The organism is Hymenobacter terrestris, assembly GCF_013377905.1.
Taxonomy (GTDB): Bacteria; Bacteroidota; Bacteroidia; order Cytophagales; family Hymenobacteraceae; genus Hymenobacter; species Hymenobacter terrestris.
In genome coordinates, this window is the sequence record NZ_JABKAV010000013.1 from 1 (window position 1) to 57,142 (window position 57,142).

51 protein-coding genes (1 of these 51 cut by a window edge) are annotated in these 57,142 nt (G+C 59.5%); 22 read left to right on the forward strand and 29 right to left on the reverse strand.

What is annotated here, in order from left to right; all coding sequences use genetic code 11:
• Together HW556_RS06645 and HW556_RS06650 are read left to right on the forward strand one after the other, a co-directional pair.
• Positions 1-890 (forward strand): hypothetical protein (locus tag HW556_RS06645; protein WP_176899174.1); only part of this gene is annotated, 890 nt, incomplete at its 5' end.
• Between the two features lie 109 nt (positions 891-999).
• Positions 1,000-1,980 (forward strand): acyl-ACP desaturase, encoded by a 981-nt coding sequence (locus HW556_RS06650; protein WP_176899176.1) that lies wholly within the window; start codon positions 1,000-1,002, stop codon positions 1,978-1,980.
• Between the two features lie 124 nt (positions 1,981-2,104).
• On the opposite strand, the gene HW556_RS06655 is transcribed toward HW556_RS06650, so the two are convergent.
• Together HW556_RS06655 and HW556_RS06660 are read right to left on the reverse strand one after the other, a co-directional pair.
• Positions 2,105-2,725: a hypothetical protein gene (locus HW556_RS06655; protein WP_176899178.1), complete on the reverse strand. Its 621-nt coding sequence runs from the start codon at positions 2,723-2,725 to the stop codon at positions 2,105-2,107.
• Between the two features lie 185 nt (positions 2,726-2,910).
• The gene (locus HW556_RS06660) at positions 2,911-3,192 is read right to left on the reverse strand and encodes a DUF427 domain-containing protein (protein WP_176899180.1); all 282 of its coding nucleotides are present in this window, start codon (positions 3,190-3,192) and stop codon (positions 2,911-2,913) included.
• 95 nt (positions 3,193-3,287) lie between these two features.
• Between HW556_RS06660 and HW556_RS06665 the strand changes: the two genes are divergently transcribed.
• The 3 genes from HW556_RS06665 to HW556_RS06675 all read left to right on the forward strand — a co-directional run bounded on the left by HW556_RS06665 (position 3,288) and on the right by HW556_RS06675 (position 7,427).
• Positions 3,288-4,307, forward strand: coding sequence for a GNAT family N-acetyltransferase (locus tag HW556_RS06665; RefSeq protein ID WP_176899182.1), 1,020 nt, complete (start codon positions 3,288-3,290; stop codon positions 4,305-4,307).
• A gap of 300 nt (positions 4,308-4,607) precedes the next feature.
• Positions 4,608-5,717, forward strand: coding sequence for a vWA domain-containing protein (locus HW556_RS06670; RefSeq protein WP_176899184.1), 1,110 nt, complete (start codon positions 4,608-4,610; stop codon positions 5,715-5,717).
• A gap of 147 nt (positions 5,718-5,864) precedes the next feature.
• Positions 5,865-7,427, forward strand: a complete 1,563-nt coding sequence (locus tag HW556_RS06675) for a sigma 54-interacting transcriptional regulator (RefSeq protein WP_176899185.1) — start codon at positions 5,865-5,867, stop codon at positions 7,425-7,427.
• Between the two features lie 228 nt (positions 7,428-7,655).
• Here HW556_RS06675 and HW556_RS06680 read toward each other — a convergent pair whose 3' ends face one another.
• Together HW556_RS06680 and HW556_RS06685 are read right to left on the reverse strand one after the other, a co-directional pair.
• On the reverse strand, positions 7,656-7,919 hold the full coding sequence (locus HW556_RS06680; RefSeq protein ID WP_176899186.1) for a hypothetical protein: 264 nt from the start codon (positions 7,917-7,919) through the stop codon (positions 7,656-7,658).
• A 92-nt stretch (positions 7,920-8,011) separates the two neighbouring features.
• Entirely contained in the window at positions 8,012-8,473 is a 462-nt protein-coding gene (locus HW556_RS06685; RefSeq protein ID WP_176899187.1) for a peptidylprolyl isomerase, read from the reverse strand.
• Positions 8,474-8,682: 209 nt separating this feature from the next.
• Here HW556_RS06685 and HW556_RS06690 point away from each other — a divergent pair, with 209 nt between their 5' ends.
• Positions 8,683-9,330, forward strand: coding sequence for a fasciclin domain-containing protein (locus HW556_RS06690; RefSeq protein WP_176899188.1), 648 nt, complete (start codon positions 8,683-8,685; stop codon positions 9,328-9,330).
• Positions 9,331-9,705: 375 nt separating this feature from the next.
• Here HW556_RS06690 and HW556_RS06695 read toward each other — a convergent pair whose 3' ends face one another.
• Entirely contained in the window at positions 9,706-11,094 is a 1,389-nt protein-coding gene (locus HW556_RS06695; RefSeq protein ID WP_176899189.1) for a UDP-N-acetylmuramate--L-alanine ligase, read from the reverse strand.
• Between the two features lie 429 nt (positions 11,095-11,523).
• On the opposite strand from HW556_RS06695, the gene dnaB reads away from it, so the two are divergent.
• From dnaB to gyrB, 3 genes are all read left to right on the forward strand, one after another.
• Positions 11,524-13,140 (forward strand): replicative DNA helicase, encoded by a 1,617-nt coding sequence (gene dnaB / locus HW556_RS06700; protein ID WP_176899191.1) that lies wholly within the window; start codon positions 11,524-11,526, stop codon positions 13,138-13,140.
• A gap of 283 nt (positions 13,141-13,423) precedes the next feature.
• On the forward strand, positions 13,424-14,770 hold the full coding sequence (locus HW556_RS06705; RefSeq protein WP_176899192.1) for a T9SS type A sorting domain-containing protein: 1,347 nt from the start codon (positions 13,424-13,426) through the stop codon (positions 14,768-14,770).
• 161 nt (positions 14,771-14,931) lie between these two features.
• The gene (gyrB, locus tag HW556_RS06710) at positions 14,932-16,920 is read left to right on the forward strand and encodes a DNA topoisomerase (ATP-hydrolyzing) subunit B (protein ID WP_176899193.1); all 1,989 of its coding nucleotides are present in this window, start codon (positions 14,932-14,934) and stop codon (positions 16,918-16,920) included.
• Between the two features lie 141 nt (positions 16,921-17,061).
• Here gyrB and rsgA read toward each other — a convergent pair whose 3' ends face one another.
• The 6 genes from rsgA to HW556_RS06740 all read right to left on the reverse strand — a co-directional run bounded on the left by rsgA (position 17,062) and on the right by HW556_RS06740 (position 23,084).
• Complete coding sequence (gene rsgA / locus HW556_RS06715) at positions 17,062-17,988, reverse strand: ribosome small subunit-dependent GTPase A (protein ID WP_176899194.1); 927 nt, start codon at positions 17,986-17,988, stop codon at positions 17,062-17,064.
• Between the two features lie 188 nt (positions 17,989-18,176).
• The gene (locus HW556_RS06720; protein WP_246289552.1) at positions 18,177-19,397 is read right to left on the reverse strand and encodes a 3-deoxy-D-manno-octulosonic acid transferase; all 1,221 of its coding nucleotides are present in this window, start codon (positions 19,395-19,397) and stop codon (positions 18,177-18,179) included.
• A 178-nt stretch (positions 19,398-19,575) separates the two neighbouring features.
• Entirely contained in the window at positions 19,576-20,214 is a 639-nt protein-coding gene (locus HW556_RS06725) for a peroxiredoxin (protein ID WP_176899196.1), read from the reverse strand.
• A 136-nt stretch (positions 20,215-20,350) separates the two neighbouring features.
• Entirely contained in the window at positions 20,351-20,833 is a 483-nt protein-coding gene (locus HW556_RS06730) for a Fur family transcriptional regulator (RefSeq protein WP_176899197.1), read from the reverse strand.
• Between the two features lie 114 nt (positions 20,834-20,947).
• Entirely contained in the window at positions 20,948-21,727 is a 780-nt protein-coding gene (locus tag HW556_RS06735) for an enoyl-CoA hydratase-related protein (protein ID WP_176899199.1), read from the reverse strand.
• An 85-nt stretch (positions 21,728-21,812) separates the two neighbouring features.
• Positions 21,813-23,084 carry an aspartate kinase gene (locus tag HW556_RS06740; protein ID WP_176899201.1) on the reverse strand — a complete coding sequence of 424 codons (1,272 nt, stop codon included), beginning with the start codon at positions 23,082-23,084 and terminating at the stop codon, positions 21,813-21,815.
• 158 nt (positions 23,085-23,242) lie between these two features.
• On the opposite strand from HW556_RS06740, the gene fbp reads away from it, so the two are divergent.
• Positions 23,243-24,265 carry a class 1 fructose-bisphosphatase gene (gene fbp, locus HW556_RS06745; protein WP_176899204.1) on the forward strand — a complete coding sequence of 341 codons (1,023 nt, stop codon included), beginning with the start codon at positions 23,243-23,245 and terminating at the stop codon, positions 24,263-24,265.
• A gap of 68 nt (positions 24,266-24,333) precedes the next feature.
• On the opposite strand, the gene HW556_RS06750 is transcribed toward fbp, so the two are convergent.
• The 3 genes from HW556_RS06750 to yihA form a co-directional block, all read right to left on the reverse strand.
• On the reverse strand, positions 24,334-24,990 hold the full coding sequence (locus HW556_RS06750; protein WP_176899206.1) for a DUF5606 family protein: 657 nt from the start codon (positions 24,988-24,990) through the stop codon (positions 24,334-24,336).
• 66 nt (positions 24,991-25,056) lie between these two features.
• The gene (locus HW556_RS06755; protein WP_176899208.1) at positions 25,057-25,455 is read right to left on the reverse strand and encodes an energy transducer TonB; all 399 of its coding nucleotides are present in this window, start codon (positions 25,453-25,455) and stop codon (positions 25,057-25,059) included.
• Between the two features lie 83 nt (positions 25,456-25,538).
• Positions 25,539-26,159 (reverse strand): ribosome biogenesis GTP-binding protein YihA/YsxC, encoded by a 621-nt coding sequence (gene yihA, locus HW556_RS06760; RefSeq protein ID WP_176899210.1) that lies wholly within the window; start codon positions 26,157-26,159, stop codon positions 25,539-25,541.
• Between the two features lie 485 nt (positions 26,160-26,644).
• On the opposite strand from yihA, the gene HW556_RS06765 reads away from it, so the two are divergent.
• The 4 genes from HW556_RS06765 to HW556_RS06780 all read left to right on the forward strand — a co-directional run bounded on the left by HW556_RS06765 (position 26,645) and on the right by HW556_RS06780 (position 31,118).
• Positions 26,645-28,876 carry an OmpA family protein gene (locus HW556_RS06765; RefSeq protein WP_246289553.1) on the forward strand — a complete coding sequence of 744 codons (2,232 nt, stop codon included), beginning with the start codon at positions 26,645-26,647 and terminating at the stop codon, positions 28,874-28,876.
• Positions 28,877-29,008: 132 nt separating this feature from the next.
• A complete protein-coding gene (ubiE, locus tag HW556_RS06770; protein WP_176899212.1) occupies positions 29,009-29,737 on the forward strand; it encodes a bifunctional demethylmenaquinone methyltransferase/2-methoxy-6-polyprenyl-1,4-benzoquinol methylase UbiE in 729 nt (242 codons plus the stop codon).
• Entirely contained in the window at positions 29,686-30,513 is an 828-nt protein-coding gene (porT, locus tag HW556_RS06775) for a type IX secretion/gliding motility protein PorT/SprT (RefSeq protein ID WP_176899215.1), read from the forward strand. The genes ubiE and porT overlap by 52 nt, the downstream gene beginning before the upstream one ends.
• 194 nt (positions 30,514-30,707) lie before the next feature.
• Positions 30,708-31,118: an SDR family NAD(P)-dependent oxidoreductase gene (locus HW556_RS06780; RefSeq protein WP_394354131.1), complete on the forward strand. Its 411-nt coding sequence runs from the start codon at positions 30,708-30,710 to the stop codon at positions 31,116-31,118.
• Between the two features lie 36 nt (positions 31,119-31,154).
• Here the strand turns inward: HW556_RS06780 and HW556_RS06785 are convergent, their stop codons facing one another.
• Positions 31,155-31,799 (reverse strand): alpha/beta hydrolase, encoded by a 645-nt coding sequence (locus HW556_RS06785; protein WP_176899217.1) that lies wholly within the window; start codon positions 31,797-31,799, stop codon positions 31,155-31,157.
• Positions 31,800-31,939: 140 nt separating this feature from the next.
• Complete coding sequence (cdd, locus tag HW556_RS06790) at positions 31,940-32,434, reverse strand: cytidine deaminase (protein ID WP_176899219.1); 495 nt, start codon at positions 32,432-32,434, stop codon at positions 31,940-31,942.
• A gap of 162 nt (positions 32,435-32,596) precedes the next feature.
• Here cdd and HW556_RS06795 point away from each other — a divergent pair, with 162 nt between their 5' ends.
• From HW556_RS06795 to HW556_RS06805, 3 genes are read left to right on the forward strand one after another with little or no spacing between them, the layout of a single operon-like run.
• Complete coding sequence (locus HW556_RS06795) at positions 32,597-33,961, forward strand: saccharopine dehydrogenase family protein (RefSeq protein ID WP_176899221.1); 1,365 nt, start codon at positions 32,597-32,599, stop codon at positions 33,959-33,961.
• A 48-nt stretch (positions 33,962-34,009) separates the two neighbouring features.
• A complete protein-coding gene (locus HW556_RS06800) occupies positions 34,010-34,957 on the forward strand; it encodes a hypothetical protein (RefSeq protein ID WP_176899223.1) in 948 nt (315 codons plus the stop codon).
• 58 nt (positions 34,958-35,015) lie between these two features.
• Positions 35,016-35,717: an ATP-binding cassette domain-containing protein gene (locus HW556_RS06805; protein WP_176899225.1), complete on the forward strand. Its 702-nt coding sequence runs from the start codon at positions 35,016-35,018 to the stop codon at positions 35,715-35,717.
• A gap of 47 nt (positions 35,718-35,764) precedes the next feature.
• On the opposite strand, the gene HW556_RS06810 is transcribed toward HW556_RS06805, so the two are convergent.
• The 8 genes from HW556_RS06810 to HW556_RS06845 form a co-directional block, all read right to left on the reverse strand.
• Entirely contained in the window at positions 35,765-36,487 is a 723-nt protein-coding gene (locus HW556_RS06810) for a tRNA1(Val) (adenine(37)-N6)-methyltransferase (RefSeq protein WP_176899227.1), read from the reverse strand.
• An 18-nt stretch (positions 36,488-36,505) separates the two neighbouring features.
• Positions 36,506-37,594: an acyltransferase family protein gene (locus tag HW556_RS06815; protein WP_176899229.1), complete on the reverse strand. Its 1,089-nt coding sequence runs from the start codon at positions 37,592-37,594 to the stop codon at positions 36,506-36,508.
• Positions 37,591-38,058 (reverse strand): ribonuclease HI, encoded by a 468-nt coding sequence (gene rnhA / locus HW556_RS06820; protein WP_176899230.1) that lies wholly within the window; start codon positions 38,056-38,058, stop codon positions 37,591-37,593. The genes HW556_RS06815 and rnhA overlap by 4 nt, the downstream gene beginning before the upstream one ends.
• Before the next feature lie 225 nt (positions 38,059-38,283).
• Positions 38,284-40,074: a chloride channel protein gene (locus HW556_RS06825; protein WP_176899232.1), complete on the reverse strand. Its 1,791-nt coding sequence runs from the start codon at positions 40,072-40,074 to the stop codon at positions 38,284-38,286.
• Between the two features lie 90 nt (positions 40,075-40,164).
• Complete coding sequence (locus HW556_RS06830) at positions 40,165-40,989, reverse strand: mechanosensitive ion channel family protein (protein ID WP_176899234.1); 825 nt, start codon at positions 40,987-40,989, stop codon at positions 40,165-40,167.
• A 131-nt stretch (positions 40,990-41,120) separates the two neighbouring features.
• A complete protein-coding gene (locus tag HW556_RS06835; RefSeq protein ID WP_176899236.1) occupies positions 41,121-41,549 on the reverse strand; it encodes a hypothetical protein in 429 nt (142 codons plus the stop codon).
• Positions 41,522-41,842 (reverse strand): hypothetical protein, encoded by a 321-nt coding sequence (locus tag HW556_RS06840; RefSeq protein WP_176899238.1) that lies wholly within the window; start codon positions 41,840-41,842, stop codon positions 41,522-41,524. The genes HW556_RS06835 and HW556_RS06840 overlap by 28 nt, the downstream gene beginning before the upstream one ends.
• 116 nt (positions 41,843-41,958) lie before the next feature.
• Positions 41,959-42,393 (reverse strand): nucleoside deaminase, encoded by a 435-nt coding sequence (locus HW556_RS06845; RefSeq protein WP_176899240.1) that lies wholly within the window; start codon positions 42,391-42,393, stop codon positions 41,959-41,961.
• 203 nt (positions 42,394-42,596) lie between these two features.
• On the opposite strand from HW556_RS06845, the gene HW556_RS06850 reads away from it, so the two are divergent.
• Entirely contained in the window at positions 42,597-43,355 is a 759-nt protein-coding gene (locus HW556_RS06850; protein ID WP_176899242.1) for an energy transducer TonB, read from the forward strand.
• Here HW556_RS06850 and HW556_RS06855 read toward each other — a convergent pair.
• On the reverse strand, positions 43,331-46,396 hold the full coding sequence (locus HW556_RS06855; protein ID WP_176899244.1) for a PD-(D/E)XK nuclease family protein: 3,066 nt from the start codon (positions 46,394-46,396) through the stop codon (positions 43,331-43,333). The two genes, HW556_RS06850 and HW556_RS06855, sit on opposite strands and share 25 nt — an antisense overlap.
• 267 nt (positions 46,397-46,663) lie before the next feature.
• On the opposite strand from HW556_RS06855, the gene HW556_RS06860 reads away from it, so the two are divergent.
• The gene (locus tag HW556_RS06860; RefSeq protein WP_176899246.1) at positions 46,664-47,344 is read left to right on the forward strand and encodes a hypothetical protein; all 681 of its coding nucleotides are present in this window, start codon (positions 46,664-46,666) and stop codon (positions 47,342-47,344) included.
• A gap of 20 nt (positions 47,345-47,364) precedes the next feature.
• Here the strand turns inward: HW556_RS06860 and HW556_RS06865 are convergent, their stop codons facing one another.
• The 3 genes from HW556_RS06865 to HW556_RS06875 form a co-directional block, all read right to left on the reverse strand.
• Positions 47,365-48,603, reverse strand: a complete 1,239-nt coding sequence (locus tag HW556_RS06865; RefSeq protein ID WP_176899248.1) for a TCR/Tet family MFS transporter — start codon at positions 48,601-48,603, stop codon at positions 47,365-47,367.
• 156 nt (positions 48,604-48,759) lie between these two features.
• Positions 48,760-52,236 carry a UvrD-helicase domain-containing protein gene (locus HW556_RS06870; RefSeq protein WP_176899250.1) on the reverse strand — a complete coding sequence of 1,159 codons (3,477 nt, stop codon included), beginning with the start codon at positions 52,234-52,236 and terminating at the stop codon, positions 48,760-48,762.
• 8 nt (positions 52,237-52,244) lie between these two features.
• Complete coding sequence (locus tag HW556_RS06875; RefSeq protein WP_176899252.1) at positions 52,245-52,913, reverse strand: hypothetical protein; 669 nt, start codon at positions 52,911-52,913, stop codon at positions 52,245-52,247.
• Between the two features lie 75 nt (positions 52,914-52,988).
• Between HW556_RS06875 and HW556_RS06880 the strand changes: the two genes are divergently transcribed.
• On the forward strand, positions 52,989-53,834 hold the full coding sequence (locus HW556_RS06880) for an NADPH-dependent F420 reductase (RefSeq protein ID WP_394354132.1): 846 nt from the start codon (positions 52,989-52,991) through the stop codon (positions 53,832-53,834).
• Positions 53,835-53,921: 87 nt separating this feature from the next.
• Here the strand turns inward: HW556_RS06880 and HW556_RS06885 are convergent, their stop codons facing one another.
• Positions 53,922-54,401, reverse strand: coding sequence for an acyl-CoA thioesterase (locus HW556_RS06885; protein WP_176899256.1), 480 nt, complete (start codon positions 54,399-54,401; stop codon positions 53,922-53,924).
• Positions 54,402-54,676: 275 nt separating this feature from the next.
• Here HW556_RS06885 and HW556_RS06890 point away from each other — a divergent pair, with 275 nt between their 5' ends.
• A complete protein-coding gene (locus tag HW556_RS06890; protein ID WP_019947277.1) occupies positions 54,677-54,868 on the forward strand; it encodes a cold-shock protein in 192 nt (63 codons plus the stop codon).
• 455 nt (positions 54,869-55,323) lie between these two features.
• Positions 55,324-57,142 carry the 5' portion of a DEAD/DEAH box helicase gene (locus HW556_RS06895; RefSeq protein ID WP_176899259.1) on the forward strand. 98 nt of this gene lie beyond the right edge of the window, so the window shows 1,819 of its 1,917 coding nt (coding positions 1-1,819); its start codon is at positions 55,324-55,326; its stop codon lies off the right edge, out of view.

A 57,142-nucleotide genomic window follows, 5' to 3' on the forward strand; every position in this document is an offset into this window, starting at 1 on the left:
CCCGCCTCTGGCTGCTGGCTGACTCGACGCTGGTGAATGAGGCCACGTTGCGCCGCGCCGCGCCAATCCGGGCTGGTTACTTCCTGCACCATACGGCACCCCGCAAGCTCGGTGACCTGCTCCAGCAGTTCCCGCGCGACTACTTTGCGCTGTTGCTGCTGCTGGCCGCTACTTGCGGGCTGGTACTGCGGGCGCAACCTAGCCGGGGGCAGTTCTGGCTGGTGCAGGCTGGTTATTTGGCGTTGGTGCTAGCATTGGGCGTGGGACTGAAACTACCGCCCCGGCTGGCCCTTCCATTGCTCGATTTGTGGGTTTTCAGCAATCTGGTATTTGTATTGCGGTCTGTGGCATTGCGACCTGGGCTGGCTTTGTCGTTTCTGCTACTTGCCTTGGGGCTGGCGACTGGTCCATACATCTACAAAACACTCCATCGTCGGAGCGTGCTAATCCAGGAGCGCCAGCGCTACCGCGCCGTTCGCCAGCAGTTGCTGGCGCTGGCCCGGCAGCAGCTACCGCCCGGTGGGGGCTTAGTGGTGTCCGATGCGATGGAAGAAACTTACAAGGCCGAGTCGCCCTTCGCCGGGGGAGTAGGGCGACTGCCGCCGGAGCTGCAATGGCTGTCGGTGCGGGGCTGGCAGCTGTTGCACCCGAGCCAACCCGCGTGGCGCCGCCAACTCACCGGCACCGCCGACTTCACGACTGCCCTGCGTCGCCTTGGGTCGCGGCCGGCCGTGGCTTGGTTACTTACGCCCGCCACGGCGCAGCTTCTCAACCGCCAGCTACAGCTGCAACGGCGGTCCAGCCAGCCGGCCGCGTGGCTGGAAATACCAAGTCAGGCGCTCCTAGGGCCAACTCAGGTGTACCAAATGCGTGTAAAATTTCCGCAATAACCCCCCAATACCAAAGTATTGTCAACAAAACCGGACTTATTGCGGTCAGGTCGGGTTAAAGGTAGTATACCTTTGATACGACTTATTCATTTCCCTAGTCCCAGTCACCATGATTGCTGCCTCCGTTACCACCCGTAGTGAAGTACTCCAGAGTATGGAGGGTTTCCTGAAAGAAAATATGGACACGTTTCTCAAGAGCGTGGAAACCAGTTGGCAGCCCACCGACTTCCTGCCTGATTCGCGTCAGGATACCTTTTTCGACGAAGTGAAGCTGTTGCGCGAGCGGGCCCAGGGACTCAGCTACGACCTGCTGGCCGTGCTCATCGGCGACACCATTACCGAGGAGGCCCTGCCTAACTATGAAGCCTGGTTTCATCAGCTCGACGACCTCAACCGCGACCCCAACAACGGCTGGGCCCAGTGGATCCGGGGCTGGACGGCCGAGGAAAACCGCCACGGCGACCTGCTCAACCGTTACCTCTACCTCACGGGCCGCGTAAACATGCGCGAGTTTGAGGTCAGCACGCACTACCTCATCAACGACGGTTTCGATCTAGGCACTGCCCACGACCCCTACCGCGCCTTTGTGTACACTTCGTACCAGGAAATGGCTACCAACATTTCGCACCGCCGGGTAGGCCAACTGGCCCGTACTGCCGGCGACGACCAGCTTTCCCGACTCTGTGGCATGATTGCAGGCGACGAAAACCGTCACGCCCGCGTGTACAAAACCTTCGTCGAGAAGATTTTTGAGGTCGATCCATCCGAAATGATGCTGGCTTTCGAGGATATGATGCGCAAGAAGATTGTGATGCCGGCTCACTACATGCGCGAGATGGGTGTGGAGATGGGCAAAACCTTCGGCCACTTCACCGATGCTGCCCAGCGTCTGGGCGTGTACACCAGTCACGACTACACCGAAATTCTCGATACGCTCATCCAGGAGTGGAAAATTGAAGCCATGACTGGCCTGAACCCGGCTGCCGAAAAGGCCCGCGACTATGTAGTAGCACTGCCCAATCGCCTGCGTCGCGTGGCCGACCGGATGCCTATACCGCGCCTGGAGTACAAGTTTAAGTGGATCGACTAGTGATGCCAATGCCCCCGCAAGGGGAATGAGCACTAAATAGGCGCACTCCAAGTTGCAATAACACAAAAAGTCCCCGCCGTAACTACGGCGGGGACTTTTTGTGTATTTTCTAAAGCGTTAAACTCTAGCGGTCCATCGACTGGCCCATAACTAGCTTACCGGTGCCGTCAAGAGTATACTCTACGGTGCGGCTGCCGGTTGAGGCAGAACCATCGGCGGGCGTGATGGGGAAAGTGCGCATGAGCTTGTTACCGCTAATCTGGTAGGTGTCTTGGCCCATGTAGCCCGAGCCAGGCTCGCCGGCCGGCGTACCGGGCATCGAGATAGGAGCGTAGCCCCGCTCGGTGAACTCGAAGCCATAAAGGCCGCCATTCGCTTTCTTGTTATCGGTCATCACGTAAAGCTCAGGCTTGCCGTTGCCATTCATATCGGCCGCCATTGCACTCGTAACTGCCCCCATCACCGACGTGCGGATCGGATCGGTAGTGAGCGAAGAGCCACGGTAAGAGCGGATGCTGATGACGCGGGAGGCCTCCGAGCCGAAAGTTTTCACCTGGAAACGGTACTCACCCTGCGTTACATCCTGGCTGAAAGTAACGTCGCCCTCATCGATAGCAGGCGTGGAGGGCAAGGGGCTCGACGACGACTCGGTAGTAGCTACCTGACGCGTAGAATCGCAGGCCGACAGGGCAGAAGACGCAACACCGGCCGCCAGCAGCAAATAGGAGAGAGAAGAAATACGCATGAGTAAAAAGTTAGGGAAGATGCAAGTATGGCCCCGGCAATTGCCGGAACGGAGGGCTATCCGGGAGAGGATTTTGACCGTTTAAACGCAATGTACAAAGATTGAGTTGTATTTTTCTGATTCCTTGGGAGTCGGGCGACCCAAATTGTCTGTTTCGGCATAGGTCCGGGCAGTTCGGGACCGGTTCAGGCTTCCACCCGTACGCCTTTCCAGAAGGCCACGCGCCCTCGAATGTGGCTGGCGGCTTCCTTGGGTTCGGGGTAAAACCAAGAAGCATCCTTGTTCAGTTCGCCGTTCACCCGCAGCGAGTAGTAGCTGGCCCGGCCCTTCCAGGGGCAGCTGGTGTGGGCAATACTGTCTTCGAAATACTCCTGCTTAATGGAGTCGATGGGGAAGTAGTGGTTGTTTTCCACTACTACCGTGTCATTGCTTTCAGCAATGACTGTATTATTCCAGATAGCTTTCATATGAGTGAGAATTGAGAGCAAATAGGTAAGAAGATGGCCGCCGGAAGCTGGGCCGCAGTGCCGATATTGCTAAACGTGCATCTTTGCCGGATGTTTTGCTACTGCTGAAACCCGAGCTTCCCGCCATGTTCCGCTACGTTGGCCCCGAGAGCCTCAATCGTTCCCAATGGGATGCGCTGATTACTGATGCCCCCAACGGCCTGATCTACGCCCTGTCGTGGTACCTCGATATCGTGGCGCCGGGCTGGGCCGCGCTGGTAAAGCTCGATGCACAGGGGCGCTACGTGGCCGGGCTGCCGCTACCGGTGCAGCGCCGTTTTGGGTTTCGCTACCTCAAACAGCCGCTGTTTGCGCAGCAGCTAGGCTTGTTCAGCCGGGAGGCACCTACGCCCGACGACTGGGCCGACATCGGTACTCTGCTGCACCGCGAGTTCCGCTTTATCACCCGATACTCATTTAATACCGATAATGCGGCGCTGCTGGCCGCCCCCTTGCATAGCTTCGAAACGGCTACGTTTCACACCTATTACCTACCTCTGCATCCCACACATAGCCAGCTGGTGGCCGCCTACAAGCCCAACCGGCGTTGGCGGCTCAACCAAGCCCGCCGCCGCGGTCTGCACCTCGAACCCAGCACCGACCTCGATCAGCTGGTGCGCATATTTGATGAAAACACGGCCCCTCTTATATATGGTGTCATCGGCGAGGAATACGAATACCGCCTGCTACGGGCGCTCTATGCCCAAGCCAGCCAGAAAGGGCTTGCCCAACTGTGGCAGGCTCGCACCACGGCCGGCGAGGTAGTAGCTATGCTGATGCTCTTTGAATTCAATGGCCGTCTAACCTACATTTTCAACGCTTCCACCGAAGCGGGTAAGGCAGCAGGGGCAATTTCACTGCTCCTTGACGAGGTTTTTCGCCAGTATGCCGGCCGGCCGTTATGCTTCGACTTTGAGGCCCCCGAAGTAAGTTCGATTGCGCATTTCTACGGCAGCTTCGGCTCGGTGGAAACCCCTTTTCTGAGCATTAGTCTCAACCGCCTGCCCTGGCCCGTACGCCAGCTGAAAGCGGCTCGCACGGCGCTGGTGAGAGCTTGGCAGCAGCGGTGGGGGTAGGATAGGGGAGAGAGGATAGAAAACGTTTGTCATGCTGAGCGTAGCCGATGTATCTCTACCGCAATGTTATCCTTGCCGTTGGGTGTGCCATTTGCGGTACAGATGCTTCGGCTGCGTTCAGCATGACGGTCAGTTTTGGGGTAATCAGTATGGCTGTTCGTTTCGTAACAACGTCAGCATAAACGTTCTTTTGTCTGGTGTTGCCGCTCCTTTTAGCCACAAGAAACATTCCGCCGCCGGGCCGTGTTGAGCCTATTGCGGCTGAATTCTGATGCTGCTCCTTCTCCCTACTACTATTCTATGTCCGCAGGCTTCCGATTCCGGGATTACGTGCCCGAAGAAACGACCGACAAGGGCTTCGACTCCCTGTTCAAAATATTCATGCAGCTCGTCACCATCACCAGCGGTGATGTGGGCGAGTCGCTTTCTTGGCTCAATGAACTCGACAAGCAGTACGGCCTGACTGACGATGGTTACGGCATGGGCAACTTCATCGAGGACCTCAAGAAAAAGGGCTACATCGACGAAAATGCCCAGGAGCCGGGTTCCTTCAACATCACGGCCAAGAGCGAGCAGAAAATCCGCAAGTCGGCGCTGGAGGAAATCTTCGGCAAGCTCAAAAAATCGGGCACCGGCAACCACCGCACTCCCCACACTGGCCAGGGCGACGAGCAGAGCACCGACATGCGCGAATTTCGGTTCGGCGACTCGCTCGACCAGATTTCCATGACCGAGAGCATCCGTAACGCCCAGCTCAACCACGGCATCGGCAGCGGTGACGACTTTATGCTGACTGAGGGCGACCTGGAGGTGCGCGAGAATGAGCACAAGACCCAGACCAGCACGGTGCTCATGATTGACATCTCGCACTCGATGATTCTGTACGGCGAAGACCGCATCACGCCCGCCAAAAAGGTGGCTATGGCCCTGGCGGAGCTCGTGAAGCAGAAGTATCCCAAGGATTTTCTCGACGTGATTGTATTCGGCAATGACGCCTGGCAGATTGAGGTGAAGGAACTGCCGTATTTGCAGGTTGGCCCTTACCATACCAACACAGTGGCCGGCCTGGAGCTGGCTCTGGATCTGCTGCGCAAGCGCAAAACGAGCAACAAGCAGATTTTCATGATTACCGACGGCAAGCCTACCTGCCTCAAGGAGCCCGGCGGCTACTACAAAAACTCGTTCGGCCTCGACCGCAAAGTCATCAACAAAACCCTGAACCTGGCCGCTGCCGCCCGCCGTCTCAAAGTGCCCATCACCACCTTCATGATTGCCGACGACCCATATCTGAAGCGTTTCGTGGAGGAGTTCACCGAAGTCAACCAGGGCAAAGCCTACTACTCCAGCCTCAAAGGCCTGGGCCACCTGATTTTCGAGGACTACAAGAAAAACCGCCGCAAGAGCCTGTAAGCCTAAATGGGTGTGGAGACGCGACCCATCGCGTCTCCCCGTTGGACGACCAATTCAACGATTCCATATGACCCTTGCGCCCCCATTTAATGCCAAGACGCGAAGAAGCGTCCCTACAATTCCGTACATCCCACTACTTTTTGATATATGCCCGCTTACGATTCGCTTTCCGCTGACCAACTTCATAAGATAACCACCCTCGGGGCCCTCAAAAAATCCGGCTACCAGCCCCGCACCGTGAAAACCGAGCTGCGCGACAACCTCATCAAGAAGCTGCAAAGCGGCGAAGACGTGTTTCCCGGCATCTTCGGCTACGAAGAAACCGTGATTCCGGAGTTGCAGCGCGCTATTCTGGCTGGCCACCACATCAACCTGCTGGGTTTGCGGGGCCAGGCCAAAACCCGTATTGCCCGCCTGCTCATTGGCCTGCTCGATGAGTACGTGCCGATGGTGGAAGGCTCGGAGCTCAACGACGACCCGTTGCAGCCGCTGAGCGTGTTTGCCAAGAACCTGTTAGCCGAGCACGGCGACGAAACGCCCGTGGCGTGGCTGCCCCGTGCCGACCGTTACACCGAGAAGCTGGCCACGCCCGATGTATCGGTGGCCGACCTGATCGGCGACGCTGACCCCATCAAGGCGGCCACGCTCAAGCTGCCGTACTCCGACGAGCGCGTGATTCACTTCGGTCTGATTCCAAGAGCGCACCGGGGTATTTTCGTCATCAACGAGCTGCCTGACTTGCAGGCCCGCATCCAGGTGTCGCTGTTCAACATTCTGCAGGAAGGCGACATCCAGATTCGCGGTTTCAAGGTGCGGCTGCCGCTGGATTTGCAGTTCGTGTTTACGGCCAATCCCGAGGACTACACCAACCGCGGCTCCATCGTTACGCCCCTCAAGGACCGTATCGATGCCCAGATTATCACCCACTACCCGAAATCCATCGAAATCGGCAAGCGCATCACCCAGCAGGAGGCCCGCATCAAGCCGGCGCAGCGGGGCATGGTGACGCTGAATGACATCGTATCCGACCTCGTGGAGCAGGTGGCCATTGAGGCCCGCGGCTCCGAGTTTGTCGATGCCAAAAGCGGCGTGTCGGCCCGCCTCACCATCTCGGCTTTCGAGCAGGTGGTAGCCGGAGCCGAGCGCCGGGCGCTGGTGAACGGTGAAAAGACTACCTACGTGCGCGTTAGTGACTTTATTACGGCCGTGCCGGCCGTTACCGGCAAGGTGGAGCTGGTGTATGAAGGCGAGCAGGAGGGAGCCGGCATCGTGGCCGAGAAGCTCATGGGCAAGGCTATCCGCACGCTGTTCCTCAACTACTTCCCCGACCCCGACAAGGCCAAGAAGCTCAAAGGCCGCCCCTCACCTTACAAAACGGTGCAGGAGTGGTTCGGCAGCGGCCACACCGTGGATTTGCTCCATGACCTGAGCACGAAAGACTACCGCGCCGCCCTCGACCAGGTGCCCGGCCTGCGCGACATCGTAGCCGAATTGCACCCCAACGAGGACGCCGAGGCTACCTACTTCCTGATGGAGTTCTTGCTCCACGGCCTGAGCGAGTACAGCCTGATTTCGCGCAACCGCCTCACCGCCGGCGCCCAGTTCAAGGACTTGCTCTCGTCGATGTTCACCATGCCTTCCTTCGGGGAAGGCGACGAAGATGAGGACGACGACGAGGACGAAAAGCCCCAGCGCGGACGCCGCCGCTAGGCGCCGCTACCGTAGCCAACATCTAAAACGCCCCGCGTACCGAAAGGTGCGCGGGGCGTTTTAGATAGATGCTTCTTTGCGTCTCCTTGAACTGTTCCCGCCGCTCCTTTGGGAGTTTTGGTACCGTGAGCTAACCGGCCAAGCGGGTCGTCCAACGCCGAGACACAAACGCAAAAAGGCCCGCCGGATTACTCCGACGGGCCTTTTCGTATTCAGCAAACGCCGTACTTACAGCTTGCGCGCCTTAAGTTCCTGCTCGGCGCTTTTAAGCTGATACTCCAATGACTTGAGCTTGGCTTTCTCGGTTTCTACCAGCCGGTCCTGGTCGCTGATCTGGTTGCGTAGGTCGCTGATGCGCTGGGCCTGGGCCGCAATAACCGGGTTGCTCGAATCCATATCGGACTTAAAGGCCGCGCACCCTGAGGTGCCCAGCAGCAGGGCCGCACCCAGCACGAACGACGGAAACAAGCGGGTATTGAAAGAATTCTTCATGTGGCAAGAGATAGGGTAAGTAGCTGAAAGCACAGCCGTACCCTGGTTTACGAACCACTTACCGCTGAGTTGCAGCGGGTTGGGCAGCTGGGTTAGGCCTGCTCGCTCACCACAACCTTCTGGATTTCGTCATCGGCTTTTATCTGCTCGATGATGTCGAGGCCCTCCACCACTTTGCCGAACACCGTGTGGTTGCGGTCGAGGTGGGCGGTGTTGTCGCGCGAGTGGACGATAAAGAACTGCGAGCCGCCAGTGTTACGGCCAGCGTGGGCCATGCTCAGGGCACCGCGCTCGTGGTACTGGTGCTCGCCATTCAGCTCGCAGTCGATTTTGTAGCCAGGGCCGCCGGTACCGGGCGTGCCTTTGGCGCCGTCGCGCGAGTTGGGGCAGCCGCCCTGAATTACGAAGTTGGGAATTACACGGTGAAACTTGAGGCCGTCATAAAAGCCTTTTTCGGCCAGATCGGTGAAGTTCTTAACGGTTTTCGGCGCGTCCTGCTCGTAGAACTCAACCTTCATAACGCCCTTGCTGGTGTGGATTTCGGCAGTTTTCATGGAGTTGGCGATGGAAATGTGAAATGGAGATACTAGATGGAAAGGAAATCTTAACCGCCTTACGCCCCCGGCCGGGACGGGTTGCAGTGGCAGGCAAAGGTAGGAATTTAGTGACCAGACAAACATCCGGATTAGCGAATGGTTCGTAGCTTCGCAAGCGCCATCGGAAGGTGGCGGCAGTTCCTCTCTTTCCCTTTTTACCTCTTTTCATGCACAAGCTTCTGCGTTCCTCTACCCTGGCCCTGCTGGCCGCCGGCTCCCTCAGCTTTGGTTTGGCCAGCTGTGGCGATACCACCACCGAAAACACCGACGTAGTAGTTGACAACACCACCGCAACCACCGTCGACTCGACGACGATGATGGCCGACGACGCGCGCATGGGCAAGCCTGAGGGCGTAATGGTAGATGGCGTAGCCATGCTGCCCAGCAATACTATCGTGCAGAACGCCGTAATGGCATCCAGCGTAAGTACCCTCGTGAAGGCCGTGCAGGCCGCCGGCCTCGACGGTACGCTTAGCGGCCCCGGTCCGTTCACCGTATTCGCCCCCACTAACGCCGCCTTCGACAAGCTGCCCAACGGTGCCTTGGCTGGTCTGCTGAAGCCCGAAAGCAAAGACAAGTTGGCAGCCGTACTCACCTACCACGTCATCCCCGGCCGCCTTGTAGCCCAGGACCTGAAGGATGGCCAGGAGCTGACCACCGTGAACGGTGAGAAGCTGATGGTCATGGTGAAAGACGGCGTAGTAATGGTCGGCAACGGCAAAGACGCCCCCGCCACCGTTCAGGTAGCCGACGTTATTTCGAGCAACGGCGTAACCCACGTTATCGATGGCGTTATCCTGCCCCTGGCTAAGTAACCAGCAGGCATTCCGCTTATCCCGGATGCCAACAAAAAAGCGCCGGCCACTTGTGTGGTCGGCGCTTCTTTTTGTGTGGGTTCTGGAGTCTGTGAAGCTGTTTGGCAAATACCCAAGATCAATTAGCACGTCATGCTTCGACTACGCTCAGCATGACGTGCTTTTGATTTTCTGAGCATCTTCTGTACATGCACTACTTGCCCGATGTAGGGGCAGGGCTTGTCCCCGCCCGCCGTCAGGACAGCACCTTGAACGACTGCATAAGGCCCGGCAATGCCTCGTTCTATCGGCACGATGTAGGGGCGGGGACAAGCCTCACCCTACATCGTGCCGATAGATCTACGCCGTAACTTAGGTGAAGCTCAAAACCCGCCCCTACGACACTACCTCTTCGGCCAACGTGGCCAGATCCAGCCCGTCGAAGGTGCCTGACGACATCATCAGCAGGTTGGCATTTGTCCAGTCCTGGGCGTGCAGGAAATCGGCCAGCTCCGCGCTGTCGGTGAACACGCGCAAATCGGAACGCTGGAAAGCGGCCTGTACGGCCTCGGTCGGCAGGGCTGGCAGGCGCTTATGGGCTAGCACCTGCGGGTTGAAATACACCACGGCCACATCGGGCGCATCGAAGGTGTGGGCGTACTGGGGCAGGAAATCGGGGTTGAGCGAGCTGAAGGTGTGCAGCTCCAAGCAGGCCACCAGCCGCCGCTGCGGAAACTGTTTCTTGAACGCCGTAGCTGTCGCCTTCAGCTTGCTTGGGGCGTGAGCAAAGTCCTTGTACACTACCGAGCCTGCGCCCTCGCGCACCAGCTCCAGCCGCCGCGCCGCGCCCTTAAACGAGCCCAGCGCCTCATAAAACTCCTTGCCCTTGATGCCCAGCTGCTTGCACACTTCCTTGGCCGCCGAAATATTGCGCAGGTTGTGTTCCCCGAATATCTTCACGGGTACCTGCTCATCCTTTTTCGTCACCAGAAACGTCTGGCCGTCGCGTACCACGTTGTCGTGGGGGCCGTAGCCGATGTACTTCACATCGGGGCTGGTGGGCACGGTTACCAGTTGGGTTTGCTCGTCGTCGCGGTCATAAATCAACACCCCAGCCTTAGGTGTCATCTCGGCAAAGATCCTGAACTGCTCGCGGTAGATTTCCTCGGTCGGAAACACGTTGATATGGTCCCAGCTGATGCCCGAAATAACGCCGATGTGGTGCTGATACAGGTGAAACTTGGGCCGCCGGTCGATGGGGGAGGCCAGGTACTCGTCGCCCTCGATGATGATGATGGGCGCGTCGTCGGTGAGCTGCACCATCAGCTCGAAGCCCTCCAGCTGGGCCCCCACGGCGTAGTCGAACTTGCGGCCGTGGTAGCGCAGCACGTGCAGGATAAGCGAGGTGATGCTGGTTTTGCCATGCGAGCCGCCAATGACGATGCGCTGCTTGTCCTTCGAAGCCTCGTAAATAAACTCCGGAAACGAGTACACCCGCAGTCCCAGCTCCTGGGCCCGTAGCAGCTCGGGGTTGTCGGGCCGGGCGTGCATGCCCACAATCACGGCGTCGAGGTCGGCCGTTACCTTTTCCGGAAACCAGCCCTCAGCCTCGGGTAGCAGCCCGGCGGCGGCCAGCCGGCCTTTGGCGGGCTCAAATATTTCGTCGTCAGAGCCCGTTACGTGGGCCCCGCGCCGGTGCAGGGTCAGCGCCAGGTTGTGCATAATGCTGCCGCCGGTGGCAATCAGGTGCAGGCGGTGGAGCGAAGAGGGAGCAGCAGAAGCCATAGGTATAGAAAAGTAGGGCCCAAAGGTAGTAGTTTGGGTTTGTTGGGGAATGAGCGGGCCTTTTTCGGGCAACAAGGAGACGCTGGGCCGTTGGTCATGCTTCTGCAGGCATTGCAGGAACTAGCCTTTTCCGGCATAGGGAGATGCTGTGCCGTTCATTATGCTAAGCGCAGTCGAAGCATCTCTGCCACAATACTAAACCCGACGACTGCAACGAAGCGGTAGAGATGCTTCGACTACGCTCAGCATGACAAATGGCCCCAATCCATTGCCGCAAAGAAACCTTTGCATCCCTTCCCGGATTGTAAGGCCCAGCCGTTAGCTTTGCAGCCCTTTGGCCGAACAGCTGCGCCGCGCCGGGAAACCCGCCGCAAAAATACCCGTCGCGAAACTCGTTCGGTGTGCTTACCTTGTAGTGTATTTTTTTAGATGAACGACCGGATGGATGACCGCCTCAAGCAAGCAGGTTCGAGGGCTAAAGCGGCCTGGAACAGCCGCCCGGCCCACTTGCCGCAAGGTGGGCCAGCGGGTAAGCTGCCGCCCCAAGCGCTGGAGTTGGAGGCCGCCGTGTTGGGTGCGCTCATGCTCGAAAAGGACGCCCTGACCACCGTCATCGACATCCTCAAGCCCCAGAGCTTCTACAAAGACGGCCACCAGCGCATCTTCAAGGCCATCCTGAACTTGTTCGACAAGTCGGAGCCGATTGATATCCTCACTGTCACGCACGAGCTGCGCGAGATGGGCGAGCTGGAGGCGGCTGGCGGCACGCATTACGTGGCCCAGCTCACGTTCAAGGTCAACTCGGCGGCCAACATCGAGTATCACTCCCGCATTATCACCGAAAACGCCATCAAGCGGGAACTCATCAACATTGCCAGCACCATCCAGCGCGACGCCTTCGAGGACACCACCGACGTGTTCAATCTGCTCGACTCCACCGAGCAGGCCCTTTTTGAAGTGTCGGAGTCGAACATCCGCAAGAACTTCGACGACATGCGCAGCCTGATGGGCAAAGCCATCAAGGAGCTCGAAGAAAAGAAGGACCAGAAGGACGGCCTCACCGGCGTCCCCTCTGGCTTCTCGGCCCTGGATAGAGTTACGAGCGGATGGCAAAACTCTGACCTCGTGATTATTGCGGCTCGGCCAGGCATGGGTAAAACTGCCTTCGTGGTGTCGGCCATGCGCAATGCGGCCGTCGAGTTCAAGAAGCCGGTGGCCATTTTCTCGCTGGAAATGTCGTCGTTGCAGCTCGTGAATCGCCTGATTTCGGCCGAAGCGGAGCTGGATTCGGAGAAAATCAAAAAGGGCAACCTGGCCGACCACGAGTGGGCTCAACTCAACCACAAGATTTCCAATCTCTCGTCGGCCCCGATCTACATTGACGATACGCCCGGCCTTAGCATCCGGGAGTTGCGCACCAAGTGCCGCCGCCTCAAGGCCCACCACGATATTTCGATGATTATCATCGACTATCTGCAGCTGATGACCGGCAACACCGACGGCAAGGGCGGGGGTAACCGAGAGCAGGAAATTGCCAGCATCTCGCGGGCACTCAAGGGCATTGCCAAGGAACTGAACGTGCCCGTACTGGCCCTATCGCAGCTTTCGCGCTCGGTAGAAACCCGCGGCGGTGATAAAAAACCCCAGCTAAGTGACCTGCGTGAATCGGGTTCTATCGAGCAGGATGCCGACATGGTAATCTTCCTGTATCGGCCCGAATACTACAAAATCACGGAGGATGAGATGGGTAACCCCACCCAGGGCACGGGCGAGGTTATCATTGCCAAGCACCGGAACGGCTCGCTGGAAACCGTGCAGCTCAAATTCATCGGCAAGTTTACTAAGTTCGCCGACCTCGACGGCGGCGGCGGCTTCGATGATGGCTTCAACCCCAGCTCTTTCCCGACCAGCACCTTCGACGACGACCAGTCCGGCGGCTTTGCGCCCAACACCATCCGGCTGGGCTCGCGCATCAACAACGACTCGCCGCCGCCGGCTCAGCCCTTCCCGCGCAGTAATTTCGACGACGGCCCGCCGCCGTTCTAAAAGCCGGCCAAAACTGCTCCGACGCTTCCGGACTTCCTTGCTCACTTGCTGCCAAAATGCCACACGCCCACTGCTACAGCGGGCGTGTGGCGTTTTGGCCAAGCAGGGCCGGTGCAGCGCAAGGCCAAGCGGTGGCAGAAGCAGCTGTTAATCAGCCGATGATTTCATGCAAATACACCTATATTGAAGCCCGGTCTGGTATAGCCTGCTTGTCTGGCGAGCGGCCTCATCCGGAAAGCGCTCCGTCTGAAATCGTCACCTTATTTCACCTTTTTCTCTCTCTATGAAAACAGTTGTACAACTCGTTGCTGGTTTATTGCTGACTACTGCCACTGCGCAGGCCCAGTGGGTAGCCCAGCCCTTCAACTTCACGCAGCCCCAGGCCGCTGCCGTCTACACCGACGCCGTGGATGCCAATACGGCCTGGGCCATGTCAAGCGGACTGTTGGCGGAGAATGTGCGCACCAATCAGGTTGCTCTTACCACCAATGGGGGCCAGAACTGGGTAGTAAAGCAGGTAACGGGCATCAGCAGTTCCGAAACGCTTACCAGCATATCGGCCATTAGTGCTACCACCGCGTGGGTTTCCACCTTCCGCACATCCACTGGCGGCGGCCGAGTGCTGAAAACCATTGATGGAGGCGCCACTTGGGTAGTGCAGTCCACGGCTATCATGTTCAGCGAAGCCAACAGCTACCCTAACTCGGTGTACTTCTTCGATGCCACCAATGGCATGGTGATGGGCGACGTGGACGGACGCAACGGCGGGGGCCTGGAAATATATTATACCTCCAATGGTGGCACCACCTGGACTCGCTCGGTCAACGTACCTACCGGCACCAATGGCGAATTCGGCACCTTCTTCCCCGTTGCGGCGGTTGGCAATTCCATCTGGTTTCCCAACAACGAAGGCGACATTTTCCGCTCGAGAGACCGGGGCGTTACCTGGCAGGTAGCTAAGCAGGTAGGATCCTCCGACGACCCGGTGGGCAGCATTGCTTTCCGTGATGAACTGAACGGACTGGCAGTGGTGCCTTCTTTTGCCAATACACAGCACGAGCTCTTCAGCAGTGCCGACGGTGGCGCTACCTGGACCCGCCTTGCCTACACCGGCCCACTGCACGGTTTTGGCATTGTTCGGGTGCCTGGCAACGGCAACTACTTATCGGTAGGCCTCGACCTGGGCAACGGCGACCAGGGCTCGTCGTACAGCCAGGATAACGGCAAAACCTGGATCAGGCTGGAAAGCACGATTGACCATCTGTTCGTGGATGCTGCCAGCCCGACAGCTGTCTGGAGCGGGAATATCTCGGCCGATGGAACGGGGGTAAACAAGCTGACCAGTACGGTGCTGAGCAACCGGGGCGCTACTCTGGTGCTTGGCGCCAGCCTCAGCCCCAACCCCAGCGCCAACGGGCAGTTCCGGGTACAGTGGCCCGCCGCGGCCCATACCGGGGCGGCTACGCTCACGGTACTCGATGTGCTGGGCCGTCAGGTGCAGCGTCGCACCCTCGATGTCACGCGCGGAACCGAGACAACCCTCGATCTGAGCGGCGAGAAATCCGGGGTGTATCAGGTACGGCTGGAGTCAGGTAGTGGCGTAAGTCAGCTGCGGGCACAGGTCCGGTAGCACTTGTTCTGATCCAAGAAAAAGCCTGGCTTCCTCTCCCGGAAGCCAGGCTTTTTTGGGCCCCTTGCTACTGGACAAAACCGGCCTCGCAGCTGGCAAAAACCGGATTTTTTCGGTATCTTTGCCTACTTACGCACTTCGCGCTGAACCCCCTCTGACACATGAGCGAAATCACTGAAAAAGTAGCCCCCGCCGAGTACTCGGCCAATAGCATTCAGGTACTCGAAGGGCTCGAAGCCGTGCGCAAACGCCCGTCGATGTACATCGGCGACACCGGCATCCGGGGCCTGCACCATTTGGTGTGGGAAGTAGTCGATAACTCCATCGACGAAGCCCTGGCCGGCCACTGCGACACGATCCACGTTACCATCAACGAAAACAACTCTGTTACCGTCCGCGACAATGGCCGCGGCATTCCCGTCGATTTCCACGAGAAAGAAGGCCGCTCGGCCCTCGAAGTGGTGATGACCGTACTGCACGCCGGTGGCAAGTTCGATAAGGACTCTTACAAGGTATCGGGCGGCCTGCACGGCGTGGGCGTGAGCTGCGTGAACGCGCTCAGCCAGGACCTGAAAGTAACCGTGCGCCGCAACGGTAAAATGTATCAGCAGGAATACAAGATCGGTATCCCGCAGTATCCGGTAAAGGAAATCGGGACCACTGACGAGCACGGTACCCAGGTGGAGTTCCTGCCCGACGACAGCATCTTCACGGAAAGCGTGTACAAGTATGCCACCATTGCCGGCCGCCTGCGCGAGCTGTCGTACCTGAACAGCGGCATCCGCATCACGCTAACTGACCGCCGCGAACCCGGCGAGAACGACGCCGAGTTCCGGGGCGAGGAGTTCTATTCGACCGGCGGCCTGGCCGAGTTCGTGCAGTACCTTGATGGCACCGAGCGTCACGCTCTGATGCCGGCCCCCATCCACGTGATCAACGAGAAGGGCAGCACGCCGGTAGAAGTAGCCCTGCAGTACAACGACTCGTACCAGGAAAATATCTTTTCCTACGTCAACAACATCAACACTCACGAGGGCGGTACCCACGTAGCCGGCTTCCGTTCGGCCCTCACGCGCACGCTCAAGGCCTACGCCGACAAGTCGGGCAAGCTGGAGAAGGCGAAGGTGGAGATTTCGGGCGAGGACTTCCGCGAGGGCCTCACGGCCGTTATTTCGGTGAAGGTGCAGGAGCCTCAATTCGAAGGCCAGACCAAAGCCAAGCTGGGCAATAACGAGGTGAATGGCGCGGTGAATACCGCAGTAGGAGAAATTCTAGCCCAGTACCTGGAGGAAAATCCTAAGGAAGCCGGCATCATTGTCGAGAAAGTGATTCTGGCCGCCAAGGCTCGGATTGCCGCTAAAAAGGCCCGCGAAATGGTGCAGCGCAAATCGGTGCTCGGCTCCACGTCGCTGCCCGGCAAGCTGGCCGACTGCTCCGAATCGGACCCCGAAATCTGCGAAATATACCTCGTGGAAGGTGACTCGGCCGGTGGTACTGCCAAGCAGGGCCGCAACCGCGCCTTCCAGGCCATTCTGCCGCTACGGGGTAAGATCCTCAATGTAGAGAAGGCCCAGGAGCACCGCATTCTGGAGAACGAGGAAATCCGGAACATGATTACGGCTCTGGGCGTGAGCTTTGGCGTCGCTGCCGATCCGGAAAACGGCATTGAGGCCGATTCCAAGGCGCTCAACATCAAGAAACTGCGCTACCACAAGGTCATCATCATGACCGATGCTGACATCGACGGTTCCCACATCAGGACCCTGATTCTGACCTTCTTCTTCCGCTACATGCGCGAGTTGGTCGATAAAGGCTACATCTATATCGCCCTGCCGCCGCTCTACCTCGTGAAAAAGGGCAAGGAGGAGCGCTATTGCTGGAGCGAGGAGGAGCGCATGGCTGCCCAGGAAGAGCTGGGTCGGGGCAAGCCCGAAACCGTAAATGTGCAGCGCTATAAAGGTTTGGGCGAGATGAACGCCGAGCAGCTCTGGAGCACCACTATGCAGCCCTCCACCCGCTCGCTCAAGCAGGTAAATGTGGACTCTGCCGCCGAGGCTGACCACCTGTTCTCGATGCTAATGGGCGACGAGGTAGCTCCCCGCCGCGATTTCATCGAGAAGAACGCCAAGTACGCCAAGCTCGACGTTTAGATTTTGAGCTGTTAGCCATTAGCTTTCGTTCTGAAAACCTACATAGAAAAAGCGCCAGCCCATTATGGGTTGGCGCTTTTTTGCTGGTATATCAGTAAGGGTAGGAAATGTAAATCAGAACGGAAACTGTCGGCTGAAGGCTTAACGACGGTTGTCCTCGGCTTGCTGCATGCTTACATAGCTGTCGTAGCGGGGGAGGGCAATGCGGCCCTGGTCCACGGCTTCGCGCACGACGCAGCCGGGTTCGTGCAGGTGCTGACAGTTGTGGTAGCGGCACTGGTTGAGCAGCGCGCGCATTTCGGGGAAATAGTGGGCCAACTCGCCGGCTTTCATGTCCACGAGGCCTAGCTCCTTGATGCCGGGCGTATCGATGAGGTAGGTGCCAGGGCGCACTTCGAGCATTTCGGCGTAGGTAGTAGTATGCACCCCTTTGTCGGAGAACTGACTGATTTCGGCCGTTTTCAGATCTAGGTCGGGCACAAGGGCGTTGATGAGCGTGCTTTTGCCCACGCCTGAATGGCCTGAGAGCAGCGACACCTTGCCATCGAGCAGCGCATCAACGTCTTCCAGACCCTCGCCGGTATGGGCCGAGCAGCGCAGGCCGGGGTAGCCCAGGCGCTCATACAACTGCTGAATCTGGCCCTGGTAATCGTTGAGGTCGTCGTCGTAGAGGTCAGTTTTGTTGAAAACCAGCGTGGTGGAAATGTGGTAGGCTTCGGCCGTGACTAGAAACCGGTCGATGAAGCCAAACGAGGTGGCTGGGGAAGCCAGTGTTACCACCAGCAGGGCCTGGTCGAGGTTGGCAGCCACAATGTGGGCGTGCTCGGTTTTGTGCACCGAGCGACGGATAATGTAGTTGCGGCGCGGCGCAATGTGATGAATCACGCCCGCGCCCTCGGTCTGTTCTTCCACCGTAAACTCCACCTCGTCGCCCACGGCCAGCGGGTTGCTCACCTTCAAGCCCTGGTTTTTGAACTTGCCCCGCAGCCGGCAGTGGTGGAACTGCCCGGTGCTAATTTCGCGCACCACGTACCATGAGCCCGTCGATCTGACAATGATTCCGGTCATGCCCTGAGAGTTGTTGAGGTAGTCATATAAGTGAGTTTAACGGGTGCAGGGTGTAGTGGCGTAGAGTAAGCAACTGATGGCGAAAGCCTTTGAGAGAGCCGGGAAATAACGACGTACTAGGTTGACTGCTGACGCCTGTGGGCCTCTTGTACGCGTTGGGCGTGCTGCTATGCCCGGAGCCCCCGCCTCTATTTCACTTGCTCAGCCTGCATCCAACTCATGATTTTACGGGTGGCCCCGCTGTGGTCGTGGACATAATCGAGGCTTTGGTCCTGCACCTGCAGGCGGGCTTCTTCGCGGTGGTAAAGCATTCCAAACGCTTTAAGCAACTCGTCGGAGGAGCTAACGGGGAAAGCGCAGCCCAGCTCCACAAGGTCCTGGGCCTCCTGAAACTTGTGGTAAGTGGGGCCAAACAGCAGCGGCAGGCCGAACGCAGCGGCTTCGAGCGTGTTGTGCAGGCCCTTGCCGAACGCTCCGCCCACGTAGGCAAAATGGCCAAAGCGGTACAGAAAGCTTAGCAGCCCCACGTTGTCGATGAGCAGCAGCCGGGCATTGGCTACGGTAGCCGCCTCGGCCTGCGAGTAGCGCACTACTTGGCCGGGCAGTGCGGCCTCCACCCGGCGCAGGTTAGCCTCATTTATTTCGTGGGGAGCCACAATAAAGCGCAACTCCTGCTGATACTGTTGCAGCAACGGCGTAAGTACGGCTATGTCTTCGGCCCAGCTGCTGCCCACAATCAGCACCGGGCACCAGTCGTCGGTAAAGGCTTCGATCAGGGGTAGGTGGCGGGGTGGGGCTGAGGCGGTACGCAAGACGGTATCAAAGCGGGTGTCGCCGGCCACGCTTACGCCCCGCAGGCCGGCACCGCGCAGCAGCTCAGCTGAGGCTTGGTTTTGGGTGAAGATGTGCGTAAAGAAACCCAGAGTACGACGAAAAAAACCGCCCCAAGGCTGGAAAAATACTTGTTCAGACCGGAAAATAGCCGATACGCAGATGGTTGGAATTGCCCTGCGCTGCAGCTCACGCAGGAAATAGTACCAGAACTCGTACTTCACGAACACGGCCAACCGGGGCTTCACGGCATCCAGAAAAGCGCGGGCATTGGCACCCGTATCAAGCGGCAGATAAAACACGTAATCTGCCCCGGGCCAGTTGTGGCGCACTTCGTAGCCCGAGGGCGAGAAGAATGTGAGCACCAGCTTATGGTCAGGATATTCGGTCTGGTAAGCTTCCATCAGCGGCCGGCCCTGCTCGAACTCGCCCAGTGAAGCGCAATGAAACCACACCAGCGGGGCCTTTTCATCGCGCAACTGCTCCTGAATGCGGTCCAGCAGCCCATGGCGCCCGTCCGTCCAGGCGGCGGCCTTAGGCACAAAGGGGCTCAGCAGCCGCAGCAGCAGCGCATACAAACGCAGACCAAAAGAATATAACAGCCGCAAGACGAAGCGAAAGGAAGCGAAAGCGAAACGGCCGGTACAAAGCAGCCCGCCACAAAAGTACGCCCTTCACCTCATTATAAAGCAAAAAGCCCCCACCCAACCGGATGAAGGCTTTTTGCGCAGAAGAACGACGTTCCTTTTCTATAAGTTAGTGAGCGGCCTGCTTGCCGAGGTAGTTGGCTACGCCCTCGCGGGTGGCCTGCATTCCCTCTTTGCCTTCCTCCCAGTTGGCGGGGCAAACTTCGCCCTTCTCCTCGAAGTACTGCAGGGCATCCACCATGCGCATGGCTTCGTCGATGCTACGGCCAAGTGGGCCGTCGTTCACTACCTGGTGGCGCACGATGCCGTCCTTGTCGATCAGGAATAGGCCGCGGTAGGCCATAGGTGAACCGATGAAGGTCATTTCGCCGGCTTCGTTATAGTCGTAGTGGCCGCCCAGCACGTCGTAGTTGGAGGCAATGGTTTTGGTGGCGTCGGCTACCAGCGGGTAGGTTACGCCCTCGATGCCTCCGTTGTCGCGCGGTGTTTGCAGCCAGGCGAAGTGCGAGAAGTGCGTATCGGTCGAGCAGCCTACAATGGCTACGCCCTTGGCCTCAAAATCGGCCAGACGCTCTTCAAAAGCAATGATTTCGGTGGGGCAAACGAAGGTGAAGTCGGCGGGGTAAAAATAGAAAATGACGTGCTTCTTGCCCAAATACCGGTCAAGGGAGAAATCCTCCTCGAATTCGCCATCAATAACGGCGGTGGCTTTGAAAGAAGGAGCGCGTTTACCAACAAGAACTGCCATGTGCTTTAAAACTTAAAGTTGAATGTGAGTTATTAGAAAACCGGACCGGAAGGTCCGTGAGCTAACCGCCACCCGTAACCGGGGAGCAGAATCAGCTAGAAAAGTCAATGAGTAGTGCCGGCGTATATCCGCCGCCTTAAGCCTGCTGAGCCGGCTCGGCAGTGGGCGGATCGACCACGCGGCTGCCCGTTACGTGCAAGGAGAAGGAGTGGGGCTGAAAACCAGGCAATCCTTTATCGGCAAAAAAGCCCCGAATGAGCTCATCAAGTTGCGGGTCGCAGTAATCGATAATTTCACGAGTATCGGCGCAAACCAAGTGATGATGCTCAGTGCAGTCGGCGTCGTAGCGGCGGCGCGAACCCTCGGCCGAGGCTACCCGGCGCGTAAGTCCAGCCACTACAAACGAATCGAGTGCCTTGTACACCGTCCCCAACGACACCGACGACAGTTGCTCGGTTACCCGCTGATGCACCTGCTCGGCAGTAGGGTGGCCCGGCAACACCAGCAGACTCTCCAGAATCAGGAGGCGCTGGCGAGTGGCCCGCAAGCCGACATCGGCTAGCTGCTGCTGCAGCTGCTCAGGTGTAGGAGCAGGGTGGTGGGGGTGAGGCGTGTGCACAGGTAAGAATGATTCTCCGCAAAGATAAGGCTATAAGCGTTGCGAAAGAAAAAATGTTTCATTTGGAGCGTTTTGGGGAGGAATGACATCCTATTCCTCCCCGCCTGCTGCCTGCTAGCGCCCCTTGAATTCAGCCGGGCGCTTCTCCACAAAGGCGGCCATACCTTCCTTCTGGTCTTCGGAGGCAAAGGTCATATAGAAGTTCTTGCGCTCGAAATGCAGGCCCTCATCCAAGTGGGTTTCGAAGGCGCGATTCACCGACTCCTTGGCTAGCCGGGCCGCTATCGGCGACATTTTGGCGATGCTCGCAGCCAGCCGGAAAGCTTCTTCCAGGTACTGGCCCACGGGAACCACCCGGTTCACGAGGCCGTGGCGGGCAGCCTCTTCGGCCCCCATCGGCTCGCCGGTGAGTACCATTTCCATGGCCCGGGCCTTGCCAATAGCGCGGGTGAGGCGCTGGGTGCCGCCCGCACCCGGCATGGTGCCGATGCGGATTTCGGGCTGCCCGAACTTGGCTGTTTCCGAGGCCACAATCATGTCGCAGGTCATGCACAACTCGCATCCTCCCCCCAGCGCAAAGCCCGACACGGCCGCTATGAGCGGCTTGGTCGTGCGCCGAATCTGGTCCCAGGTGCTGAACTGGTCAATCAGCAGCATGTCAATAGCCGTGCGGCCGGCCATCTGCTTGATGTCGGCGCCAGCGGCAAACGCCCGCTCGTTGCCCGTGAGCACGATTACGCGCACTTCGGGGTCCTTATCGAGTTCTTTCAGCGCGGCGGCTACCTCCTGCATCAGTTGCAGGTTGAGGGCATTTAGCTCTTTGGGGCGGTTGAGCTGAATAAGGGCCACCTGGGGCCGCGCCTGGGGCGTTACGAGAATGAATTCGGGAGTCATACGTAGTGCAAAAGCTGGAAGAATAGGAACAGCAAAGAACGTCATTCAGAGCGAAGCGAAGAATGACGTTCTTCTACCTCTTCGTTTACTCAATGCCCCGGCATACGAACTGAAACGTCTGGCGGGTGCGCTGCTCCAGCAGCAGCTCGCGGCCGGCCGTGAGGCGCTGCAGGCTGGGAGTATCGTAGTTTTTAATGGTGTACAGCTCTAGGCCACTGTTATAATGAATAGTGAACTGGTCCCGTAGCCGCGCCAGTAGCTGTTCAAGCCGGGCGGGCAGAAAGTCGGTGCACACTGAGAAGCTGATGGCCGAATTCTGCATAAGCCGGATTTTAAGCCGCACCTGCGCCAGCACCCCGAAAATCACCTCCAGGTTTTCCTCCGAAATAAAATCCAGCTCCTTCGACTCAAAGGAAATCAGGCACTGATCAGCTTTGCGGATGAAGGCCGGCACCAGCAGTCCGTGGCGGCAGTCGTGGATGCGCGTGCCCTCGGCCGTAGGGTCCAGAAACGACTTTACCAGCAGCGGAATGCCGCGTACGGCCAGTGGCTTGATGGTTTTGGGGTGAATGACCGATGCTCCGTAGTAGGCCATTTCAATGGTTTCCTGGTAGCTGATTTCGGGGTAGCGCACCGTGTCAGGAAATATCTTGGGGTCAGCATTCAGCAAACCTGCCACATCTTTCCAGATGGTGACCGACCCGGCCCCTAGGCAATAGGCCAGGATGGCGGCCGTAAAATCGGAGCCCTCGCGGCCCAGCGTGGTGGTAAGGCCACCGGCTGTGCCGCCCACGAAGCCCTGGGTAACCACCGGCAGACCCTGGGCTAGTTCTGCCAATGGTAGCGCGGCCCGCAAGGCAGCTTCGGTGGCGGCCCAGTCAAGGCGACCCTCGCGCCAGGTTTCATCGGTGCGGATTAGTGGGCGGCAGTCGAGCCAGCGCGCACCCAGAAATGCGGCCACAATGCGCGTGGAAAGCAGCTCGCCGCAGCCCACCACTTGGTCGTAGTGGCGGTCGAAGTCGGCGGCGGCTACCGTAATGGCGGTGGCCAGGTGCGTTTCAAGCGTGGTAAACAGCTCCCGCAGAAGTTCGTCGGCGGGTAGCTGCAACTCGGTGGCCACAGCTATATGGAAATCGCGCAACGCGGCCAGTTGGGTGGCGTAGGGTTGGCCGTCGTGTGCCAGCTGCAACAGCGCCTCCAAGGCGTTGGTCGTCTTGCCCATAGCCGATACCACGATTACCAACGGGCCTGGCCGGCCGTGCTCAGTTACAATGTGGCCCAGGTTGCGTAGGGCGGCGGCATCTTTCACCGAGGCCCCGCCAAATTTGTAGATTTTTAGTTGCGCTGAGTCGTGCATGGCCCCAAATGTAGGGCCGGCGCGCGGCTTCACCTTTGCTGTGTCTGCAAACGATACCGTGAATACCAGAGCGAAGATTCGCTTTGGCCGGCCCGAATTGGTTACTTTTGAGCTTTCCCCCCTCCTTCAAATCTAATCTTCCCACATCTCACCTTCTAATGGACAATCACGACAAGCTCGCGCTGCCCGTCGGCACCACTCTCGACCGCTTCATCATGCGCAAGCAGGAGGATTTCCCCTACGCCACCGGCGAACTGAGCCAACTGCTGCGCGATATTGCCTTGGCGGCCAAAATCGTCAACCGCGAAATCAACCGCTCAGGTCTTATCGATATTGCTGGCGCTTACGGCAACCGCAACGTGCAGGGCGAAGACCAGCAGAAGCTCGATGTTATTGCCAATATCCGCTTCATCCGGGCCCTGCGCAACGGGGGCGAGGTCTGCACCATCATCTCGGAAGAGGATGAGGACATGATCCAGACTGGCAACGTGCAGGGCAAGTACGTAGTGGCCATCGACCCGCTCGACGGCTCCAGCAACATCGATGTAAACGTAAGCATCGGTACCATCTTCAGCATTTACCGTCGCGTATCGCCTACTGGCAGCGAGGGTACGGCCCAAGACTGCCTGCAGACCGGCACCCACCAGGCCGCGGCCGGCTACGTTATTTACGGCTCCAGCACCATGATGGTGTACACGACCGGCAACGGCGTAAACGGCTTCACCTACGAGCCCAGCCTGGGCGAGTTCTTCCTTTCCCACCCCAACATCCAGACGCCCACCACGGGCAAGGTGTACTCGGTAAACGAGGGCTTGTCGGAGTATTTCTCTGAGGGCATGAAAAACTATGTATCCTATTGCAAGGAGGAAGGGTATTCGGCGCGCTACATTGGCTCGTTGGTAGCCGACTTTCACCGCAACTTGCTTAAAGGCGGTATCTATATGTACCCGGGTACGAGCAAGGTGCCCAACGGTAAGCTGCGGCTCATGTACGAGTGCAACCCGCTGGCCTTCATTGTAGAGCAGGCCGGCGGCAAGTCGAGCAATGGCCGCCGCCGCACCCTGGAACTGGAGCCCACCGAAACGCACGTCCGGTGTCCGGTGTTCATCGGCTCAACCGAAATGGTGGACAAGCTTGAGGAATTCCTGGCCGCTGAGGTGCTACAGGACGAGGCGAAATAAACAAAGCACAACCCACAAAAAAGCGCCGGCAACCCATTGGGTTGCCGGCGCTTTTTTGTGGGTTGTGCTTACTCAGCCTTTTTCTTGGGAGCCGCTTTCTTGGCGGGCTTGGCCACGGCCGCCTCGGGGTTACCTGGAGCTGTGTCGGCCTCTGGGGCAGCAATAATGCCAGCCGTGCTCATGGCCTCACCGGCAGCGGGCTCGGCCATCTTCTTGGTGGTTTTCTTCTTGGGCGCGGTGTCGGCGGCCACCGGCGTTGGCGGGGCCTTCTGCTCGGTTGCATCCTGCTCCGTTGCGTCCTGCGCGGTGGTTTCGTCCTCGGTGGCCGGAGCCTGGTACTCGAGGCGCTGGCTAACGATGTTGTACCACTGCACCAGCTTCTTGATGTCAGATAAGTACACCCGCTCGCGGTCGTAATCCGGAATGATGCCTTCCATGAACGACACCAGCTCCTGGTCGTTCGATTTATTGCTCAGGCCCAGGTCGGCGCCGTGTTGCTGATGAATCCGGTCGAATACTTCCGTCAGGGGCACCGTCTGGTCGTAGTCCTGGGTATAGATGGAAATTTCCTGGAGTAGCGACACCTTGTTCTGGGCGGCGGCTACCGAGCGGCTACCCTTGTCGTTGAGGGCTTCGATGATAACGCCGGCGCGGGTAGGGCGAACAAGGCGGTACAGACCGGGCATTCCGCTGATAGCGGCAATTTCCTTCAGGTCGTAGGGCATAGCAAAAAAAGCAGTGGTTGAAGAGGCGAAGGTACGCAACGCCCGCGAACAGGGCTCTGCGGCAGACTACAGCTTGAACGTGATGGGCAGGCTGGTGAGTACGGCGTAGTCGGGCTTATTGAACTTGAGCAGCCGCACCAGCCGCAGGGCCTCATCTCCGCAGCCGCCGCCAATCTGCTTCACCAGCTTAATTCCCGAAAGCGTACCATCGGTGTTGAGCGTGAAACTGACAATGCACTGGCCCTGAATCCGGTTGCGGCGGGCCATTACCGGGTATTTGAGCTCTTGGTTGATAAAGGCATACATAGCCTCCTGGCCGCCTTCGTAGTACTCAGCTACTGGAATAGTTTTGCCCGATGGAGCCGCCTGGGCAGCGGGAGCAGGGCTGGCCGTCTGGGCCAGGGCCGAGGCCGCTGGAAGGGCCAACAGGGCGCCAAGGCCTAGTAGGTAAAATGCGTTATTCATCTTCAAATGAGACTTAATGGAGTTGAAAAAGAAAGGGTTGCCGCGAATCTGGCTGGTCGGCATACTGCAAGAACGAGGCCAGCTTAGGCGTCGGCCCCGGCCTGAGCCGCCAGTTGCTGGTTGGTGTCGGCAACAAAGCCTAGCAGTTCTTCACGGCCCATTTTATCCTCGGCCGAGGTAACAAAGTATTGCGGCAGCTCGTCCCAGGTTTCCTGCATTTTCTCCAGGTACTGCACCACATTCTGGCTAGTACGCGACGACGACTGCTTGTCGGCCTTGGTGAAAACCATCACAAAGGGTACTCCTTCGGTTCCGAGCTGCTCCATAAACTCCAGGTCGACGGCCTGTGGCGTGTGGCGCGAGTCGAGCAGCACCATCACGCAGGTCAGGTTGGGTCGGTGGCGCAGGTAAAAGTTGATCATGCGGGCCCACTTGGCCCGGGCCTCCTTGCTGATGCGGGCATAGCCGTAGCCCGGCAAATCGACCAGATACCACGTCTCATTGATAAGAAAGTGGTTGATAAGCTGGGTTTTACCAGGCTGTGACGAGGTTTTGGCCAACCCTTTCTGGTTGGTAAGCATATTAATGAGCGACGACTTGCCCACGTTCGAGCGGCCGATAAAAGCGTACTCGGGCATCGTGGGAGCAGGGCAGTCTTCGGCCCGCGAATTGCTTGTTAAAAATCTGGCGTCCTGAATAAGCATCTGGGGCAATTAATTGGAAAGTACAAAGGTAAATATTCCGGACTGGCCGGAAAGGATCATCATTTTTTGAAGAAAAACCTTGTAGTTTATAAGGCTGGACTATATTTGCACATTCGTCTGCCTCTGAAACCGGAATAAAAGTTCCTCGTTAGAAGCGGTATATGAGCCCGAATTGCCCGATTCCGGTGGAATAGGATAGCACCAAGGCTGTATAATAAAATATCTATCTTTGCCCGCTAAACAGGCTGCCTGTTGGTTGGCGGAATGGAATAAAGCGACAAAAGGCGTTTTCCAGCACCTGGGTTTCGCTTTTTTTGCCCGCTTTGCCAACTCTGCAGTTAAATTTCAGTAATAGGAGGCAACCCCTAAATTACCTCTGCGTAATTGGCGGTCGATACTCTCTCCCCTTGCAACCCCCTCGTTTCCCTAACCCCTCCTCAATGGACAACTTAGTCAGAAGGTTATTAAAAGCCTCGTGTGCCGTCATGCTCACGACTGCAATGGCCCAGCCTGCCCTGGCTCAAAGCACCCGTCAGCAACTGAAAACGGCCAATAAGTTTTTCGGCCAAGAAAACTATCGTGCTTCGCTTCCTTACTATGAGCAGGTGCTGGCCAAAGACCCCAACAACGCCCAGGCGCTGTTCCGGGCGGGTATTGCCTATATGTCGTTTGATAAGGAAAAAGCCAGTGACTATATCTATAAGGCGCAGCGTTTGAAGAAGAACGTAGCCAAGGACGTAGAGTACTGGCTTGGCCGGGTTGACCACCTGAACTACAACTTCGACGAGGCCATCTCGCACTTCCAGGCCTACAACGCGACCCTCAAAACCAAGGATACCCGCAAGCGTGAGCTGGCGCAGCTGATTCAGCACAGCAAGAATGCCAAAGTGCAGTTCAACAGCCCCAAGGACATCTTCGTGAAGAATCTGGGCCCGACTATCAACACGCAGTGGTCGGAGCATAGCCCTGTAATCTCGGCCGACGATAAAGTGCTGCTCTTTACCTCGCGCTCCGATAACATGAGCGGCGCTCCGGTAGTGAGTGCCGATGGCAAATCGACGGACAGCAAGAAACTGGCTGCCGACGGACAGTACTACGAGAACATCTACGAGGCCCGCCGCATCGACGACGACAACTGGGATAAGCCTCGCTCGCTGAGCGGTGTGCTCAACGGTAAAGGCCATGATGCTTCGATCCAGGTGTTCGACAACGACACCAAACTGCTCATGTACCGCAATGATGAGAATGGCGACATTCTCTATGCAGAGAAGAGCGGTAACGATTGGACTGAGCCGAAGAAGCTGAATAAGAACATCAACACTTCGGCATTTGAGTCGGATGCCTACATCACGCCAGATGGCCTGACGATTTACTTCTCGACTTCGAAGTATTCGGAGGATAACACGCTCGATATCTACTTCTCTACCCGCGTACCCGGCGGCGACTGGGGTCCGGCCAAGACGATTGGTAACGCCATCAATACGCCTTACGACGACGACAGCCCGTACCTGAGCCGCGACGGCAAAACCATGTACTTCTCTTCGCGGGGCCACAACACCATGGGTGGCTACGACATCTACAAGTCGGACTACGACTCGATTGGCCGCAAGTGGGGCCGGCCCGAGAACATGGGCTACCCCATCAACACGCCTGACGATGATACGTACTACCGTCTGAGCCCCGATGGTTCGTACGCCTACCTGTCGTCGTACCGCATCGGTGGTTACGGTGAGAAGGACGTCTACACCATCAACTACATCAAGAACGCTATTATCCGGGGCCGCGTACTGGCAATGCAGGACAGCAGTGCCATTCCTGGTGCCGAGCTGGTGTTCAGCGGAACGCAGGCCGACAAAACGGCCCTGAGCTACCGCGACGTAAGCAAGCCGCTGACGGGCGAATACCAGGTGAACGTGCTTTCGGGCCGGACTTACCAGGTGGCCGTGAGCAAGGATGGCAAGAATATCGAAACCCAGGAGTTTGCTGTTCCGATTTCGACCAACGACTCTACCGTGGTTGAGAAGGATTTCTACGTCAACTACATCGATACGACGGCGGCCAACATGGCCAACATCAACCCGATTTACTTCGACACCGACAAGTACACGTTGCGGCCTGAGTCGATTGTAGAGTTGAACAAGGTGAGCGCGCTGTTGGCCGCCAACCCCGGCGTCAACATCTCGATTGAAGGCAACACCGATTCGCGCAACACCGACGAGTACAACATTGTACTGGGCCAGAACCGCGCGAACGTAGCCTACAACTACCTCAAGAAGGCCGGCATTGCCGAAACCCGCATGGTAACTGTAAGCTACGGCGAGCGTCGTCCAGTAGCCCCCAACGATTCACCGGAGAACATGCAGCTTAACCGTCGCACCGACTTCCGCGTGATTGTGAAGGAAGGCGAAGGCATGCCGAACATGAACCGTCCGGCTCCTGCTCCAGCTCCCTCGGGCGGCACGGGCACGGGTACTGGCAACGATATGGGCATGGGCACTACGCCAACTATGCCGCTGCAGCCTGGTAAAAGCAAGGTGACGCTAGAAGACGGCACCAAGGTGAAAACCAAGGTAGACGAGGACAGCGACAAGGTGAAGGTGAAAACCAAGGGTCCTGATGATGAAAAGAGCAAGACCGTAACCAAGGACGGAACCATCGATGCTAAGGCCAAAGACGCCGAAGGCAACAAGGTTAAAGTAAAGACCGACAACGACTAACCGACGGCTTTACGAATGAAACGGGCGGGCCGGGCATATAGCCCGGCCCGCTTTTTTTTAACATAATGGGGTAAAAGCCGTTGTAATGAGGCAATTTTGCCCGCCCTTCTGCCGTTCCTTGCTCCAAGAGCCATGTCTGTAGTACCTTATAAAGATGACGCCGCCGACAAAAAGTCGCAGGTTGCCCAGATGTTCAACAGCATTGCTGGCAAATACGACTTTCTCAACCACTTTCTGAGTGCGGGTACCGATATTTATTGGCGCCGCAAGGCCGTTGATGAGTTGAAGCAGCTGCGCCCGGCCCGTATCCTCGATATTGCCACTGGCACGGCCGATTTCGCCATCGAAACGCTGCGCGCCGCTACTCCCGATGCTCAGATAACGGGTGTGGATATTTCGGAAGGGATGCTGGATGTGGGCCGTCGTAAGCTAGCTTCCAAGGGCTTGGGTCACCGCATCCAGCTGGAGCTGGGCGATTCGGAGAACCTGCCCTACGAAGACAACTCGTTTGATGCGGTAACCGCCTCGTTTGGGGTGCGCAACTTCGCCAACCTAGAGCGCGGCCTGACCGAAATGCGTCGGGTGCTGCGGCCGGGCGGCAAGCTGGTGGTACTGGAGTTTTCCAAGCCCACGGCTTTCCCCATGAAGCAGGCCTACAACTTTTACTTCAAGAATATTCTGCCGGTTTTCGGCAAGCTGATTTCCAAAGACCGCGCCGCCTATACCTACCTGCCCGAGTCGGTGCAGGCCTTCCCGGACGGCCCGGATTTTCTGGCAATTCTGCGCAAAGTCGGTTTCAACTCTCCCGTATGGCAACCCCTTACCTTCGGCATCAGCTCCATCTATACAGCGCAAAAGTAGTGCGCTACACGCTGTTGGCGGCGGCTGTGCTTGCCCTGCCACTAAGTGTAGCGGCCCAGAAAACGAACCGCAGCCGGGCTAGTATCGGCCGCAATGGCCAAGTAAAGTCGGTTACGACCGATAACCTGCTGGGCTACGACGACCGGCCGCTGCACCTGGGCCTATACGTGGCACCTAACTTCTCGCGCTACCTGATCGAGCAGGCCCCCGGGTACCCTGAACAGGAAAAGGTATCGGCCAACTCGATCATCAGCCCTGGCTTTTCGGTAGGCTTCCTGGGCGAACTGCGGCTGGGCGAATACGGGGCGCTTACTTTCGCGCCCGGTGTAAGCTTTCTGACGCGCCGCATAGAGTTCAAGGATCAGGGTTACGTGCAGGATGTCACGCGCTACCCTAACGACCCGAAGGAAATCGAGGACCAGGAAATTGGTAGCACGCAGGTTGATTTCCCGCTACTGTTCAAGCTGAAGTCGCAGCGGCGACGCAACACGCGCGTGTATCTGGTGGCGGGCGTAAAGCCAAGTCTGAACATGGGAGGGCGTCGCAAAGACCCAGAGGTAAACCTATTGCAGGCGGCCGATTCCGACTTCGCCATCGAGTACGGTGTGGGCCTCGACCTGTTCTACCCGTTCTTCAAATTCTCGCCCGAGCTACGCTTTTCCAACGGCCTGAAAAACCTCTACGTGCCTAGTACCAACGATGTGTACAGTCGCAGTCTGCAGAGCATGAAAAGCAACACCGTTACGCTCTACCTCAATATTTGGTCAGGTCGTTAGGTAGTTGATACAAATGAGAACGTCATGCTGAGCTTGCCGAAGCATCTCTACCGCTTCGTCTTTACAGGTTAACGAAGCGGTAGAGATATTTCGGCAAGCTCAGCATGACGTTCTTGATTGTGTGATAAGCTTATGTACAGATCATATCTCTGGCTTCCGAATCCTTCCACTGTTCCCTCCAAGCTTCCTTCAGAATGAAAACGGCATTTATTACCGGCGCTTCGTCGGGTATTGGGCGGGCGACGGCAGTGGCACTGGGACGCGCTGGCTTTAAGCTGGTGCTGACAGGCCGGCGGCTGGAACGGCTGCAGGAGCTGGCCCGCGAGCTGGCCGATGTACCCACCCACCTGCTCACGTTCGATGTGCGCGACCGGGCCGCCGTGGAGGCTGCCGTGGCCAGCCTGCCCGCCGAATTTGCCGATGTGGATGTGCTCATCAACAACGCCGGCAATGCCCACGGTCTGGCCCCCATTCAGCAGGGCGACCCCGCCGACTGGGATGCCATGCTCGACGGCAACGTGAAGGGGCTGCTGTATGTGAGCCGCGCCGTGCTACCAGCCATGACGCGCCGCAACGCAGGTTTGCAAGCGAGGAGGACGTGTTGATTGATTCCGGTTCCCTGCTGCGTCGAAAATGCGGCTTTACACTGCCAGCTGCAGTAACGTATCCCGGTCGAGGGTGTGCGTACCGGCAAAGCGAATCAACGTTGGTTCAACGCCCAACCGGCGCAGAAAATCCTGCTGGTTCTGCAAGTCCTCATCCCTGATGAACTCATCCTCGGTGCCGCATACAAGCGTTACGCGCAAGCCCTGCAGCAGGCGGGTGGCTACCGAAAAATCCATGTCGGGTGGGAAGGCGCCGGCCCAGAGGATGAGCCGGGTCGGCCGGAACGTAGCGCGGGCCAGCCAGCGGCTAACGGTGGCGGCGCCCTGCGAGAAGCCCAGCACCGTGACGCCCGCATCGTACGCGGCGCGGGGCAGAATACTGGCCGCCAGTTGATTGAGGTACGCTACATAATCGTCTATTTCAGCTAGCCGGTTCTCCTTGGTCATCCAGGTGGCCCCTATCCGGCCGCCGGTGCCGTTGAGGTAAAAGCGCGACAGGCCTTCGGGCGCGATAACGACCAGGTGCGGGTCAGCGGCCACCAAGTGAGCGAAGTGGCGCACAAAGTAGGCCGCCAGCTGTCCGTAGCCATGCGCTACAAACCACACCCGCCGCGTAGTCGCCGACAACTCGCCCAACTGCTGATAGCGGGCCGTGCGTGCAACCGTAAGCGAGTGTTCCATAAAACAGTAAGGTAGCGAAACGGTGAGTTGATGCTCGGGCCGCCTGATGACGCATTTGTTATAGTCGCACTCGGGCTGCAAATAACACCGTCAGCGCCTTTGCGACCATCATTTTGCCTGAAAATCAGCCGGCCAATTTCCTATTTCAACTTCGGCAGGTCGTCGGCGCTGAAACCGAAGGGAAGCAGGGCGGAGAGGGAGGGGAAGCGGTAGATACTGCCATCGGGGCCGGGCAGCAACAACGGAATGGGCTGCTCCTGGCGTTGCTCGTACTCGGCCATTACCTGCCGGCAGGCCCCGCAGGGGTTGGCCGGCCCAAAGTCACCACCAGTGGGGCGGGCAGCTACCGCCATGCCCACAATACGGCGTTGAGGCTGCGAAACGGCCAATCCGAACAGTGCCGTGCGCTCGGCGCACAGGCCCGAAGGATAGGCAGCGTTTTCCTGGTTGGAACCCCCGAATACAGTACCGTCATCGAGCAGCAGCGCCGCGCCTACCTGGAAGTGGGAGTAAGGCGAGTGAGACGTGGCAGTGGCAGCCTGGGCGGCCTGCCAGGTAGCTGTTTCAGCGGGCGTCAGATCGGCTTCGGAAGCCAGTATGTCGGCCGTAATAGTCAGGGTGAGGGTGTCGGCCATGCGGGGCAAAGGAGCGGGTACCGCAAGCGGCCCCGGGAAAGTGAAAAGGGGCGACGAATGTACGGTTTTTTGCGAGAAAGGCAGAAAAAGGAAGTAGTGAGTGTTTACAAACTCACTCAGTGCCTGTTTTCCTATCTTGCCGCCCCACCCACCTATGCACTTATGTCGCGTATTCTACTGCTGGGAGCCGGCCGTTCGGCTTCCTCGCTTATCAACTATCTGCTACACCACGCTCCTGCCGAAGGCTGGCAGCTGACCGTGGCCGACGTGCAGCCGGCGCACTTGGCACCGGTGCTGGCCGCGCACTCGGAATATGCCCAAGCCGTGCCGTTTGATGTGCATGATGAAAGCCGACTGGAGAAGCTCGTGGCTGAAGCCGACGTGGTGGTGTCGATGCTGCCGGCGTTGTTCCATGCCCCGGTGGCGCGGGCCTGCGTGCGGCACGGGCGGCACCTGGCTACGGCCAGCTACGTAAGCGACGAAATCCGGGCACTGGGGCCGGCGGCTGAAGCGGCGGGCGTTACGCTGCTCATGGAGTGCGGCCTCGACCCCGGCCTCGACCACATGTCGGCGATGCGTGTGCTGGCCGACATCCGGGCGCAGGGCGGCCGGGTTACCTCGTTCAAATCGTATTGTGGCGGGCTGCTGGCCCCCGAGGCCGAGGCAGGCAACCCCTGGCGCTACAAGTTTACCTGGAACCCGCGCAACGTGGTGCTGGCAGGGCAGGGTACGGCCAAATACCTGGAGCAGTGCCGGCTGCGCTTCATTCCGTATCAGCAGCTTTTCGCGCGCCTCGAAACGGTAACTGTGCCCGGCTTCGGCGAGTTTGAGGGCTACGCCAACCGCGACTCGCTCAGCTACCGTGCTCCTTATGCGCTGGACCATGTGCACACCATGCTGCGCGGCACGTTGCGCCGGCCGGGCTACTGCGCCGCCTGGCAGCAGCTGGTGCGTCTGGGCCTCACCGACGACAACGTGCAGCTGGGCAACCCCGCCAGCCTTACCTGGGCCGAGCTAGTAGCCGCCTACCTGCCATTGCCCACCACTGCCGGCCAGCCGCTTCCCGCCCGCGTGGCAGCGCACCTGGGCCTGGCACCCGATTCGGTGGAAATGCAACAGCTAAGCTGGCTGGGGCTGTTTGATGATATACCGGTAGGCCAGGCCGATGCCACGCCGGCCCAGCTGCTCGAAAAGCTGCTCACCAAAAAGTGGGCACTGGCACCTACTGACCACGATATGATTGTGATGCAGCATCAGTTCGAATACGAGCTGAACGGGCAGCTACATGGCCGCAATTCGTCGGTAGTGGTGCTGGGCGACGATGCCACCCACACGGCCATGGCAAAAACTGTGGGCCTGCCGCTGGGCATGGCCGTGCGGCGGCTGGCTACCGGGCAACTGCGGCAACGGGGCATGGTCATCCCAACCTTGCCGGAACTCTACGAGCCAATTCTGGACGAGCTGGCCGCGGAGTATGGTATTGCTTTCGTGGAAGAGGAGCTGGGGATACTGGCTGCAGCGCAATAAGCGGCTGAAGGGCGAGTTATACCATCCTGACAGGCCAACCGACCCACTATGCAACACTACCTGCGCCTCCGGGCCCGGCTGCTGGGCCGACAGCTGCGCGAGCTAGGCTGGTGGCGGCTTTTGGTGCTGGGGGCGCTACTGGGGCTGGCGACGGCCCGGGCGCTGGTTACAGCCGCCACTCATCCCACGCTTGTTTGGGCCGTGCCGCCGGTAGTGGTCCTGTTCGTGCTTAGCCTGCACCGCCGCCGTGCCGATTTGCCTTTTCTGCACATGGCCGCACCCGAGTTTCGGGGCTGGCTGGCCGTCGAATATGCGTTGGGTAGCTTGCCAGTGGCGGTGGTGCTGCTGGGCTGGGGGCGTCTGGGTCCGGCTTTATTGACGGTGATGGGTGCGTCAATGGTGGCGCTGGTACCGGCCGCGGCTACATCAGCCAGCCGGCAACGGTGGCCAACCTGGTTTCGGAGCTTGGCGTTTGAGTGGGTGAGTATAGGCCGCCGGCCGGTTTTGGGACTGGCGTGGCTGGCGCTGCTGGCAGCGGCCATCATCACCCGCGCCAATAGCACCGGTCCGGCGCTGGCTGTGCTGGTTTGGCTGCTGCTCACGCTGGAAACGTACGGGCCGGCCGAGCCCTGGAGCTGGTTGCTGCCCGCCCTGCGCACACCGGGAGTCTGGTTGCGGCAGCGAGTGGGGTGGGGGCTGCTGTACTTCGGCCTCACGGTGGCTCCACTGGCAGCCGTGCTGGCTGTGGGCCCGGCCGGAGCAGGTGGCACGGCACTGGTGTTGGGCTGGTGCGCCATGGTCCTGACGATGGTAGTGCTGGCCAAATACGCGTTCTACCCGCACGCCACGCTGGGCCGCCTCTCGCAGGCCGGAGCCGTAGTAGTGGGCCTGTCGGTGCTGGGTAGTAACCCGGCCTTCTTCGCCCTGCTACTCGCCTGTTTCCTGGGTCTGCTGCTTAAAAGCCCGAACCAACTGGCGCAATACCGCCGCGAGTAGCCAATTCATTATCGAGCCCGACAGACTAAGGAAAGAGACAGTTAACGCGACACGGAATATGTTGTCAATTGAAGGCCTGGGAAAAGACTTTGGGACTCACACGGTGCTGCACCACGTCGATTTGGCCCTGCGGCCGGGGACGCTGCACGGACTGGTCGGGGCCAACGGCGCGGGCAAAACCACGCTGCTACACTGCCTCTACGGCCTGCATGCCGATTACCGCGGCACGGTACGCGAAACCAGCGGGCTGGGCATTTGGAAGTGTACGGGCCTGCTGCCCTACGAACCCTACTTTTACCCGCGCATCACCGGCCGCGAATACGTAGAGTTCTGCCTGCAGGCCCGCGGCCGGCCAGTGCCCAGCCTCGCGGGCTGGAACGAGTTGCTGGAGTTACCCCTCGATCAGTACGCCGAAGATTACTCGGCCGGCATGAAGAAAAAGCTGGCCCTGCTGGCGCTATTGGTGCAAGATTTCCGCTACCTCGTGCTCGACGAGCCCTTCAACGGCCTCGACCTGAGCGCTAACCTGCTGCTGATGGAAGTGCTGCGCCGCCTGCGCCAGCAGGGCACCGGCATCCTGCTGACCTCGCACTTGCTGGGCTCCCTTACCGAACTGTGCGACGAAATTACGGTGCTGGCCGACGGCCGGGTACTGCGCCATTATCCCGCCACCGACTTCGCCCGACTGCCCACCGATTTGCTGGGCCAGCTGCACCAGCAGAAACTGGAAGCACTAACGACACTTTTGCCACTTACCTAAGCAAATCGGGCAACAGTGGTAGCCTAATTCGAAAGGCATGGCAGTTGCTACAGCGCCAGATAGAACGGACTCAGCTGCTCCCGAAACCAGGCCGTATAGGCTTCGGAATCCGGCTCGTGCAGCGGCAGATCCTGCTCCTGCACCGCCATCGGCTGCCGGCTAAATTCCACGATATGGCGCAGCGGCTTGCTGGTGGTGCGGTGTCGAAGCACCAGCTGGGTTGCCGGAAACAGGCCCGTGGCGGTGGCCTCGCGCTCAAAATCCTGCATTTCGGGGGGCGGCAGCAGCACCGTTAGGCGGCCGGTGGGCGTCAGGAAGTCGGCGGCGAAGCGGGCCAGCTCGCCGAAACCCAGCGTGTCGGCGGCGGCATGGCGGGCGGTGGTGCGCCGGGCGTCGGGCGAGCGGAGAGCACGGCGGAAAAAGGGCGGGTTGCAGATGATGTGGTCGAAGGGCCGGGGGCGGGCGGCGGCCAGCTGGGCCAGCGGCTGCGCGTGCAACTGCAACCGCGCCGCCCAAGGGCTGGCCGCAAAATTGGTCCCTGCCTGCGCCGCCGCCGCCTCATCCAGCTCCACGGCCTCGATGCTGGCTGTGGGGTTGCGCTGGGCCGCCATGAGGGCCAGCAGGCCGGTGCCGGTGCCAATGTCGAGTATCCGCGCCGCACCTGTTATAGCGGCCACTGCGCCCAGCACGCAGGCGTCGGTACACACCTTCATGGCGCAGTCTCCCTGCTCGATGCGGAACTGCTTGAACTGGAAATAGGAGTTGGGCATAATCACTGAACGCCAGGATTAATTGGCGCGAAGCATGCGGAGCAATGCGTAATGCAAGGGCTTCTCGACCAAATAATGCAGTGCTACCGCGCCAACTATTAATAGTATCAAGAGCGTAAGAACAGGCGGTAGCCAAGGCAAGTCGCGGTGCAGATGGCCTTGAATAAAATCGGAAAATACTCCCAAGTGAATCAAGTAGAAAGCGTAGGAGCTGCGGCCCAATATGCAAGCTGGACGACTGCTTAACAAACGGCTGAGCCTAGTGGGCTGAGTTGCCAGACCGTAAAGCAATAATCCGGTTCCCCAAGGTAGAAGCCAGTTATTGATTGCTACGCCCGCTAAGTGCTGGATACCGGCAGCCACTCCATAGATGTGCGCCACAACGATGAGTAGGCCAGTGCCGAAGACCAACAGAGTCAATCCTATATAAGTGGCATAGGGCAAGCGGCCAGCAGGTAGGCGAGCGAAGGCTGCACCAATCATAAATTCGGCTGCGCGCCCGAAAAACGTGCCTAGCATAGTGAAGTGCACAGTTTCGAGCCACCCCCAGGGCCGTAAAAGATAACTCAACCCTAGTCCCAATACTAAGAGTAATCCCGCCAACGCCCACCACCAAACGACTTTGTACTGATGAGAAAACCAAATCAATAGTGGCAGAAACAGGTAGAAAGATTCCTCCACTGTAAGCGACCAGGCGGCCCCTATGCCCGTAAGTTGATATTGTTCTGAAAACCCCTTAAGCAGCGTAATACTAAATAAGTATTCAGTCCACCACCGTTCCGGTTGGAAAGTCCGCATGGGTTGCCCAAACAAGAAAATAATGGTTGTGAGCAGAAATAATAGCGGATATATACGAGCCAGGCGTCGGCTGAAAAATACCCAACTCCCTGGCCAAGAGGATTGATGGTACTGCCGGAATAACAAAAAGCCGCTGAGCGTGAAAAATAGCGAAACCCCCAGATTTAACTGGCTAGATAGTGCCAGCCAAGGTCCCTGTATCCAGTCTGGCAGCCAAGCCCAAGCCGTGCGATAATGAAACAAGAACACCAGAAAGGCGGCCACTGCCCGAAATCCTGTTAGTGCTGGCAGATATGTGGGAGCTGTCATGGCCGGCGAACTTCTAATGCCTCATAGCCGGCATCAATCAGCAGAGGGCCGCGGGTGGCGCTGCGCACGGCCAGCTGGTCGCACCGCTCGTTTTCGGGGTGGCCGTTGTGGCCCCGCACCCAGCGGAACTGCACTGTGCGCTGCTTGTATATTTTGATGAAGCGCCGCCACAAGTCCTCGTTGGCTTTCTTGCCGAAATCGGCCTTATTGGCCCAACCGAACACCCATTTCTTCTCCACCGAGTCCACCACGTAGCGCGAATCGGTGACGACCATAATGGGCAATTCGGGGCGATTTACGGCTTCCAGGCCCACAATCACGGCCAGCAGCTCCATGCGGTTGTTGGTGGTCAGGCGGAAACCCTCGCTGAGCTCCTTCTCGTGGGCGCCAAAGCGCAGCAGGGCGCCGTAGCCGCCCGGCCCGGGGTTGCCCCGCGATGAGCCATCGGTAAACAGGTAAATCAAGTTTTGAAGCTGTTAGCTAGTAGCTGCTGGCCTTTGTGCGCGAAGCAACACGCTTAATCAATGCCAGACAGCGGTAAAAGGCCGCAAGGTACAACGGACGCCTCTTGGACACCCAAAGCGAGGCCGCTTTTTGGGTGTCCATATTCCTGACAGAAAAAGCTGCTGCCGCTTTGGGAGAAAGGGCCTGATAGTCAGAATGAAGCCGTTCGATTAAAGCGCAACAGTTCAGTCGCCGCTGTCTTTCAGTAGCTGGCGGCGGTAGTTGGCCAGGATGGTGGATTTGAGCAGGAAGCCCAAGTAACGGTCGTCGGCATCGAGTACGGGCAGGGCCCAGGCATCGAGCTGCTCCATGCAGCGCAGCGTGTCGAGCAACGTGTCATCGGGGCGCACGATGGCCAGCGGCTCATCCATCAGGTCGCGTACGCGGGTGGTGGTGTAGTGGGCGTCGTCGAAGAGGGAATGGCGAACAGCATCGAGGCTGACCACCCCCAGCAGCCGGCCCCCGTCATCGTAATCGACGACCGGAAACAAGTTGCGCGACGTGTTGCGGAAAGTATGCACCAGCTCGCCCAGCGTATCGTCGGGCCGTACCGGCTGGAAATCGGTTTGCAGCAGGCTCGTTACGTCGAGCAGCGCCAGCAGGCCCCGGTCGCGGTCATGGTTTACGTACACGCCCTTTTGCGCCAGCTTGCGGGTGTACACCGAGTACGGCTCGAAGTAGCGCGTAATCAGGTAGGAGCCCGAGGTAACGAGCATCAAAGGCACAAACAGAGCGTAGCCGCCGGTTATTTCGGCAATCAGGAAGATGGCCGTGAGCGGGGCGTGCACCACCCCGGCCAGAGTGCCGGCCATGCCCAGTACAATAAAGTGTACCTCCGAAATCGGGTACAGACCGCTTAAGTTGATGAGGCGCGCAAAGATGAAGCCGCACAGTGCCCCGGCAAACAGCGACGAGCCGAACATGCCGCCATTGCCGCCCGAACCGATGGTAATGGTGGTGGCTACCACTTTCAGCAGCATACTGCCTGCGGCCACCAGCAGCACCAGCCAGGCGCTCTGGTCTTTGAAAACGTCGAAGAGCGAGCCATTGACGAGCTGCTCGGAGTGGCCCCCCAGCAACTGCTGCACGCTGTTGTACCCTTCGCCATAAAGGGGCGGAAATAAGAAAACCAGCCCCCCCAGCGCCAGTCCGCCGAACACCACCTTCCAGAAAATACCGGGGTAGTGGCTGAACTGCCGGTCGGCCCAGAAATATACCCGAATCATATAGACCGAAAGCAGGGCCGTAAACAACGCCAGCATCAGGTACAGCGGCACGGCATCGACGGGCCAGCTGGTGGTGATGAGCACGAAGGGCTGGCCCGCGTACAGGGCTTTCGACACCACGGTGGCGGTGGCCGAGGAGATGAGCAGCGGCACGAAATACGCCGCCGATAACTCGGAGAGCAGCACCTCGACAGCGAACAGCACCCCCGCGATGGGCGAGTTGAAGATGGCCGCAATGCCGCCCGCCGCTCCGCAGGCCGTGAGCAGGCGCCGCTGCCGCCGCTCGATACGCAGCACCCGCGAAGTGTTGGAGCCAATAGCGGCCCCGGTAACCGAAATGGGGGCCTCCAGACCCGCCGAACCACCGAATGAAACCGTGAGAAACGACGACACGAGCTGCGAATACAGCTTGCTGCGCGGCACAATGCTGCCCTGGCGGGCCACGTTGTATATCACCGGCCCGATGCCCCGCCCCAGGTCGCCGCCCAGAAAATAGCGCGTGAACAACACCGTGAGGGCAATGCCGATAATAGGATACAGGGAGCTGCTGAATACCTGATACTGCAGCGGCACCCAGGCATTCAGCAGCCCTTGCGTGTCGTGTACCAGGGTTTTAAGCACTACCGCCGCCAGCCCTGCCAGCACACCAATCAGAATACTAACCAGAATCAGGTAGGCCCGGTCGCTGATGTGGCGTACGCGCCACATGAGCAGCGGCAGCAACAGCCGATGGATGGAGTTCTGAGACATAGGCAGCGAGGGCAGCAAAAAGGCCCGGCAGGCAGGAAACTGCAACCTAACGAAAAGTGCGCTCGGTTCGCCTATTCTTCCCCAAGTATGTTAGCCCGCCAGCGCCGGCACGCTGAAGCCAGCGCCCACAAGCTCCTGTTTCACCTGCTGCATCAGGTGGCCTTTGAGCTGCAGCACGCCCCGGCGGTAGTCGTTCGAGTCGCCCCAGAAATACACCCGCAGGTCGACGGTAGTGGCGGACGCTTTTTCCAGGTTCACATAGGGCGATTTGGTGCCGGCCTGTACCTCGGGCACGGTTTGCAGGTAGTCGAGAATGACACCCGTGACCACGGCGGGCGTATCGGCAGGGTCCAGCTCCACGGTCAGCAAAAAGTCCATGCGCAGGTCGCCGTCGCGCGTGTAGTTGGTAAGGGGCTCCTTAAGCACCATGGAGTTGGGCATGAAAATATGCTTGCCATCGAAGGTGCGAATGAGGGTGGTGCGCAGGTTGAGGGCTACCACATGGCCCACCAAATCCTTTATCTGTACCGTATCATCAATATGAAACGGCCGGTTGAAGGCCAGAATGACGCCGGCCAGGAAGTTCTCGGCAATATCCTTGAAGGCGAAGCCCACGATGAAGGCCGACACGCCCGCCGCACCCAGCAGGCTGCCCACTACGCCCGTGAAACCCAGCACGTTGAGGGCCACCAGCAGCGCAATCAGGCTTAGCACCCACTTGCTTATTTGGGTCAGGAAATCGGCCAGCAGCGGGTCAGCCGAGCGGCGGTGCAGGCGGCGGCTGAGCAGCGCGCTGAGCCGGCCGGCAACGAAGAGGCCAATGGTCAGCAGTACCAGGGCAATCAGCAGCTTGGGTAGTACAAACAGAAACTGCTCCCAGTAAGTAAGCAGTACGTGGTGGAAGTCGGTGGTCATTTGGAAGAAGCTGTGAGACGGAAGCCAAAAACAGGGACGAGCCGGTGATGGCCAAGGGCAACGCAAGGCCCCGTCGGCGAGGTGCCGGCGGGGCCTGAATACGGACTATACGGGCAAGCGGGCCGCCAGGATTAGTCGGCCGGTTCAGCCGGCTGGTTCAGCCAGAGCCCAAATATCAGCCCGCCCAGCGCATAGGCCAGCACGTCGCGCCAGTCGGCGGTGGCGCGGATATCTAGGCGGGGCAGCAGCCACTCAAACCACAGGCTGAACACCAGCCAAGTGCCAAATATCCAGGACGTAGGCAGCACAAAGGACGGCCGCCGGAAATAGTAGCGGCGCAATAGCCATAGCTCCAGCGTGAGCAACAGCGGCAGGGCCAGCGCATCGGCGAGGTGGGCGCGCAGCAGGGCCGGCGGGAGGGGCCAGCCGGCTACCAGCGGGCTGCCGGTTTTGTACAGGATTAGTACCAGATAGATACCTACACCGCCCACAAACAACGGGTGGCGCAGCTCAGCCGGTAGCCGGCGGCCACTCATCCGGCCGCCACCGTCACCAGCCATACGAAGAAGGCCATTAGGGCTCCGAAAGCCAGTTGCCCGCCCCGGATAATGTACTTGAAAAACTTGATGACCGGGTTGTCATCGGGCTTGATTTCGATGAGCATCAGGCGGTCGGAGAGGGGAGCATCGGCCTGCTGCTGACGGTGCTCATCGGCGGCGGCGCGGTGCGGCTCCAGTTCCTGTCCGCAGTGCTGGCAGCGGTCGGTGGGGCGCTGCTGCCACTCGGTCCAGAGGCCGCAGTGCGGGCACTTTTTGGTGGCGGCAAAAGGAGTGGTAGGGTCAGGCGTGGCCATGTTGCTGTAGAATATGCTTGATGTGCTGAATAGAGCCGGCAGGTAAGCCTGCCAGCTTCTACTTACGCACGTTTTGGCGTTTCGTCACATCTTGCCCCGTTTCCCCGCCCCAACTGCTACAGTTCCATAATGTCCTCGTTCCAGAGCTCGGGCTCTTCCTCAATGAAGCTTTCCATCATCTTCACGCACTCGTCGAGGTCGAGGATTTCCACCTCCACGCCGTGGCTTTCGAGGAAGGCCTTGGACTCGCCGAAGGTGCGGGCCTCGCCCACAATTACCTTCGGAATTTTGAACTGCACAATGGTGCCGGCGCACATAAAGCAGGGCATCAGGGTGGTGTAGAGCACCGTGTCGCGGTAGGTGCGCTGGCGGCCAGCGTTCATCAGGGCATCCATTTCGCCGTGCTTAATGGCGTTGCCCTCCTGCACGCGCTTGTTGCGCCCGCGGCTCACGAGCTTGCCGTCGCGCACGAGCACCGAGCCAATCGGAATACCGCCTTCCTGGCGGCCCTGGCGCGCCTCATCAATGGCGGCCTGCATGAATTCGTCCATTTTTAAAGAAGCTAGGAGTTAGAAGGGGAAAGATAAAGCGGGAATCATGAACTGATGACGATATGTCTGGTCGGATGAGGCGTTTTCGAGGGTGCTGCGTCGCGGCCGGGGGACGCTACTTGGCTGGCCGGTTGGCAGGACTCCCGGAAAATTCGCTTATTTTTCCACTCCTCTTACTCACCTAACTCCATCTCTTTTCCACTATGCCTCACCGCTACTTCCTGCTACTCCTGATGCTGCTCGCCGCCAGCCCAACGCTACTACTCGCCCAAAAGAAAGACCGTAAAGCCAAAACTCCGGACGCAGCGGACGCCGCACTAGCTGCTTTTTTTGAAAGAGGCACGCTGACCGACGGCCGACCCACTGGTATCTGGGAGTATTATGACGATAAAGGCGAGCTGACGCTGCGCATGAACTATGATTCGAGCCGCATTGCCTACAGCCGCCCCGATACGGCCCGCTACCTGCTGTATTTGAACGACGACTGGCAACTAGCGCGCCCCAGCCGCGCTCCGCACTACATGGGCAGCCGCGCCAAGCGCACGGCCGATATTGGTAAGAGCATTCGGTATCCGGTAGCCGCGCTGCAACAGGGTCAGCAGGGCGAGGTAGTCATTTCTTACGTCGTGAATGAACAAGGCAAAACCCAGGATTACCAAGTGGTAACCACGCCTTCCAAAGAATGCACCGAGGCCGTGTGGACGGTGCTCAAACAGCAGCCCGACCGCTGGATTCCGGCCGTTTACCAGGGCCGGCCGACGCGTGCCCAGTTCCTGCTACGGGTGACTTTTGCTATGGTGAATCAGCAAGACGTCGCTGCCTACCAGGCTCGCGTGCTACAGCAGGATGCGCAGCCCCCCTACATCGACCAGGTTCGCGTAGTAGCCTACGGCGTGGAGCGTACAACTCAGTCACGGTCTGCCCCCACCCGTCCGGGTCAGCGCGCGCAAATGCCCCGGTAGGCGCAGTACTGGCACTTATCGAGGTCGTCAGTTTTACGAATGGGCTCGGCTGGGTCGAGGATGCGGCGCACCAGCTGGCCCAGCAGCTCCTCGCTGTGGCGCCCGAAATCCTGGCCCTCAGCCGTCAGAAAGCCCATGTCGGCCGACATGGGGCCAGCGGCCAGGTTGCGGAGCGAGATGATGGCCGCGTCGGCGGCGGGACGGCCCTGCTGGGCCAGCAGGAAGCGGTAGAGCCAAAGCTGGCGCACCTTGTCGGCCGAGGGGGTAGCATCGGTGAGCAGGCGCTCCACGGCCGCGGCCGGCGCTTCGTTGCGCTTCAGTAACTGCAGGTGCGACTTCTCCACGAGGCCCGATTTGTAATCCACCACCCGCAGGTCGCCGTTGGGCAGCTGGTCTACGCGGTCGGCGAGGCCGAACAGGTTTACGCGCAGCTTCTCGCCGCCCTCCAGGGCCACGTACACGGTGGCCTGCAGGGGCTCTTCGAGGCTCTGGATGCGCAGGGGCAGGGCGTCTTCCGAGTCGAGCAGGCTTTCGAGGTAACGGCGCACCAGCTGCTTGGCCACCTGGCCCAGCACGTGGTTGAGGCCCTCATCGGCGCGGGCGTGGCGGCCGGCTACCTCCTTGCGCAGGGCCTTGGCTACCATAATCGGGGCCAGGGCCAGCAAGCCCGGAATATCGGCCGCCGTCAGGGCCGGGGCGCCGGGCGTCTGCTGCTGCGAGAAGGGCATCAGCAGCTCCTCCAGTGCCTCGTGCACGGCCGTGCCGAAGCCGTCGGGCCCGAGGGCTTCCTCCACCTCCTCGTTCTCACGGAAGCGGGCAATCCGCTGGAAATAGAACTGCAGCGAGCAGCCCAGGTACTGGTTTAGGGCCGTGGGCGAGAGACCTTTCTGCAGCAGTTCGCGCAGCGCCAGCAGCATCCCGGCGTCTTTTTCGAGGGTGAGGTCAGTGGCTTCTTTTGAACTGTTAGCTAGTAGTTGCTGACTGTCAGCTTCGTTCAACGAGAAGCTGTCAGCTAACAGCTCTAAGCTATCAACTGAAGAAGTAACGGTCAAATCCAGCAGCTCCATCCGGGGGTTCTGCAGGGCCAGGTCGTTTTCCAGCTGCAGCAGGAAACGGCTTCGCTCGCCGGTTCGGGTACCCTCGGCGCCGGGCAGGATATGTAGCAAATCGACCTGACTGGCGCGCTGCAGTAGGCGCCAGAACTGGTGGGCGGTGGCCGCCTCGTGGTCGGCGTAGGTGGGCAGGCCGAAGGTGGTGAGCACATCGTACGGAAATAGGGAACTGTGGCGCTTGGGGGCCGGCAGCACGTTCTCGTTGCAGCTCAGGATGATGACGTGGTCGAAGTCGAGGGCGCGGGTTTCGAGCAGGCCCATCACCTGCACATCGGCAATCGGCTCGCCGCTGAAAGGCAGGCGGGTGTTGCGCATCTGCTCGTACAGAAACCGCCGGAACGAGCGCACCGACAGCCGCTGCTCCCGGCAGTCGAACACCGAGTGCAGGCGCTTGATGAGCGTGTAGAACAGGTACAGGTACTCGGCCTCGATGGCGGAATGCTGGTCCTGGTAGGCCTTTTTGAGCAGGTCGATGAGCGTGTTACAGGCCGCAATGATGTCGTCGCAGTTGTTCCAGGTGGCAAACAGGGCCGTGAGCAGCGGGTGGCCCTGGCCCAGCTCGACCAGCTCCTCGGCCGGTAGCAGCACCGCGTGGCGCTGCACAATGGCGCGGCACACCTTGTCCAGCATACCCTGCTGGTCCTCGGGTGTGTCGGGCTGCTTGTCGAGCCAGCTTTGGTAGCGGCGCAGAAACGGGTGCTGCAGCAGCTTGCTGACGGCCAAATGGTGGTAGCGGGGCACGCCGTAGCCCGTTTCCTGCGAGCCTTCGCGCACGCCGGTCAGGTGCACTTCAAACAGCAGATCCACGAGGTTGAACAGAGGCGTGCTCTGGAAATTGAGGCCCATGGTAACGTTGTACTCGGGCACCTCGCGCGGGGGCAAGCCATGAAGCACGGGCAGCAGCAGTGTTTCGTCGGGTAGCACCACGGCTACTTTGGCCGTGGGGTTGGCCTGGCGGGCGGCGGCCAGCAACTGGCCGGCCAGCTTGCCCTGCATCGAGGAGTTGGCCACTCCCACCATGCGCACGGTGCGCGGCAGCTGGCGCAGCAACTCGGCCGGCCCACCGAAGTTTTCCCAGGGCAAATCGAGCCGCTCCTGGTACTGGCGCAGGTGCTGGCCGGCGCGGTTGGGCGAGCCGGGTTCGAGGTAGAACGCGTCGCCATCGAAGAGCACATCGGCGAGGCGGGCCTTGCGCAGGTGGCGTATAAGTCGCTCCTCCGCCTTCGACAGGAAGCCCAGGCCCACGAACACGTGCCGGGGCAGGGTTTCGCCGGCCTCCAGCTGCTCGCGCACCCGGCGCTGGGCCAGCCGGTAGGCCAGGCCGGGGTAGGCCAGTCGGTCGCGGCGCATCCGTTTTTTCAGGCGCAGGTACACCTTGTCGAGGTCGTCCCAGAAGCGGAAATAGGCCGTGGTTGAGCTCGGAAGCTGGTATTCGGCGCCCAAATCCCAGCGCTCCAAGGCCTTGGCCTGGCTCAGGTACTCGAACACCTTGCGGGGCGAGGCCAGGTTCTGGTCGAGGCTCGAAAAATCCTGCAGCAGCAGCGCCGACCACCCCACAAACTGGTCGAAATTGAGCTGCGGGTCGATGTCCTGCAGAATCTCAAACAGCAGCAGCTGCAAGGCAATCGGCTCCTCGACGCGCACGCCGGCCAGCTCCACCATGTAGTCTTCCATCGAAGCCACCCGCGGGCTCCATACCGCCTGACCGGCCTCGGCGGCCAGACTCAGCTCGTTCTGCAGGTACACCACCGCCCGCCGTGTGGGCACCACCAGTACCAGCTCCGACAGCTCGCCGCCGGGCCCGCCGTACTGGGCCACCAACTCGCGGGCTACCCGGGTCAGGAAGGGCGTGGCGTCGGGCAAAGTGGCAGTGGGCGGCAGCGTGGGGGCAGCGGCGAAAAGGGGCAGGTCGGGGAGGGAAGTGGGCATGCGCGGCGGGTCAGGAAATCTACTTAAAGGTACAGTGCCTTTCGCTCAGAAACCGGCTTCTGTTCGCAGAAAAACCTAAGTTGCGGAGTGGGTTGCGGAGAACGACGTAGGGGCGGGGCTTGTCCCCGCCCGCCATTACACAGTAGCGTTGAACGGCGGATAAAGGCCGCAATGCCTCGTTTCAGCGGCGGGCGGGGGGCAAGCCCCGCCCCTACATCGCCCTCCACAACTTGATTTACTAAAGACTACTCTGATTCGCCCAACCGTATGCCGTTCACTGTTCAAAAAACCATTACTCCGCCGCCCGTTTTCCCCGGAACTACTACTTGGGAGTACGTGAAGGCCGCGCCGCTGTTGGTGGGCGGAGTGGCGGCAGCAGTGCTGATGGGAATCGTTGTACTGCCCATCTTGCTGGTGCTGGGGACGCGGGAGAAATTAGCACAGCTAATTCGAAACGGCCGGCAACGGCTGGGCTACCCATCGCTGCCCGTGCCGCCGCCAGAGGTAGAGGAGCCCGCGGTGCTGTTTCGTAACGGCCAGCTGGAACTGATTGGTATTTATCAGGAGCGAGAAGAGGTAGGAGCGGAGCTGCTGGACTTGTTTAATAAGTGGGAGGAGTTGGCTTCTCAAGAACAATACTACCCCAGCCTATACCTTCTGCAAACCATCCCCGAAATACCCGGTCTGCATGGGCAAATCGTGAGCGACTTATGCCGTGAGTGGTCCGACGGACTTTTCCTGCAACTGGTGGAACCTCATCCGGAGCAGGAGCCCGCCGGAACCACCTGGCTGATGTATCTGGAACTGGCTACTCTGCGCTGGCACCGGGTAGTTGAAACGAATGACTATTACTTGCACCCCGAAGCGTCAGAGCCGGAGCATGGGGCGTTCGATGGCTTGAACCCGGCGGGAGAAAAGCTGGAGTTGCGGGTGCAAACGGACGCTTAGTAGCCGAAATCCCACAGCACTTACTCATTCACCGGCACCACGTAGCTGGCCAGCGAGCGGGCGGCCAGGGCTACGCTGATGAGGGTGAGCACGGCCGCCAGAATGAAGGGTGCGCCAGGGAAATATACCGGGGCCGCGGGGCGGGTGAAGTAGGAGAACAGGCTCGTCATGAGTACCGGACCCACGATGGAGGTGAGGCTCATCAGGCTGGTGAGGGCGCCTTGCAGCTCGCCCTGCTCGTTGGCCGGCACCTGGCCCGAAATGATGCCCTGCAACGCCGGGCCGGCAATGCCGCCCAGGCAGTAAGGTACCAGAAACGCGAACATCATCCAGCTCTTACTGGCAAACGCGAACAGTACGAAGCCCAGCGCATACAGCAGCAACCCCAAGTACACCGACCGTTTGGGGCCCAGTACCGGGTTGATGCGCCGGATGAGCCCGCCCTGCACAACGGCCACCAGCAGCCCGATGGCGGCCAGCGAGTAGCCCACCCACTTTTCGCTCCAGCTGAATTTCTCCATCACGTAGTACGTCCAGGTGCTTTGGGTGGCGTGGGCGGCTACGTAGAGGAAGAGCAGGGAGGCCACCAGCCCCAGAATAACGGGGTAGCGCCCCAGCATCCGGAGGCTGCCGATGGGGTTGGCCCGCTTCCAGGCAAACATCCGCCGCCGCTCAATGGGCAACGATTCGGGTAGCACGAAGTAGCCGTACACCACGTTGAGCAGCGTGAGGGCGGCGGCGGCCAGAAACGGCAGTTGGTGGCTGTATTCGCCCAGCACCCCGCCCAGCAACGGCCCCAGAATGAAGCCCAGCCCAAACGCAGCCCCAATCAACCCGAAGTTCTGGGCCCGCTTTTCGGGCGTCGAAACGTCGGCAATGTAGGCGGAGGCCGTTGTGACGCTGGCCCCGGTGATGCCCGCAATGGCCCGGCCCACAAACAGCCAGGCCAGGGTGGGGGCGAAGGCCAGAAACAGGTAATCGATGCCGAAACCCAATAGCGAAAACAGCAGCACCGGCCGCCGACCAAACTGGTCGGAGAGGTTGCCCAGCACCGGCGAAAACAGGAACTGCATGGCCGCGTAGGCAAACACCAGCCAGCCGCCCACCTGCGCCGCCTCGCTCACGGTGCCCCCGGTCAGGTGCTGAATCAGCTTCGGAATTACGGGAATGATGATGCCGATGCCCGTTACATCCAGCAGCAGCGTGATAAAGATAAACGTGAGGGCCGAGCGGGGCGCGGGCGTAACGGTGGGTTCCATGAAAGCGGCAAAACGGGCAGGCCGCAAAGGTAGGCGGTTCCAAGCCGGCTTACAGCCGCCAAATCAGGCATAGCGAACTGGGGGTGGAACAGAACTAGGAGGAATGTCATTCTTCGCTGCGCTCTGAATGACGTTCCCTTTGACTCATTCGCAGAACTACGCCTCCCACTCCACCACTTCCCGGGTATCAAAGTAATATAGCACGCAGCGCACCTGCTCGTAGCCTAACTGCCGGAATAGGGCCGCGTACTGCTGCAGCGGCACCCGGTGCCGGAACTCGGTGGGCGGCAGCTTGAAATCGAGCAGCGTTACACTCCGGCCTAAGCCGTCGGGCGTGGTTTCGAATACGATGCGGTCGGGCTTGTAGTCCTGCTTGCGGGTGCCGCCCACCAGAATTTCGCGTTCGGCCTCGGCCACCACCTGGTCGCTGAAGTAATGGGCCAGCCGCGCATCGTCGGTTACCTCGCGCAGCTTGGCCAGCAGCGTGGGGCGCTCCTGTAGGCTGATAAGACCCTCGGCCGCGAGCTGAGATGCCACTCGCTCCACGTCGGCGGCCTGCCGTACGCGGCGCAGGGCGTAGTGCAGACGGCGGTTCCACTCGCGTTGCTCCTGCTGCTCATCAAAATCGAATACGGTGTTGGCGTGCCGCCGCAGCCGCAGCCGCTGCTCCCAGGGCGTGCTGGTGAGGTTGGTGAGCAGAAGCTGGTTGCTGGCTGGCATTTGCTGGCTCGTTGCTTTTTTGGCCGGGGAGTTATCAGCCAACAACTCCGAGCTAACAGCTTCACTCAACGTGTACGCAATTTGCTCGTCGTCCCAGTGGCCGGTGCTTACCAGGTAGCGGTGCAGCAGCTCGGCCACGGTGGCGGCGGGCTTGTCGGAGCTGGTTTCACCGTCGTCGTTCTTGCTGCTGGCTTTGGTGGGTTTGGGCTTTTTGGTGATGACATAGAGGCGGTGCTTCGGGCGAGTAAAGGCCACGTAGAGCATGTTTAAGCCCTCCAGAAACGTCTTTTCCAGCTCCTCGGTGTACTGCGCGGCCAGGGGTGTGAGCAGCAGGTCCTGCTTCTGGCTGAGCACGGCCACGCCGGGCATATCGGCCACCGGCCGGTCGGCCACGTTGGGTAGCCGCCCCCATAGCAGCGTGCCCATAAACGGCCGCAGGCTCCAATCAGCAAATGGCACAATCACCACGCCGTAGGCGAGGCCCTTAGCCTTGTGCACCGTAGTTATGGTAAGCGCGTCGCGGCCGGCGGGGGCGTTGATGCTCAGGCTGCTCTTCTTCTGGTCCCAGTAAGCCAGGAAGTTGTTGAGGTTGTTGCCGTAGCGCAGGCTATATTCGAGCGTCAGGTCCAGAAACCGGAACAGGTACTCGCGCTCCGCCGCTCGGTCCAGCAGGCCAAACAGGCCCAGCAGCCGTTCCGTCAACTCGTAGAGGCCCAGGTTGCCGGTTTCCTTCTCCTTGAGGTCGTAGCCCAGCGTGCGCAGCTCCTCAAAAAATGGCTCGGCCGCCTTGTCGTTGGCCAGCTCGGCCCAGCGCCGGGCCCGGTCGGGGGTGGGGGCGTGGCCGCGCACCACGCGGTCGACCAGCAGCAGAGCCTCGGCGCGGGCCAGCGTGTCATCAGGCCGATTCAGCACCCGAAACACCGCTACCAGCAGGTTCACCACCTCGGCAAATTCCAACGACAGCGAATCGGCCGAAATAATATCGTAGCCCCGCTCTTTCAGGAATTTGGCGGTGTGGCGGCTGTTGCCGCGGGTGCGGCAGAGCACGGCAATATCCTGCAGCCGGTAGCCGTCGGCCAGTGCCTGCTGTACCAGTTGCAGCGTGAGATAAAGCGTGCTTTCGGCGTAGTCGAGCGTCTGGTACGCCAGAAAGCCGGGCAGCGTGTCGGGCGTGAAGGTGCCGTGGGCCGCGTCGTAGCGGGTAGCGGGCGCGTCGTCGTCGGTAAACAGCAGCTCCACATGGGCCCGCGCCGCCTCCTCACCGGGCGGACTTTGCTGGGTGAAGCCTTCATCGAACAGGCTCTGCACCAGCGGCAGCGCGCCGTGGGTGGCGCTTACGTGGCCGAAAAAGGCGTTGTTGAACTCGATGATGTCGCGCCCCGAGCGATAGTTCACGTTCAGGTTGCGGGCCTCCAGGGCGGGGGTGATGGTCTGGTAGCGGTCGGCCAGGCGCTGGCGGGTTTCGGGGTCGGGCACCCGGTCGTAGAGGTGGCTGGTTTCCTTCTTATAGAGGCGCAGAATCTGCTCCATTTCGCCGCCCCGCCAGCGGTAAATGGCCTGCTTAGCGTCGCCCACAGCCAGATTGAGGTGGCCGCTGCCCAGCGCGTTTTCCACCAGCGGCAGCAGGTTATTCCACTGCAGCACCGAGGTGTCCTGAAACTCGTCAATCAACAGATGCTGGTACCGGTCGCCCATGCGCTCATACAGGAACGGCACCGGCTCGTGCAGCACAATCTGGGCAATGCGGCGGTTGAACTCGGCAATCAGCACCACGTTCCGGTCGCGGCTGAGTTGCTCCACGGCCTTGCTCAGCTCGCTCAGCAAGCTCACCTGAAACACGTAGGGCAGCATGCCGGCCGCCAGCAGGTAGCTGGGCAGCAGGCGCGTCCGTATCTCCTGGAGCCGCTCGAACGTGTGGGCCAGCGCCGGCGCCACGGCCGCTACATCGGCTTCGCGGCCCTGCTTTTTGGCGGCGGCGCTGCCCCATTTATCGGTTTCCAGAGTTTTGAGGGCGGTGGCCGTCGGGAAGCTGGCGTCTTTGGCGGGGGCCTCCAGCCAGCGGTGCCAGTTCTGGAAATGGCCATAGATGCCGTTGGCCCCGCTGGCCAGGTGTTCGGGTTCCAGCCCGGCCTCGGCCAGCGCATCGAGCGCCAGGGCAGCCGTTTGCTGCACCAGCGCCTCAATTTCCTGCTGCCGGGCCCGCAGGCCCTCGTGCAGCCGCCGGTAGTCGGCCAGGCTCAGCACCTGCAGTTGCTGCATAGCCTCGTGCACCGGCTCGCTCAGCAGAAACTGCCCAAACTCGACCAGCTCCTCGGGCAGGTTGTTCCAGCTCTTGCCTTCCTCAGCCTTGTTAAGCGCGAAGTCGGAAATCGTGCGCGAAAGCAAATCGGCGTTCGGGTCGCGGTTCACCCGGTCGAGCACTAGCGCCACCGCACCCTGCAGCACCAGGGAGCTATCCAGCTCTACCTCAAACGTGGCCGGCAGCCCCAGCTCGCGGGTAAAGGCCGTCACGATGCGCTGCACAAACGAGTCGATGGTGCTCACCGCAAAATCGGCGTAGTGGTAGAGGGCCAGTCGGAACGTGGCCGCCGCCCGCTCCCGCAGCACCCGTTCGCGCTCCTCGGCTGTTTCCAGGTGGGCCAGCGGCCCTTCGGCGGCCAGCTCCCGGGCAATATCGGCCAGCAGCGGGTCGTGCTGGCCCTCGGGCAGGCGCGCAAACCGCCGCAACGCCTCCAGAATCCGCTTCTTCATCTCGCCCGCCGCATCGTTGGTGAACGTGATGGCCAGAATCCGCTTGAAGTAACCGGCCTCCTCCGAGCCCAGCGCCAGCTTCAGGTATTCCTTGGTGAGTTGGTAGGTTTTGCCGGAGCCGGCCGAAGACGAGTAGATGCGGAAGGTAGGCTGGGAGGGCATAGAAGGAATTAATAGTTTTCGTCGTGGGCTTTTAGAAGACGGGCTTCTCGAATCAACTCACGTCTCTGCTTTTCAGTTGACCGTTTGTATGTCGCCCTAACCTTGGCAAATCTTTCTATGGATTCCTCGCTCATATTCGCCGCAAGTGTTTTCCGCTCGGTGCTCAGCGTGTCTTGAGCATATTGAGGACTACCTTCATAATCCTGAAGCATACTTTCAACTACTGTGGTGGTTGAACCTATACAACCACACTGTTGCGCGAATTTCGCCGTGTCGCGCCGTTGCTGGAGTAATAATGGTAGTAGATCTGATTCTGATCTTTCCGACAAGGCTTGGAAGGCGTACGCTCGAACTACAGGCGCACGATGCTTAAGCAAAGCAGTTAATTCTGCATCAGTGCATTGCTTGCGGAGCAAATCAAAACGTAAGTATTGCTGAGGCTTAATAGGCGCTCGACCCACCAATTCGCATTTCAGAATGCCTACTCGGGCCATCTGCCTCACTGTTTTTTTGATTGAAGTCTTGGGGCTGACTTGTGTTTGCGCAAATAGCGTGTTGCTTGATAAGCATAAGAGCAATAAAAGAGCTAAGCGAGTAAGCATAGTAAGCTGGTAGGTTTTGCCGGAGCCGGCCGAAGATGAGTAGATGCGGAAGGTGGGCTTGTTGGGCTGCGACATTGGGGAGGGTAGAATAGCCAAGCAAAGGTCGGGTTAATCCCTCTATCGGCATACTGCCTGAGCGGCCCAATTGGGGTGGTCTGGCCGAGAAGGACTGGGCTGCCGGCTGACCTCCACCTGAACAAACCAGCCGGTCGGGCGTTGTTACAACCACGCCGCGCAGTTGCCGCGGCTGTTTCACTTGTTAACAATCCAGCCATGAATATTGGACTTATTGGCGCCGGCCACATTGGCAGCGCCCTTGCCGTGCGGCTCGTCGGCCTCGGCCACTCGGTTCTTATAGCCAACTCCCGCGGCCCCGAAACGCTGACGGATGTAGCTAAAAAAACCGGCGCCACGCCCGCTACGGCTCGCGAAGCCGCCCGTCACGGCGAGGTCATTGTAGTCACCATCCCGCTCAAAAACATTCCCGACTTGGCTCCGGACCTGTTCGAGGGCGTAAGCGCCGACGTGCCCATCATTGACACCAGCAATTACTACCCCATGCTGCGCGACGGCCAGATTCCGGAGTTGCAGAGCGGCTCGCTGACTGAGAGCGAGTGGGTGCAACAGCACTTGGGCCGGCCAGTGGTTAAGGTGTTCAACAACATCTACGCCGACCACCTCGAAAACATGGGCCAGCCCGCCGGTACGCCCGGCCGCATTGCCCTGCCCATAGCCGGCGACGATGCCGCCGCCAAAAAGCAGGTAATGGCGCTGGTGGAGGATTTGGGCTTCGACGCCGTGGACGACGGCACGCTGCACCAGTCGTGGCGGCAGCAGCCCGGTACCCCGGTGTACTGTACCAATTTTCCCGTCGATAAGCTGCGCGAGCATCTGGCCAGCCTCGGTGCCGAGCGCACCGAGGCCCAGCACGCCGAGTTTGCTGCCAACCACGCCGCCCAGGAGCAAGAGATGAAAAATCAGGGTATTCAGCTGTAGCCCCAGGCACTTGCACAGGAACTGGTCCGGTTGCGCTTAGGCGTGGCCGGACCGTTTTTTTTTACTGTGTCCTGAATCAGAATGAGGTTACCCCACCGGCCCCCACAGATAGTCGCGCATCCCGGCCTCAATTCGCATAGGCCGCTTGCTGACGGGGTCCAGCAGTACCCATTGCGTCTCGGCTTCGCAGAGTAGTTTGCTATCGGTGGCCCGCTCGATGCGGACGAACCGCTGGCATTGGGCGCCGCGCACTTCGCCAATCCAGGTGGTGCAGCGCAGCTCGTCGTGCAGCAAGGCCGGGTGGCGGTATTGGATGCGGTGCTCGCGCACCACCCATATATAGGAGTGCCCGGGCGTGCCGGTGGGGTAGGCGGTGTGCCAATGCGCGGTGGCCGTGTCCTGCACCCAGCGCACGTACTGCACATTGTTAGCGTGGTCGAGGTCGTCGATGTCGGCCGGCTGCACTGTTATCGTGTGGGCGAAGCGGAAGGCGGGGGTGGCGGGCGTATCCATGTTTCCAAAGGTACGGGCGGCCGGGCTGTAGCACGAAGCTCCGGCTTTGCGCATGGTTGCCGACGTCCGGGGCCGTTGTAACCGTTCTAAGGATGCGCGAAGCTGGGGTTTCGCGCTATAGTCCGGCCTGCAGATATAATGGCCCCGGCACACTAAAATTTCGCGCCTGTCGTTGCCGAAATCCTCCAGTTCTAAAATATACCTGTATATTTGATGCAGGTTAAGAAAAGGCGGTTTCGTTGCCCAGTTGAGTTCTTCGTAAAAGATAGCCCAATTAAGCTCAGGCAGCTTTTCTTGCTACAAAACATCCATCATCATCAAGAGTACCCATGCAGACAGGAACTGTAAAATTCTTCAACGAGACCAAAGGTTTTGGTTTCATCAAAGTGGACGAGACCGGCGAAGACGTTTTCGTACACGTGACCGAGTGCATCGACGAAATCCGCGACCAGGACAAAGTTGAGTTCGAAATCGCCCAGGGCCGCAAAGGTCCTAACGCTGTTAAAGTAAAGCTCGCCTAAGCGACCTTCTTTTTAGATAGCATAGAAAGCAGGCTCCCTATTAGGGAGCCTGCTTTTTTTGTTAGTGGTCAGGAGAATTGAGCGGACCTGAAGAGGTATCACGCAGAGCCAAGCTTCGCCCGTACATTGACCTCCGCATTCCGGGTTGGGTAACTAAACGAGATTACCAGCGTTGCAGTAGAGAGGCTTCGACTACGGATGACGCCTTCGTTTAGCACGACAGTTCTTGAAAGCCTATCGTTAATTCGCTTTTCCCGTTAAAAAACCATACCTTTGCACCCGCATTTGAGAACGGCCACGTTCCGCGCAGCTTCGAGCTGCCTATAGAAACTTGTTGGGCCGGCTTTGTCTTCCGTCCGTTGTTCCGTCACTCGTCGTTGTGGAGAGAGTGGGAGAAGAGCGTCGCTGAATCCGCTGTTTTCAGAGCTTATCTCTCTCACTCCATTAACACTGATATGGACCAGGAAACCCCAAAAACCAAGTTCAGCGAGCTGACGCTTTCTGAAGAAATGCAGCGTGCCATCACCGAAGTCGGCTACGAAGAAGCCTCGCCTATCCAGGCCGGCGCTATTCCCGCCCTGCTCGGTGGCCGCGACGTTATCGGCCAGGCCCAGACGGGCACCGGCAAAACGGCCGCCTTCTCTATCCCCGCCATCGAACTGGTCGACACCGATTCGCGCGAAGTGCAGTGCCTCGTACTCTGCCCCACCCGCGAACTGGCGGTGCAGGTATCGGGCGAAATTCAGAAGCTCGGCAAGTACAAGCGCGGCCTTGCGGTAGTGCCGATTTACGGTGGCTCGTCGTACGACCGCCAGTTCCGGGCTCTGGAGCGCGGCGTGCAGATTGTAATTGGCACACCCGGCCGTGTGATGGACCACATCGAGCGCGGTACGCTGAAGCTCGACAATTGCAAAATGATCATCCTCGATGAGGCCGACGAAATGCTCGACATGGGCTTCCGCGACGACATCGAGACGGTGCTCAAGAAGATGCCTGAAGAGCGTCAGACGGTATTTTTCTCCGCCACGATGAGCAAGCCCATCATGGAAATGACCAAGCGCTACCAGAAGGAGCCGCAAATCGTGAAGGTGAATCATCAGGAGATGACCGTCACCAACATCGAGCAGAGCTACTTCGAGGTGCGTGGTCCTCAGAAAAAGGACGTGCTGACCCGACTCATTGATATGTACAATATCAAGTCGGGCATCGTGTTCGCCAACACCAAGCGCATGGTCGACGACATCGTGGGCGACCTGCAGGCCAAAGGCTACTTCGCCGAAGGTTTGCACGGCGACATGGGCCAGCAGCAGCGCCAGAACACGCTCGACAAGTTCCGCAAGGGCACGCTTGAGATTCTGGTAGCCACCGACGTAGCCGCCCGCGGCATCGACGTGGAGAACGTGGAAGTAGTAGTAAACTACGACCTGCCCGCCGACGAGGAGTACTACGTGCACCGCATTGGCCGCACCGGCCGCGCCGGCAAGCAGGGCAAAGCCTTCACCTTCGTGAGCGGCCGCGACATTTATAAGCTGCGCGACATCATGCGCTTCACCAAGGCTACCATCAAGCAGGAGCGCGTGCCTTCGTTTGAGGATGTGTCGGAGGTGAAAACCACGCTCATGCTCGCTTCGATTAAAGACGTAATTGAAAAGGGCAACCTCGACAAGTACGTAAGCCGCGTACAGCGCCTCATCGACCAGAGCACCGACGAGAGCATCACTTCCCTCGACATCGCAGCCGCGCTGTTGAAGATGACGATGAAGGAAGACAAGCGGGCGCAGGAAAGCCTCGACGCCAGCCGCACCCAGGGTGCCGCTCGTGCTGGCTTCACCCGCCTGTTCGTAACGATGGGCAAGAAGGACCGTCTGCACCCCCGCGACATCGTAGACCTGATTGCCGAAAACACCAGCCTCACGGCTGGTAAAGTGGGCGACATCGCCCTCTACGACAAGTTCAGCTTCGTGGAAGTGCCTAACGAGTTCGTGGAAGAAATTGTGGCCCAGCTTGGCCGCAGCAGCATCCAGGGTCGTCCGGTAGCCTTCAACATTGCCACGCCCGTTCAGGAAGGTGATGCCCAGCAGCAAGGTGGCGACCGTGGTGAGCGTCCCCGTCGGGGACCCGGTGGTTTCGGTGGCGGCGAGCGGCGCGAAGGCGGCGGCTCGTACGGTGGCGGCAACCGCGGCGGCAGCTACGGCGACCGGCGCGAAGGCGGCAACAGCTACGGCGGCGGTAAAAGCGGCGGCTCGTACAGTGGTGGCGGAAGCCGCTACGGCA

Excerpts from the sequence above, each read along its gene's own strand:
- HW556_RS06650 (WP_176899176.1), top strand. The coding sequence starts at position 1,000 with ATGATTGCTGCCTCCGTTACCACCCGTAGTGAAGTACTCCAGAGTATG.
- HW556_RS06655 (WP_176899178.1), bottom strand. The coding sequence starts at position 2,725 with ATGCGTATTTCTTCTCTCTCCTATTTGCTGCTGGCGGCCGGTGTTGCG.
- HW556_RS06660 (WP_176899180.1), bottom strand. The coding sequence starts at position 3,192 with ATGAAAGCTATCTGGAATAATACAGTCATTGCTGAAAGCAATGACACG.
- HW556_RS06670 (WP_176899184.1), top strand. The coding sequence starts at position 4,608 with ATGTCCGCAGGCTTCCGATTCCGGGATTACGTGCCCGAAGAAACGACC.
- HW556_RS06675 (WP_176899185.1), top strand. The coding sequence starts at position 5,865 with ATGCCCGCTTACGATTCGCTTTCCGCTGACCAACTTCATAAGATAACC.
- HW556_RS06680 (WP_176899186.1), bottom strand. The coding sequence starts at position 7,919 with ATGAAGAATTCTTTCAATACCCGCTTGTTTCCGTCGTTCGTGCTGGGT.
- HW556_RS06685 (WP_176899187.1), bottom strand. The coding sequence starts at position 8,473 with ATGAAAACTGCCGAAATCCACACCAGCAAGGGCGTTATGAAGGTTGAG.
- HW556_RS06690 (WP_176899188.1), top strand. The coding sequence starts at position 8,683 with ATGCACAAGCTTCTGCGTTCCTCTACCCTGGCCCTGCTGGCCGCCGGC.
- HW556_RS06695 (WP_176899189.1), bottom strand. The coding sequence starts at position 11,094 with ATGGCTTCTGCTGCTCCCTCTTCGCTCCACCGCCTGCACCTGATTGCC.
- dnaB (WP_176899191.1), top strand. The coding sequence starts at position 11,524 with ATGAACGACCGGATGGATGACCGCCTCAAGCAAGCAGGTTCGAGGGCT.
- HW556_RS06705 (WP_176899192.1), top strand. The coding sequence starts at position 13,424 with ATGAAAACAGTTGTACAACTCGTTGCTGGTTTATTGCTGACTACTGCC.
- gyrB (WP_176899193.1), top strand. The coding sequence starts at position 14,932 with ATGAGCGAAATCACTGAAAAAGTAGCCCCCGCCGAGTACTCGGCCAAT.
- rsgA (WP_176899194.1), bottom strand. The coding sequence starts at position 17,988 with ATGACCGGAATCATTGTCAGATCGACGGGCTCATGGTACGTGGTGCGC.
- HW556_RS06725 (WP_176899196.1), bottom strand. The coding sequence starts at position 20,214 with ATGGCAGTTCTTGTTGGTAAACGCGCTCCTTCTTTCAAAGCCACCGCC.
- HW556_RS06735 (WP_176899199.1), bottom strand. The coding sequence starts at position 21,727 with ATGACTCCCGAATTCATTCTCGTAACGCCCCAGGCGCGGCCCCAGGTG.
- HW556_RS06740 (WP_176899201.1), bottom strand. The coding sequence starts at position 23,084 with ATGCACGACTCAGCGCAACTAAAAATCTACAAATTTGGCGGGGCCTCG.
- fbp (WP_176899204.1), top strand. The coding sequence starts at position 23,243 with ATGGACAATCACGACAAGCTCGCGCTGCCCGTCGGCACCACTCTCGAC.
- HW556_RS06750 (WP_176899206.1), bottom strand. The coding sequence starts at position 24,990 with ATGCCCTACGACCTGAAGGAAATTGCCGCTATCAGCGGAATGCCCGGT.
- HW556_RS06755 (WP_176899208.1), bottom strand. The coding sequence starts at position 25,455 with ATGAATAACGCATTTTACCTACTAGGCCTTGGCGCCCTGTTGGCCCTT.
- yihA (WP_176899210.1), bottom strand. The coding sequence starts at position 26,159 with ATGCTTATTCAGGACGCCAGATTTTTAACAAGCAATTCGCGGGCCGAA.
- HW556_RS06765 (WP_246289553.1), top strand. The coding sequence starts at position 26,645 with ATGCTCACGACTGCAATGGCCCAGCCTGCCCTGGCTCAAAGCACCCGT.
- ubiE (WP_176899212.1), top strand. The coding sequence starts at position 29,009 with ATGTCTGTAGTACCTTATAAAGATGACGCCGCCGACAAAAAGTCGCAG.
- porT (WP_176899215.1), top strand. The coding sequence starts at position 29,686 with ATGGCAACCCCTTACCTTCGGCATCAGCTCCATCTATACAGCGCAAAA.
- HW556_RS06780 (WP_394354131.1), top strand. The coding sequence starts at position 30,708 with ATGAAAACGGCATTTATTACCGGCGCTTCGTCGGGTATTGGGCGGGCG.
- HW556_RS06785 (WP_176899217.1), bottom strand. The coding sequence starts at position 31,799 with ATGGAACACTCGCTTACGGTTGCACGCACGGCCCGCTATCAGCAGTTG.
- cdd (WP_176899219.1), bottom strand. The coding sequence starts at position 32,434 with ATGGCCGACACCCTCACCCTGACTATTACGGCCGACATACTGGCTTCC.
- HW556_RS06795 (WP_176899221.1), top strand. The coding sequence starts at position 32,597 with ATGTCGCGTATTCTACTGCTGGGAGCCGGCCGTTCGGCTTCCTCGCTT.
- HW556_RS06800 (WP_176899223.1), top strand. The coding sequence starts at position 34,010 with ATGCAACACTACCTGCGCCTCCGGGCCCGGCTGCTGGGCCGACAGCTG.
- HW556_RS06805 (WP_176899225.1), top strand. The coding sequence starts at position 35,016 with ATGTTGTCAATTGAAGGCCTGGGAAAAGACTTTGGGACTCACACGGTG.
- HW556_RS06810 (WP_176899227.1), bottom strand. The coding sequence starts at position 36,487 with ATGCCCAACTCCTATTTCCAGTTCAAGCAGTTCCGCATCGAGCAGGGA.
- HW556_RS06815 (WP_176899229.1), bottom strand. The coding sequence starts at position 37,594 with ATGACAGCTCCCACATATCTGCCAGCACTAACAGGATTTCGGGCAGTG.
- HW556_RS06825 (WP_176899232.1), bottom strand. The coding sequence starts at position 40,074 with ATGTCTCAGAACTCCATCCATCGGCTGTTGCTGCCGCTGCTCATGTGG.
- HW556_RS06830 (WP_176899234.1), bottom strand. The coding sequence starts at position 40,989 with ATGACCACCGACTTCCACCACGTACTGCTTACTTACTGGGAGCAGTTT.
- HW556_RS06835 (WP_176899236.1), bottom strand. The coding sequence starts at position 41,549 with ATGGCTGGTGACGGTGGCGGCCGGATGAGTGGCCGCCGGCTACCGGCT.
- HW556_RS06840 (WP_176899238.1), bottom strand. The coding sequence starts at position 41,842 with ATGGCCACGCCTGACCCTACCACTCCTTTTGCCGCCACCAAAAAGTGC.
- HW556_RS06845 (WP_176899240.1), bottom strand. The coding sequence starts at position 42,393 with ATGGACGAATTCATGCAGGCCGCCATTGATGAGGCGCGCCAGGGCCGC.
- HW556_RS06850 (WP_176899242.1), top strand. The coding sequence starts at position 42,597 with ATGCCTCACCGCTACTTCCTGCTACTCCTGATGCTGCTCGCCGCCAGC.
- HW556_RS06855 (WP_176899244.1), bottom strand. The coding sequence starts at position 46,396 with ATGCCCACTTCCCTCCCCGACCTGCCCCTTTTCGCCGCTGCCCCCACG.
- HW556_RS06860 (WP_176899246.1), top strand. The coding sequence starts at position 46,664 with ATGCCGTTCACTGTTCAAAAAACCATTACTCCGCCGCCCGTTTTCCCC.
- HW556_RS06865 (WP_176899248.1), bottom strand. The coding sequence starts at position 48,603 with ATGGAACCCACCGTTACGCCCGCGCCCCGCTCGGCCCTCACGTTTATC.
- HW556_RS06870 (WP_176899250.1), bottom strand. The coding sequence starts at position 52,236 with ATGCCCTCCCAGCCTACCTTCCGCATCTACTCGTCTTCGGCCGGCTCC.
- HW556_RS06875 (WP_176899252.1), bottom strand. The coding sequence starts at position 52,913 with ATGTCGCAGCCCAACAAGCCCACCTTCCGCATCTACTCATCTTCGGCC.
- HW556_RS06885 (WP_176899256.1), bottom strand. The coding sequence starts at position 54,401 with ATGCGCAAAGCCGGAGCTTCGTGCTACAGCCCGGCCGCCCGTACCTTT.
- HW556_RS06890 (WP_019947277.1), top strand. The coding sequence starts at position 54,677 with ATGCAGACAGGAACTGTAAAATTCTTCAACGAGACCAAAGGTTTTGGT.